The organism is Micromonospora sp. NPDC003241 (assembly GCF_053589795.1).
In genome coordinates, this window is sequence record NZ_JBSFSO010000002.1 from 284,730 (window position 1) to 333,709 (window position 48,980).

Sequence of the window (48,980 nt, forward strand, 5' to 3'; positions counted from 1 at the left end):
GGGCAACAACGTGCTGCTCTATCTGGACGACATCCAGCACACCAACCCGGAGCTGTTGCAGAAGTTCATCTCGCTCTGTGACGGGCAGCGCCGGATGGAGGGCGTCTGGGAGGGCCGCACCCGCACGTACGACCTGCGCGGCAAGCGGTTCGCGGTCTGCATGGCCGGTAACCCGTACACCGAGTCGGGGAAGCGGTTCCGGATCCCGGACATGCTCGCCAACCGGGCCGACGTGTGGAACCTCGGTGACGTGCTCTCCGGGCGGGAGGAGGCGTTCGCGCTCAGCTACATCGAGAACGCGCTCACCGCCAACGCGGTGCTGGCGCCGCTCTCCGGACGGGACCGGGGCGACCTGGAGCTGCTGGTCCGGATGGCACGCGGGGACGACTCGGTCCGGGCCGACCAGCTCTCCCACCCGTACCAGCCGGTGGAGCTGGAACAGATGGTCTCGGTGCTGCGCAAGATGCTGCGGGTGCAGCAGGTGGTGCTGGCCAACAACCAGGCGTACATCGCCTCGGCGGCCCAGTCCGACGACGCCCGCACCGAGCCGCAGTTCCAGCTCCAGGGTTCGTACCGGAACATGAACAAGCTCGCCGAGCGGATCGTGCCGGTGCTCACCGACGAGGAGCTGGAGGCGGTGATCGACGACCACTACCTGGGCGAGGCGCAGACGCTCGCGGCGGGGGCGGAGGCGAACCTGCTCAAGCTCGCCGAGCTGCGCGGCCGGCTCACTCCCGAGCAGGCCGCCCGGTGGGTCGAGGTGAAGGACGCCTTCCAGCGGTCGAAGGCCCTGGGCGGGGGAGGCGACGATCCGGTCGATCGCGCGGTGGGCGCGCTCGGCCTGCTCGCCGACCGGGTCAGCGGAGTCGCCGCCGCGATAGGTCGTGCCAGCGAGCGCTGAGGTCTGATGTGTAAGGAGGGGTCCCCTGCTAACGCCTCCGGTATAGCAGGGGACCCCTCCTAACATTCCGGGTATCGGGTGCGGAGCGTCCTGCCATCCGTCCGGCCTGGATGCTGCCGGTCATCGCCTCCACGTGCCGGTACGACGGCGGGTGGAACGAGAGCCGGATGGCCGGCGGGCGTACGCGGCGGCGACACCGAACGCGGCTGTCATGATCGTTCCGACCGCCGCGATCCCGGCGACGGCCGTACCGTTGGTCTTGCTGCAACCGCCGAGAACCGTCAACAGCACCACGGTCAGGAGCGCCATCGCGGCACTGAGGTAAGTGGCGTGCACGGGATGTAGGTGTTCCCGAGCCCTCTCACTCTGGCCGTCCTCCTCGTCGCGGCTCATGGATGCCATTCGTCGTTCCTCCCCGCGCGGTCAACTGTGGACACACTCACGTCTGTCACTAATTAGACAGAGGGTGGTGGGAGATGGCCAACGGGATGAAGCGAATGAGAATCCCATGAACATTCAGGCTTATCGAACTTAAGGGCCGAAAGTCAGCGGATCTGCATCCCAGAGATCGCCCGGGAGATGACCAGGCGCTGGATCTCGGAGGTGCCCTCGAAGATGGTGTAGATCTTGGCGTCCCGATACCACCGCTCGACCGGGTGGTCGCGGAGGAAGCCGGCCCCGCCGAGCAACTGGACCGCCTTCTCGGTGACCGACACGGCCACCTCACCCGCCTTGAGCTTGGACATCGACCCCTCGCCCGCGGTGAACGGCCGGTTGTTGCGGCCCATCCAGGAGGCCCGCCAGACCAGCAGCCGGGCGGCGTCGATCTCCGTCTTCATGTCGGCGAGCGCGAAGGCGACCGCCTGGTTGGTGATGATCGGGCGGCCGAACTGGACCCGGTCCCGGGCGTAGTCCAGGGCGTACTCGTAGGCGGCCCGGGCCACGCCGAGCGCCTGGGCGCCGACGGTGGGTCGGGACAGCTCGAACGTCCGCATCGCGGCCTGGCCGGAGGCGCGCTGCCCGGACCGGGCCCGGGCCAGCCGCTCCTCCAGTGCCTCCCGGCCGCCGAGCAGGCACCGGCCGGGCACCCGGACGTCGTCGAGGAAGACGTCCGCCGTGTGCGACGCTCGCAGGCCGAGTTTGCGCAGCTTGCGGGTGGCGGAGAGGCCGGCGGTGCCAGGGGGTACGACGAATGCGGCCTGACCTCGCGAGCCCAGCTCCGGGTCGACCGAGGCGGTGACCACGTGCACGGCGGCGATCCCACCGTTGGTGGCGTACGCCTTCTGGCCACGCAGCACCCACTCGTCGGTCGCCTCGTCGTACGTGGCCCGGGTACGCATCGCGGAGACGTCCGAACCGGCCTCCGGCTCGGACGAGCAGAACGCGGCGACCGCCGGTGAGTCGACGTCACCGAAGCACTGCGGCACCCACTCGACGAGCTGGTCGGGCGTGCCGCTGCCGTAGATGGCGGCGACCGCGAGCGAGGTGCCGAAGATGCTCAGCCCGATCCCGGCGTCGCCCCAGAACAACTCCTCGCTGGCGATCGGCAGGGAGAGCCCGGTGGGGTCGGCCCAGCAGGTGGCGAGGAACTCGAAGCCGTACAGGCCGACCTTGGCCGCCTCGCCGATGATCGGCCAGGGAGTCTCCTCCCGGGCGTCCCACTCGGCGGCGGCCGGGCGCACGACCTCGCTGGCGAAGCCGTGCACCCAGTCGCGCAGATCCCGCTGTTCCTCGTTCAGGTCGAGCGAGAATTCGACCATCTCAGGCCTTGGGGATGTCGAAGAGGTTGGCGATGTTGGCGGCCAGCCCCAGGTCACCCTTTGCCTTGAGCTTGCCGGTCATGAACATCATGACCGGGTTGGCGCCACCCGAGACGATCTTCAGGAACTCGACCGGGCCCAGCGTCAGGGCCAGCCGCGGCTCGTGCTGCGGGGTCTCGTTGACCGTGCAGGTGCCGTCGGCGATGACCACCTCGTACGTGTCGGTGCCGCCGTCGGGGGCGCCGGTGATGTTCCAGTGGATCACCGCGTTGGTGGAACCGGCCCGATCCGCGCGGAAGATCTGGGGCATCCGCCCGAAGACCTCGCCGAGGATCTTGCCGCGCAGTTCACCGGACATGATCTCGGCGAGCTTGCTATCCGGGGTGCTCTTGACGAGCTGGGCGAACTCCTTCGGGCCCATGTTGGCGAAGGCGGCCGGGTCGAAGTCAGTCATGGAACGCACCTCTCGAACAGTGGTTACTCAGGCGTAACCCTACGCACCGGTAGGTATGCTCGCAAGGTGTCCGCGACACCCGCCTTCAAGCGCCTCCCCCGGGCCGTACGCGAGCAGCAGATGCTCGACGCCGCCGTGCGGGTCTTCTCCCGGCGCGGCTACCACGGCGCCAGCATGGACGAGATCGCCGAGGTCGCGGGCATCTCCAAACCCATGGTGTACGCGTACCTGGGCACCAAGGAGGAACTCTTCGTCGCCTGCCTGCACCGCGAGGGCACCCGGATGATGGAGGCCATCGCCGGGGCGGCCGTCCCCGACCTGCCCGCCGACGAGCGACTCTGGCGTGGCCTGCGGGCGTTCTTCCGCTTCGTCGGCGCACACCGCGACGGCTGGTCGGTGCTCTATCGGCAGGCCCGCGCCGAGCAGCCGTTCGCCCGGGAACTGGCCCAGATGCGGGCCAGGATGGTCGAGGTGGTCGCCGGGATGTTGGACCACGCCCTGCGTGCCGAGGGACGTACGGCTGCCGAGACCGAGTGGGAAGTGGTCGCGTACGCGCTGGTCGGGGCGACCGAGTCGCTGGGCGACTGGCTCGCCGACCACCCCGAGGCCGACCCGGAGAAGACCGCGACCCGGATGATGAACGCCGCGTGGCTGGGGGCCGGGCAACTCCTGCACGGCGCGAGCTGGCACCCGCCCGAGGTGTAAGGAAGGGCCCCCTGCTAACGCCTGCGGTAGAGCAGGGGGCCCCTGCTAACAACCCGGCTCCGCACCGCTCGCAGCCCGCCGGTGCGCCCGGTGCCGGAGCCAGCGGATCAACTCGACCAGCAGCGTCACCGAGATCGAGAGCCCGATGCCGGCCAGGATGCCGTGCAGCGGGTGCTGCTCGAAGGCGAGCCCGCCGAAGATGCCGAGCAGGACGCAGTACAGCGCCCACGAGCCGCAGCCGATCAGGTCGAAGAGGAGGAACCTGCGCAGCGGATAGCGGACGGCACCCATGGCCAGGGTGACCGCCGTCCGCCCGCCGGGGACGTAACGGGCGGCCATGAGGATGACGCCGCCACGCAGGTCGACCGCCCGTCGGGCCCACTCCGATCCGGCCCGGCGCCGGCTGTCCACCGGTGAGTGGTCCAGCCGGCGCGATCCGCCGCCGCGTCCGATCCCGTACGAGATGTGGTCACCGGCGGTCGCACCGAGCGTGGCCGCCACGATGATCAGCGCCAGGTTCGGCTGGCCACCGGTGGCGAGCACGGTGACGCTGATGACCGCCGCCTCCGAGGGCACCAGCGGGAAGAACGCGTCGACCGCGGTGAGCCCGAAGATCAGCAGATACACCCAGGGCGAGGTGAGTGTCTGCCGGAGCAGGTCGAGCGCGGCCTCCATGCCTCCATGCTCAGGGCACGGGCTGTTAAGAAGGGGCCCTTCCTCTACACCAGGCGTTAATAAGGTGCCCTTCCTTACGAACCTCCTTGTCGGCGGAGGTGGGGCCGTGGGAGGTGAGGAGCACCGGAGCGCCCAGCGCCTCGCCGACCGCCTCGGGCCAGTCGGCCGGACCGGCGTCGTAGTGCGGGCGCGCCCGCAGCAGGCGGGCGGTGAGGGCGGCCTGCCGGTCGAGGTCGCCGGCCGGTCCGGGGACCAGCCGGTCCAGGCCGTCGTAACGGCGACAGATACGCAGATCGAGGCCGCGTTCGGTGAGGTCCAGGTGGGTCAGCGCCAGACCGTCCACCCCGCCCGCCACCGCCAGGGCGTACGCGTGCGCGACGGCGTCGAAGTGGCCGAACCGGAAGCGGCCCTGCCAGGGGTTCGTCGCGTTGTGCGGGTCGGCCAGCGGCAGCGACGAGTCCTCGGTGACCAGCGGACCGGGACCGTGCCGGGTGGTGACGGTACGCAGCACCCCGATCCGCAGCGCCGACCCGCCCAGTCCCGCCTCGGCCAGCAGGGATTCGGCGTTGGCGAAGGTGGTGGTGCTCCAGGTGGTGTACGGGTGGAAGCCGTGCCACTCGTCCAGCAGCACCCCCTGGGCGCCCTCGAACACGCACGGGCCGGCCCGCAGCGCCCCGGCCAGCCAGGAGCCGTCGACGATCGCCACCCGCTCGGCGAAGGCCCGGTACGCCGGCAGGCAGTCCGACACCGGTGGGGCGTCCAGCGGACCGAGTTCGGCGGTGAGCCGGTCCCGGAGTGCGGTCAAGCGGCGGCGCAGCACCTCCGGGCTGCGGCAGTCCGCGACCCGGGGTGCCTCGTCGGGGTGGGCGAGCCCGTACGCGACGGTCTCGCCCACCCCCTGCCCGCAGGAACCGTGCCGGTCGGCTCCCCGGGCCGTCTCCCGGGCCCGGTTGGCGGCCCGGTGGTACGGGGTGGCCAGCAGCGCCGCCCCGTCCACGGTCAACCGGTCGAACGCGTCGGGCACCCCGACGGCGGCGAGGTGGTCGGCCTCGGCGGCGAGCGCCAACGGGTCCACCACGACGTGCCGGGACAGGTGGGTGCGTACGTCGGGGTGGAAGGTGCCGGCACCGAACTGCGCGAACGTGTGGTGTCGGCCGTCGGGCCGGACGACGTTGTGCGCCGCCTGCGCACCCCCGTTGAACCGGACCACGGTGTGCACCGGCCGGGTGGCGCAGAGCCAGTCCACGACCGTGCCCTTGCCGGCGTCGCCGTACCCGAGGTCGACCACGATCGCGTGCTCCGGACCCGACCCGCCGACCGCGCCCCCCGTGAACCGGCCCGCCGCACCGTCCGCCGATCCGCCCGGGAGCCCGTCTGCCGGGCCGTCCGCCGCATTGCCCGCCGGGTCGCCCCTGAATCCGGCCGCCGCACCGCCCGCCGGGGCGCGCCCGGGTGCCGGGACACCCGGGCGCGCAGCGGTCACCTGCTCGTTCACAGCCGGACGACTCCGCCGCCGGTGGTGCGGGTGGCGGGCAGATCGGCCACCTCGGTGCGGCGTGCCCCGTTCAGCCGGGCCAGCGCCTTCGACACCGTGCGGGTGGCCGTCGAGCCGTTCCGGTCCAGGTCCCGCAGGCCGGTGTCGAGGTCGATGGCCTGCTCACCGAGGCCGACGGTGAGCGCGATCGTCTCGCAGACCGCGTCGAGATCGTCCAGCTCCAGGGCGTTCTGGCCGAGCAGGCCGCGCCAGAAGTCGAGCACCTTGCGGTTGCCCGAGTAGTGGCTGCCGGCCGGGAGCAGGTAGTACGTGTCCCAGCGGCGGGTCACCTCGTCGACGATCTGCCGCACCGGCACGTCCTCGCGTGGGTCGTCGCCGATCAGGCGGGCCACTTCGGCGGCCTTGACCGCCGGGTACGCCAGCTCGTCACCGATGATGAAGAGGTAGCCGCGTCGGCCCCGCTTCTCCCAGCTGTCGGTGACCGTCCGCCGGGCCATGTAGTAGAGCGCCAGTTCGTAGGACTCCTTCATCTGGCCGCCACCGCCGCCCTCCAGCACGATCCGGCCGAGGTCCTCGTCCATCCGGTTGTCGGACTCGAACTGGCCGACCTGCAACGGCACCCGGTCGCAGGTGGCGTCGCCGATGGCGCCGAACATGATCTGCGGGTCGCGGGCGTATCCCTGGCGCAGCAGCAGCCCCAGCAGCTGCGGCAGCTTGGCCTGGAGGGTGCGGGGCACGTGCCCCATCGAGCCGGTCACGTCGAACAGCACCGTGACCGGGGTCGACCGCGGGTGCTCGGCCGAGTCACGGCTCTCCCGCGTCGCGCCGCGCGGGTCCAGCTGCGGGTGCACCACCTTGGCGCCGCTGTCGCTGTACGAGAACGCGCTCTTGCCGGTGGCCCGGCGGTACCGGTCGGCGGCGGTGTACACGTCGGTGGACCACATTCCGCTGCCCATGGCAGCCTCCTTAGGGGGTGAGGGTGAAGGGTCGGAAGGTGCGCGGCCCGTAGAGCCGGTGCAGCACCTCGTCGAATTCGCCGAGCAGTCGCCAGGCGTCGTCGGGGCGGCTCGACAGCGACCGCTGCCGACAGCCCGCCGCGAAGGCGAGCAGTTCGTCCGGGGCCCGGTGGCCCATCAGCCAGGTCATGCACCGGGTGGCCATGTCGATGTCGGTGCCCGGCCCGCTGGGCCGACGCGCGGTGACCTCGGCCGGATACCACTCCTGGTGGTCGGGGACCAACGCGGGCACGACGCCGCCGGGCTCGGTGGCGAAGCACCAGTCGACCAGCACCACGCCGTGCGCGTCCGGCTCGATCAGCACGTGCGGCGGCAGCACCGCGCCGTGCACCACACCGGCCCGGTGGGCCAGGCCGAGCGCGACCAGCAGCCGACGCCACATCCAGGCCACGTCGCGGGCGTCCAGCCCGTCCGGGTACGCCCGCCGCACGTCGACCAGGCTGCGCAGGCCGGGTGCGGTGGCGAGCACGGTGACCTGGCGTTCCGCCCCGGTGGCCGGATCCTGGTGCGCGAACGTGTCGACCAGCCGGGGCACGTACGGCAGCCAGCGCGGGTCGCCGTGCTCGGCGAGTCGGCGCAACGCGCGCTGCTCGCGGATCATCAGGTCGTTGTCGCTGGCCTCGCGGGGCAGCTTGAGCAGCCGGTCCCCGCCCACGTCGTAGAGGTCGGCGAGGTCCCCCGAGTACGCCGGTGTGCCGCAGCGGTAGCCGTGCAGCACGGTCACCCGGCGGGCGCGCCAGCGGGTGGTTACCCGGACGAACGCGTCGGTGGCGTCGGCGCGTACGCCCGGGGCGACCCGGTCCAGCCGGTCGGGGTGCAGGGCGGTGACCAGCTCGCGGTAGCGGCGTTCCGGCGCGTCGGCGCCGAACAGGTCGTGGTCGTCGCGGGCGGCGGTGACCAGGCGGATCGCCTCGTCGGTCCTCATCGCACCGTCTCCTCCCGGGCGGGCCGCAGCAGCGCCGGGTGCAGCAGCCGGGCGTCACCGGCCCGGTAGAGCCGGGCGCGTGGGCCGCCCCGGCTGCCGCCGCGCTCGGTGTTGGCGCCGGTGCTCTCCACGAAGCCGGGCACCGAGAGCACCTTGCGGTGGAAGTTGCCGGCGTGCAGCGGGTGACCCCAGACCGTCTCGTAGACGGCGCGCAGCTCGCCGATGGTGAACTCGGGGGCGAGGAAGCGGGTGGCCAGCGGGGTGTACTCCAGCTTGGAGCGGGCCCGCTCCAGCCCGTCGTCGACGATCCGGCGGTGGTCGAAGGCGAGCTCGCGGCCGGGCAGCTCGGTGACCGGCACCCAGTCGGCCTCGTCGGCGTCGCTGCCGGCGGCGGCGTCCGGCAGGTCGGGGGCGAAGGCGAGGTGGGCGATGGAGACGACTCGCATCCGGGGGTCGCGCTCGGGCACGCCGTAGCTGGCGAGCTGCTCGACGTGTACGCGCCGAAGTCGCTCCCCGCCGAGCCCGGTCTCCTCGGCCAGCTCCCGGCGGGCGGCGGTGGCCGGGTCCTCGTCGGGGCGGACGAAGCCGCCGGGCAGCGCCCAGTGCCCGGCGTACGGCGGCTCGGCGCGGCGGATCAGCAGCAGGTGCAGCGCGTCGTCCCGGATGGTCAGCGCGACCACGTCGGCGGTGACCGCGACGGCCGGGTAGGCGCGTGGGTCGTAGGAGGCGAGGAAGTCCTGCTCGTTCACGCTCAGTCACTCTCACTCTGAGAACATCTCTATGTGAGAACAACTTAGCGCGAAAAGGAGGGCCGGGCAAGTGCCCGACCCTCACCTCAGCGGATCGTGCCTGTCAGGTGCGGACGACCTCGCTGGTCGTGCAGGGCGATCTCCCACCCCGCCTGGGCCGCCGTGGCGCTGAACGCCACCGTGCTCGGCAACGGCACCGGCAGCTTGAACGCGACGTCGACCGTGTACGCCTCGGGCAGCCGGTTCTCCAGCGCCGCCAGGCAGCGCGCCTTGCTCCACATGCCGTGCGCGATCGGCCGAGGGAAGCCGAACAGCCGCGCGCCCAGCCGGGAGGTGTGGATCGGGTTGTGGTCGCCGGAGACGCGCGCGTAGTCCGTACCCACCCGGGGGTCGACCCGCCAGCGCGCGGACGCGGCCGGCGGCGCGGGCCGCTCACCCCGGTCGCGCCGCTCGCCACCGCCCGGGGTGCGCTGCCGCCCCAGGTACGTCGAGACGCCGCGCCAGACCTCCTCCCCGTCAACCGAGCCGACGAGGACCACGTCGACCTGCCGCCCCCGGTCGTGCGGGCGCAGGTTCTCCGCCCACGTGGTGAAGTCCAGCCGGTCGGCCACGGTGACCGGCCGGTGCACGGTGATCCGGTTGGCCACGTGCACCACCCCGGTCAGCGGGATCGGGAAGTCCGGCGCCGTGATCAGGCGCAGCGCCAGCGGGAAGCCCACCACGTGCGGGAAGGTCGCCGGCAGCCGGTCGGCGAGCCGGAACCCGCAGACCCGGTCGTAGTCGGCCAGCCGGGCCGGGTCCACGGCCACCTGGTCGACGGCCAGTTCCACGGCCGGCACCTCGTCCGTCCGCCGCCCGCCGCGCCCCGGCACCGCGCCCAGCAGGGCCCGCCGGTACAACGGCCCGGCCGTCGGCAGCGCGGACAGCGTCACCCGCTCCCGTTGCGTGGCCATCACGCCCCCAGCAGGCTCTGGCCGCAGACCCGGACCACGTTGCCGCTGACCGCGCCGGAAGCGGGCCAGGCCAGCCAGCCGATGGTCTCCGCGACGTCCACCGGCAACCCGCCCTGGGAGAGGCTGTTCATCCGGCGACCCGCCTCGCGCAGCACCAGCGGGATCCGGGCGGTCAGCCGGGTCTCGATGAAGCCGGGCGCGACGGCGTTCACGCTGATCCCCCGGTCGCGCAGCGCCGGAGCCAGGGCGTCGACCAGCCCGATCACGCCGGCCTTGCTGGTGGCGTAGTTGGTCTGGCCCCGGTTGCCGGCGATCCCGGCGATCGAGGAGACGCCGACGATCCGCCCGCCGTCCGGGATCAGGCCCCGGTCCAGCAGTACGTCGTTGATGCGTTCCTGGCTGGACAGGTTGACGTCGATGACCTGGTCCCAGCGGTCGGCGTCCATCCGGCCCAGGGTCTTGTCCCGGGTGATGCCGGCGTTGTGCACCACCACGTCCACCCGACCGTGCCGCTCGGCCAGGTGATCGGCGAGCCGGGCCGGTGCGTCGGCGGCGGTCAGGTCGAGTTGTACGGCGCTGCCGCCGATCTCGTTGGCGACGCCGGCCAGCGCGTCCCCGGCGGCCGGCACGTCCAGGGCCACCACCGTCGCCCCGTCCCGGGCCAGCACCCGGGCCAGTGCCGCGCCGATGCCCCGGGCCGCGCCGGTGACCAGCACCACCTGCCCGTCCAGTGGGCGATCCCAGTCCACCGGTGCGCTCGCCCGCCCGGCACCGACCCGGATCACCTGCCCCGACACGTACGCCGAACGGCCGGAGAGCAGGAACCGCAGGGTCGCCTCCAGGCTGGTCCAGGTGCTCTCGTCGGCCTCCCGCGTGACGTGGACCAGTTGCGCGGTGATGCCTCGGCCGAACTCCTTGCCGATGCTGCGGGTCAGCCCCTCCAGGGCCCGCTGGGCGGTCGCCTCGCGCGGCGTGTCGCACTCGGCGGGCGGGGTGCCCAGCACGATCACCCGGCCGCTGGGCTGCACCGCCCGCGCCTGCGGGTGGAAGAAGTCGTGCAGTTGCCGCAGCCCGGTCGAGTCGGTGATGCCGGTGGCGTCGTAGACCAGGGCGGAGCTGGTCGGCGTACGGCCGGAGGTGGGATCCGGCGTGGCGGTGGCCGGGTCGCGCAGGGCGAGCCCGGCGGCGGCCAGGATCGTGCGGACCGGCTCGGCGAGCCGGCCCCCGGTGGAGGTGCCGAGCAGGACCGGCCCGGGGAGGATCGGCTCTCCCGGCGCGTGTCGGCGAAGTCGTGGCGGATCGGGCAGCCCGAGACGCTTGACCAGCGCCCGGCCGGCGCCCGACTGGACAAAACTCGCGTACCTGTCGGTCATAGGCGTAGCCTACTGGCGGGTAAGGTGCGGTAACACTCCTGAGGAGGCGGATCGTGCAGAAGGTTCGACGGGTCGCGGTCATCGGCGGCAACCGGATCCCCTTCGCCCGCTCCAACTCGCGGTACGCCGACGCCTCGAACGCGGACATGCTCGGCGCCGCCCTGGACGGGCTGGTCGCCCGGTTCGGCCTGGCCGGGCAGCGCGTCGGCGAGGTGGTCGCCGGAGCCGTGCTCAAGCACGCCAAGGACTTCAACCTCACCCGCGAGGTGGTGCTCGGCTCGAAGCTCGACCCGCGCACCCCCGCGTACGACATCCAGCAGGCCTGCGGCACCGGCCTGGAGGCCGCGATCCTGGTCGCCAACAAGATCGCCCTCGGCCAGCTCGACGTCGGCATCGCCGGCGGGGTCGACACCACCTCCGACGCCCCGCTCGCGGTCAACGAGGACATGCGCCGCACCCTGCTCCGGCTCAACTCGGCCCGGACGCTGGGCGAGCGGCTGCGGATCGCCGCCAAGCTGCGCCCGGCCCAGCCCTTCAAGCCGGAGGTCCCGCGCAACGCGGAACCGCGTACCGGGCTGTCCATGGGCGAGCACGCCGCACAGACCGCGCTGCGCTGGAACGTCGACCGGCAGGCCCAGGACGCCCTCGCGCTGCGCTCGCACCAGCGGCTCGCCGCCGCGTACGACCAGGGGTTCTTCGACGACCTGATGACCCCCTACCTGGGGCTCACCCGCGACGCGAATCTCCGCCCGGACACCACGCTGGAGAAGCTCGGCACGCTGCGGCCGGTCTTCGGCGCCAAGGGCCCGGACGCCGAGCGGGCCACCATGACCGCCGGCAACTCCTCGCCGCTCACCGACGGCGCCTCCACCGTGCTGCTGGCCAGCGAGGAGTGGGCGACCGCACACCACCTGCCGGTACTGGCCTGGTTCACCTGGTCGGAGACGGCGGCGGTGGACTTCGTGCACGGCGACGAGGGACTGCTGATGGCTCCCGCGTACGCGGTGCCCCGGATGCTGGCCCGGGCCGGGCTCACCCTTCAGGACTTTGACTACTACGAGATCCACGAGGCGTTCGCCTCACAGGTGCTGGCCACCCTGGCCGCCTGGGAGTCGCCGGAGTTCTGCAAGGACCGCCTCGGCCTGGACGCCCCGCTCGGCGCCATCGACACCGACAAGCTCAACGTGCACGGCTCCTCGCTGGCCGCCGGGCACCCGTTCGCGGCCACCGGCGGCCGGATCGTCGCCACGCTGGCCAAGCTCCTCGCCGCCAAGGGCAGTGGCCGGGGGCTCATCTCGATCTGCGCGGCCGGCGGCCAGGGCGTGACCGCGATCCTGGAACGCTGACCTCCGGGTCGTCGGCCGTACCCGGTCGGGGCGGGCGGCGGCGGCATCGGGAGAATGGCGGGGTGACGACGATCCCGAACGTGCTCGCCAACCGGTACGCCTCGCCCGAGCTGGTCGCCCTCTGGTCGCCGGAGGAGAAGATCCGGCTGGAGCGGCGCCTCTGGCTGGCCGTGCTCCAGGCCCAGCGGGATCTCGGTGTGCCGGTGCCCGACGGGGTGGTCGAGGCGTACGAGCGGGTGCTCGACGACGTCGACCTGGACTCGATCGCGGCCCGGGAGCGGGTCACCCGGCACGACGTGAAGGCCCGCATCGAGGAGTTCAGCGCGCTCGCCGGGCACGAGCACGTGCACAAGGGGATGACCTCGCGGGACCTCACCGAGAACGTCGAGCAACTCCAGGTGCGCCGCTCGTTGGAGCTGATCCGGGACCGGGTGGTGGCGACGCTGGCCCGGTTGGCCTGGCACGCCCACGAGTACGCGGACGTGGTGATGGCCGGGCGTTCGCACAACGTCGCGGCGCAGGCCACCACGCTGGGCAAGCGCTTCGCGTCGGCCGCCGAGGAACTGATCATCGCGTACGAGCGGCTGGAGGATCTGATCTCCTGGTACCCGCTGCGCGGGATCAAGGGGCCGGTGGGTACCGCCGCCGACCAGTTGGACCTCTTCGACGGCGACGCCGAGAAGGTGGCCGAGCTGGAGCGGCGGGTCGCCGAGCACCTCGGCTTCCAGCGGGTGCTGGACAGCGTCGGGCAGGTCTACCCCCGCTCGATCGACATGGCCGTGATCGCTGCGCTGGCGCAGGTGGCCGCGGCACCGTCCTCGCTGGCCACCACGATTCGGCTGATGGTCGGACAGGAGTTGGCCACCGAGGGCTTCAAGCCCGGTCAGGTCGGTTCCAGCGCGATGCCGCACAAGATGAACACCCGCTCGTCGGAGCGGGTCAACGGCTTCGCCGTGATCATCCGGGGGTACCTGTCGATGGTCGGCGAGCTGGCCGGCGACCAGTGGAACGAGGGGGACGTCTCCTGCTCGGTGGTCCGCCGGGTGGCCCTGCCGGACGCCTTCTTCGCCGCCGACGGGCTGTTCCAGACGTTCCTCACCGTGCTCGACGAGTTCGGCGCGTACCCGGCGGTGATCAACCGGGAGTTGGAGCGGTTCCTCCCGTTCCTGGCCACCACCAAGATCCTGGTGGCGGCGGTGCGCCGGGGCGTGGGCCGGGAGACCGCCCACGAGGCGATCAAGGAGCACGCGGTGGCCGTGGCGCTGGCCATGCGTGAGCAGGGTGCCGCCGAGAACGATCTCTTCGACCGGCTGGCCGCCGACCCCCGGCTGGGCCTCACCCGCGCCGAGATCGACGCCCTGGTCGCCGACCGGGCCGCCTTCGTCGGCGCCGCCCCGGCCCAGATCCAGGCGGTGACCACCCGCATCTCCAAGATCGTCCAGTCCCACCCCCACGCCGCCACCTACACCCCCCCACCAATCCTCTAACCCCCCACACCCCCCACGTCGCGTTGATCAAGAAGTTTTGGTCACCGGGGAGCCTCCAGAGGGCCAAAACTCCTTGATCAACGCCAGCGGGCGGGGCGGGGTGGGGAGGGGTGGGGGGTTGGGGGGGTTGGTGTGGGGTGGGTGGGGTGGGTTAGTCGCGGGTGGGGGTTTCGGCGGCGGAGCTGAGGTTGGGGGCGCTCGCGGGTTCGGCGATGCCGCCCGGGGACTGGGCGAAGGACGGGTCCTGAGCGGTCTCGGCCGCCACGAGGGGCTGGTCCGGCGGCATCACGTCGGGCACCTTCGGTGCCACGATCACGGCGGTGCCGTAGGCGCAGATCTCCATCCACATCTCGCCGCAGTCCCGGCTGTCGAACCGCATCCCCACGACCGCGTTCGCGCCGAGCCGCCGGGCCTCCTCACCGAGCCGCGCCACCGAGTCGGTACGCCAGCGGGTGAGGTTGTCCGGGGCCGACGGGTCGTACGCGCCACCGCGCAGGTTCTTCACCCCCTCGCGATAGGGGTTGCGGGTCCTGGCCATGGAGGAGACCACCTCGCCGAGAATCTGGCGGATCTCGTAGCCGGGAAGTTGGTCCGTCGTCACGACCAGCACGTTTCTGATGCTGGCAGTCGATGCGGGTCGCCAACGTGAGGGTTGTTCACCTGGTCGGATGCTGCAAAACGACGCGGCGCGGACGGCGGGCGCGTAGCCCACCATCCGCGCCGACCGGGCGCTAACCGTCAGACACCGGCCACCGAGGTGATCCAGGCACGGTTGAACGCGACACTGCCGTAGTTCTGGATGTTCACGCCGTCGGCCGTCGAGGCGACCCCGACCTGCGCGCCGTTGTAGAACTGCGGGCCGCCCGAGTCGCCCCGCCAGGCGTTGCCGTTGACCCGGGTGCTCCGGATCGCCTGCCCGCCGTACGCGTCGGAGACGTTGGTGCTGGTCACCCGGACCGACGCGGTCTTGAGCTGGGTGGAAGCCGAGCAGCCGCTGTAGCAGGTCATGCCCCAGCCGAAGATCGAGTTGGTGGAGTTGACCGGCGGGTTGCTGTTGGCCAGCGTGACGTAGCTGGTGCTCACCGCGCTGGAGAGCCGCATCAGGGCCAGGTCGTAGCGGCCGTAGGTGGCGCTGACCGTGCGGGTGACGCCGCCGGAGGAGCGGTTCACGCTGCCCACGCGGACGGACATGTTGCTGCCGATGCAGTGCTGGGCGGTGAGCACCCACTGCGGCGCGATGATCGTGCCGGAGCAGGTGAACGAGCCGTTGCTGAGCACCGCTGCCGCCCACGGCGCCGAGGAGACGGTGCTGCCGCCGATGATGTACGGGCTGACGGGGGAGGCGACGGCGCCGGAGCTGGCGCCGACGACGCCAACCATGGCTGTGGCGAAGGCCACGATCAGGGATCGGATGCGCATCGGTAGGGCTCCTTCGGGGTTTGGCGACCCGGGTTGACCGAGTCGATCTGCGCTGGCGGGAGGGGTGAACCGCCACCGCGACGTCCATGAATCGACGTCTGACGATGTACCGTAGGGCCTGGTGAGGTGTTTCACAAGAGGTTCATCGAAACAATCGGATGTAACAGTCGGGTTCCCCGACGTCGAGGAGGACAGGTGCCGGGACGGGCCGATCGGTGCCCGGTCCTCGCCCGAGGAGGGGTGAAACCTGCCCGGACCGGGCCACCCGGCAACGAACCAGTATCGAGACTGCAACGAACCCGTATCGGTCCGGAAGGCCCCACGCGGGTACGGTCGGACACCGCCCGGACCGCGTCCGGCCGGTGCGTCTGGCGCCGTATCTGCCAGGTAGGCTGGCTGCGCTCGCCCGTTGTGGGTCGGCACCCAACTGCGTACACAGTCAGGAGTGCCCAGTGCCTCGCGTCGTCGTCGACGTCATGCTCAAGCCCGAGATCCTCGATCCTCAGGGCCAGGCCGTCGCAAACGCGCTGCCCCGGCTCGGCGTCAACGACGTCGCCTCGGTACGGATCGGCAGGCGGATCGAGATCGACTTCACCGGTGAACCGGACCTGGACCGGGCCCGGGAGATCGCCGACAAGTTGCTCGCCAACCCGGTCATCGAGGACTTCACCGTCCACCTGGTCGAGGCCGACGAAGCCGCGGACGCCCGCTCGTGACCGCCCGGGTCGGTGTGGTGACGTTCCCCGGCTCGCTCGACGACGGGGACGCGGCCCGGGCCGTCCGGATCGCCGGCGCGGAGCCGGTCCGCCTCTGGCACGGGGACGCGGAGCTGCACGGGGTGGACGCGGTCGTCCTGCCCGGCGGCTTCTCCTACGGTGACTACCTGCGGTGCGGTGCCATCGCCCGGTTCGCACCGGTGATGGAGAAGATCATCGACGCGGCGGCCGGTGGCCTGCCGGTGCTCGGCATCTGCAACGGCTTTCAGATCCTCTGCGAGGCGCACCTGCTGCCCGGCGCGCTCACCCGCAACCAGCACCTGCACTTCCGCAACCGGGACCAGGTCCTGCGGATCGAGACGACCGGCACGGCCTGGACGAACGCATTCCAGCCCGGCCAGGAGGTGCTGATCCCGGTCAAGAACGGCGAGGGTTGCTACGTCGCCGACCCGGCGACGCTGGACGCGCTGGAGGCCGAAGGCCGGGTCGTCGCCCGGTACCTCGGCGGCAACCCGAACGGGTCGCAGCGCGACATCGCCGCGATCACCAACCCCGCCGGCAACGTGGTCGGCATCATGCCGCATCCCGAGCACGCGGTGGAGGCGCTCACCGGCCCCTCCCTCGACGGCCTCGGCTTCTTCACCTCGGTGCTCAAGCACCTGGTGGGGACGCCGGCGTGACCGTCGGCTGCGGGATCAACGGTCAGCTCACCCGCCTCCCCGGCGGCGAGCGCAACGAGGAGATGTCATGACCACGCATCCGGACCCGGTACGGGAGACCCCGGAGGCATTCCCGGCCGCGCCGGTCCAGCCGACCCCGGCTGCCGCCGCGCCCTCGGCCGCCGTGCCCCGGCACGCCGCCGCGCAGGAGGCCACCGACTGGACCGGCGGGGTGGACACCGTCCCGGCCGCCGACGGCAGCCCGGACGAGCTTCAGCCGTACGCCGAGCTGGGTCTCCGCGACGACGAGTACGACCGCATCCGGCACATTCTGGGCCGCCGGCCGACCCAGTCCGAGCTGGCGATGTACTCGATCATGTGGAGCGAGCACTGCTCCTACAAGTCGAGCAAGGTCCACCTGCGGCAGTTCGGCGAGAAGGCTCCGCCCAGCGACCGGCTGCTGGCCGGCATCGGTGAGAACGCCGGTGTGGTGCAGATCTCCGACGAGCTGGCGGTGACCTTCAAGGTCGAGTCGCACAACCACCCGAGCTTCGTCGAGCCGTACCAGGGTGCCGCCACCGGCGTCGGTGGCATCGTCCGCGACATCCTGGCCATGGGCGCCCGCCCGGTGGCGGTGATGGACCCGCTGCGCTTCGGTGCCGCCGACCATCCCGACACCGCCCGGGTGCTGCCCGGCGTGGTGGCCGGCGTCGGCGGATACGGCAACTGCCTCGGCCTGCCCAACATCGGCGGTGAGGTGGTCTTCGACCCCTGCTACCAGGGCAACCCGCTGGTCAACGCGCTCTGCCTCGGCGTCCTGCCGGTCAGCCGCCTGCAGAACAAGGCCGCCGTCGGCCCCGGCAACGTCGTGGTGCTGATGGGCGCCAAGACCGGCCGGGACGGCATCGGCGGTGTCTCCGTTCTGGCCAGCGCCACCTTCAGCGAGGGCAGTGAGAAGCGTCGCCCGTCGGTGCAGGTCGGTGACCCGTTCATCGAGAAGCTGCTGATCGAGGCGTGCCTGGAGCTGTACGACGCCCAGCTCGTCGCCGGCATCCAGGACCTCGGCGGTGCCGGGCTGACCTGCGCGCTCACCGAGACCGCCGCGGCGGCCGGCACCGGCATGCGGGTCTGGCTGGAGCGGGTGCCGCTGCGTGAGCCGTCGATGGAGCCGCACGAGATCCTGGCCAGCGAGTCGCAGGAGCGGATGCTCCTGGTCGTCGAGCCGGACAAGCTCGACGCGGTGCTCAAGACCTGCGAGAAGTGGGGCGTGCTGGCCACCGCCATCGGCGAGGTCACCGCACCGCAGCCGGACGGCCAGCCCGGCCGCCTGCTGATCACCTGGCGGGACCACCTGGTGGTCGACGTGCCGCCGGGTTCGCTGGTGGACGACGGCCCGGTCTACGCCCGCCCGATGCGGGAGCCGGCGGACCTGATCCTGCTCCAGGCCGACCGGGCCGAGACGCTGCCCCGGCCGACCGACCCGGACGCGCTGCGCGAGACCCTGCTGCGCATGATCGCCTCGCCGAACCTGGCCGACAAGACCTGGGTCACCGAGCAGTACGACCGGTACGTGCTGGGCAACACCGTGCTCGCCCAGCCGGAGGACTCGGGCGTGATCCGGATCGACGAGCGGACCGGCCTGGGCGTGGCGCTCTCGGTGGACGGCAACGGCCGGTACGCCCGGCTCGACCCGTACCACGGTGCCAAGCTGGCGCTGGCGGAGGCGTTCCGCAACGTCGCGGTCACCGGTGCGACGCCGATCGCGGTCACCGACTGCCTGAACTTCGGCTCGCCGGAGGACCCGGGCGTGATGTGGCAGTTCGCCGAGGCCGTGCGCGGCCTGGCGGACGGTTGCGCCGAGCTGGGCATCCCGGTGACCGGCGGCAACGTCAGCTTCTACAACCAGACCGGTGCGGCGGCCATCCACCCCACTCCGGTCGTCGGCGTGCTCGGCGTGCTGGAGAACGTGGCCGAACGGGTGGCGTCCGGCTTCGTCGCGCGCACCAACAACGACCACGACCAGCTCTTCCTGCTCGGCGAGACGCACGTGGAGCTCTCCGGCTCGGAATGGGCCTGGGTCACCCACGAGCACCTCGGCGGCGTACCCCCGCAGGTCGACCTGGCGCGGGAGAAGCAGCTCGCCGGGCTGCTGGCCGCCGCCGCCCGGGTCGGTCACCTCAGCTCCGCGCACGACCTCTCCGACGGCGGTCTCGCGCAGAGCCTGGTGGAGTCCTGCCTTCGGCACAACGTCGGCGCGCGGATCGCGGTGCCGGAGCGGTTCGAGGGCGGCTCGATGCCGTTCGTCTTCCTGTTCAGCGAGTCCGCCGGCCGGGTGCTGGTCTCGGTGCCGCGCGGGCACGAGAAGGCGTTCACCGCGCTCTGCGCCGAGCACGGCGTGCCGTGGGAGCTGATCGGGGTCACCGACTCCACCGCCGCTGCGCTCGAGGTGCACGGCCAGTTCCGGGTCGAGCTGGACGAGCTGCGCGAGGCGCACACCGGCACCCTTCCGAAGATCTTCGGGGGCGTGCAGCAGTTCGAGATGACCGCACCGGAGGCCGTCGAGACGCCGGCCCAGGCCGACGGCGCCCCGACCGCCGACGTTGCCCCGACCGCCGAGACCGCCGAGGCGGCTCCTGTCGCCGAGGTGGCACCGACCGCCGTCGCGACGTCGGAGACCGCCGACGTGGTGGACGAGGTGGCGGTGGTGGACGAGGTGCCGGTGGTGGACGAGGTGCCGGCGACCGACAGTCCGGTCGCCGCATCCGAGGAGCCGGCGACGGCGGGTGCCGAGACCGAGGACGAGACCGCGACGGTGGCCGAGCGTCCGGCCGACCGGGCGACGCCGCCGGTCCGGGCGACCGCTGCCGGTGAGACGTCGACGGCCGGGGACGCTCCGGCCGACGGACCCGGGGCCGAGGCTCCGCAGTCCGGTGCCACCGAGCAGCCTGCCGCGTTCGACGAGCGCTGAGGCGGTGGCCTCGGCCGTCTTCGCCCAACCCGGATCGGGAGCCCGGTTCGACTGGGGCCTCGCGGGAGCTGCCGAACTCGGCCGGGTCTGCGCGGCACTGGTGGTGGTGGACGTGTTGTCGTTCACCACCACCGTCGAGGTGGCGGTCGGGCGGGGGATGCGCGTGCACCCGTTCCCCTGGGGCGCCCAGGCCGCCGACTACGCACAGCGGATCGGTGCGGTGGTCGCCACCGGTCGCCGACAGACCGCGCAACATCCGTGGTCGCTGTCGCCGGCCGCGCTGAGCCGGGCACCGTTCGTCGCCGAGTTGGTGCTGCCCTCCCCGAACGGGTCGGCCATCAGCGCCGCCGCCAGCGCCACCGGTCTGCCGGTGGTGGCGGCCAACCTGCGTAACGCCCGCGCCGTCGGGAACTGGCTGCTGCGCCAGGGGTACGGCTCGACCACCGACCCGATCGGGGTGGTCGCCGCCGGAGAGCAGTGGCCGGACGGTTCGCTGAGGCCGGCGGTGGAGGACCAGCTCGGCGCGGCCTGCGTACTGGACGCCATCTCCGCAGTGCCGGGTGGCCTCTCGGTGGAGGCGGCCATGGCGCTCGCCGCGCTGGCGAGCACGCCGGACGTACCTGCGGCGGTCCGGGGCTGCGTGTCCGGCCGCGAGCTGATCGAGGCCGGTTTCACCGACGACGTCGAGATCGCGGTCCGGGTCGGCGATTCCGATGTGGTCCCACTGCTGCGACAGGGCGTCTTCTCCGCCGCCTGACCGCGTCCCGTCAAGTCACCCGCGTCCCGTCACGTCACAGCGGACACCGCGATCGGTGTCCACTGACGACGAGGAGCCGCGAACCTTCCGGTCCGTGGCTCCTGTCGTCGGTGCTTGCGCGTCAGGACGACGCGTACGGGGTGTGGATCAGTCGTCCATCCAGTCCAGTCGACGTCCGCCCCGCTCCTGCCCCGGGGTGTCCGGCCGACCGCGACCGGTCTGCGCCGGGTCGCCGTAGTAGCCGCCACCCTGCTGTTGCTGCTGCTCGTAGCTGTCCTCGTAGCCACCGCGCTGGCGTGGCGGTTCCTGGCCGTAGCCCCCGCCCTGGCCGTAGCCACCCTGCTCGTAGGCGTTGTCGTAGCCACCGCGCTGCTGCGGCGGTTCCTGGCCGTAACCGCCGCCCTGGCCGTAGCCGCCCGGGGCGTAACCGGTGGGCTCGCTGTAGTTGTCGTAGCCACCGCGCTGCTGCGGCGGCTCCTGGCCGTAGCCTCCGGGCTCGTTGTAGCCGCCGGTCGGCTCCGCGCCGTGGCCATAGCCGCCGGTCGGCTCGCCCCGACCGTAGCCTCGGGTGGCATCGCCGCCGCCCTGGCCGTAGCCACCGGGTTCGCCCTGGCCGTAGCCGCCGGTCGGGTCACCCTGGCCGTAGCCCCGGGTGGCGTCGCCGCCCTGGCCGTAACCGCCGGGTTCGCCCTGGCCGTAGCCGCCGGTCGGGTCACCCTGGCCGTAGCCCCGGGTGGCGTCGCCGCCCTGGCCGTAACCGCCGGGCTCGCCCTGGCCGTAGCCACCGCCGGACTCGCCCCGGCCGTAGCCGCCGGTCGGGTCACCCTGGCCGTAGCCCTGGCCGCCCTCCGGCTGGTAGACACCGGTCGCGTACGGGTCGGCGGGCGCCGGATAGCGGGTGTCCTCACCCTGGTAACGCCCGGTCGGCTCGTCGAACCGCTCGCCGTAGCCGGCTCCACCGCCACCGGCCGGCGGGTACTCGGACCCACCGCCGCCCGCGCCGTAGTCACGACTGCCGTAGCCGCCACCCGAGGACGGGCTGGTGCCGTAGCCACCGCCCGACGAGGGGGCGTTGCCGTATCCGCTGCCGGAGGACGGGGCGTTGCCGTAGCCCGGGCCGCCGCCGTAGCCGCCGCCCTGCTCGTCGCCGTAACCGCCCGACCAGGCCTGTCCCGACCCGCCCGCCGCGCCGTACGGCTGCGGAGGCGCACCGTACGGGTCCGGCGGGACGTCGTCGACCACCGGCTGGTGCATCATCGTCGGCGCGTTGGCCAGCCCGGGACCGCCCACCATGGTCGGGTCCGGGGTGGAGCCCACCCGGTTCACCACCCGGGTCTGGTCGTCCGCCCCGGCGAACGAGCCTCGGGCTGCCGGAACCGCACCGGCCGGCGCCCCACCGACGGGCTCACCGTCGGGATCGGCGTCCTCGTTCTCCTTGCGCTTCATCCAGAGCAGCACGATCGTGCCGACACCGATGGCCACGAAGAGACCACCGAGCAGGATCAGCAGCCAGTTGCCGAAGCCGCCGGAGCTCTCGTTGGCGGCCGGGGCCTGGGCGGCGGGAGTGTCGCCGGGCGGCGCGTCCGTCTCGTCGGTGGCGTCGTCCGCGAACGGGTCCTCGGTCGGCTCCGCCGACACAGTCTCCGAGGGGGTGGCGCTCGGGCTGGCCGAGGACTCGATGGCGAGGGTGATCCGCCGTCCGGTGATCTGCTGGCCCGCGTTGGCGGTGAAGCTCACCGTGGCCCGGATGTCGTCCTTGCTCGCGCCGATGTCGATCCGACCGGGCGCGATCGGGTTACCGCTGTTGCCGGTGAAGCGGAAGTTGCCGTTGCCGTCGCTGGTGGTGTCCCGCTGACGGCCGGCACTGTCCACCAGCAGCACGTACGCGTTCGGCACCGCGTCACCCGACCGCGCCACGACCTTGCCCGCAATGGACCGCACGGTCTGCGGTGCCTGGGAGGTGGGCGGGGGGTTGGGCCCGCGTACCGTCATGTCGCGCTCGTCGCCGCCCTGGTCGCCGCCGGCCCGGGCGGAGACCCGCACCCGACCGGAGCGCTCCTGGCCGGCCGCCACGTCGCCCGCGACCAGGTTGACCGTGATCGACACCTCTTCGTTGGGACCGATCACGCGCGCGGGGATGTTGCAGTCACCCTGGCAGCTCAGCCCGTTGAAGGTGCCGACGGAAATGCTGAACGGGGTCGGCAGCTCGTTGTTGTTCTTGACGCGGAACGTCATCGACGTCTGCTGACCGGCCTGGAGATTACCGTTCGGCAGGTTGGTGATCTGGACGTCCGGGTTCGCGGCGAGTGCGGGTGTGGCGGGGGCGGCGAGTAAGGCACCGACAATCAGCGCTACGACCACACCGGCCCGCTTTTGCCAGGCTCGTCGGTGTGTTGACACGTCCACCGCCTTCCGGACTGACCTCCTCGTACCGGCGAGCGCCGGCCGAAGGAACATCACGGTACGAATACGCCGTCGGCAACTATGCCTTGTCGGGGCGGATCGGCGCGACCCAGGGCCATCGTGACGCGCCGGGCAGCCGCGCCGTATCGTCCCGTCGTGTCCTCTCCGTACATTAAGTCCACCGCAGTGGCTGCGGCGCTGTCGGCGCTCGACGAGGGACGCGCGCCCGAACGGCCGGTGCTCCGAGCGGCGGTCAGGGCCCTGTTGGCCACCCTCGCGGAGCGCGCCCCCGGCCGATCGGTGGAGGTGCGTGTCCCACCTTACGGTGCAGTTCAGTGTGTTCCGGGTCCGCGACACACCCGCGGTACTCCTCCGAACACGGTGGAGATGGATCCGCAGACCTGGGTCGCGCTCGCCGCCGGGAGGCTCGACTGGGAGCGCGCCGTCACGGAGGGTCGCGTACGGGCGAGTGGCACGCGAGCGGATCTGTCCGCGTACCTGCCGCTCGAACTGGAGTGACGCCTGTGGCGCGATGACACTGCGGCGTATCAGTGTGACTGTATGTGGCGACATGGATTCGCGTACACTGTCAGGCGACGACAGTGTGGTTCCGGCCGATGCAGCGCGGAGCGGCCCCGGTGGCTCCGCCAGGCCAGTCCAGACCAGCAAGAGGGAGCGGCAGGTGCCCCGAGGCGACGGCCGGCTGAGCCACGACCTTGATCCCCAACGACCAGGCCCCCAGGACGCGTGCGGCGTCTTCGGCGTCTGGGCGCCCGGGGAGGAGGTCGCCAACCTGACCTACTTCGGGCTGTACGCGTTGCAGCACCGGGGCCAGGAGGCCGCCGGGATAGCGGTCAGCGACGGCTCCGGAGTGGTGGTCTACAAGGATCTCGGCCTGGTCGCCCAGGTCTTCGACGAGCCGACTTTGGCGAGCCTGCGCGGGCACGTCGCCATCGGCCACACCCGATACTCGACCACCGGTGCCTCGACCTGGGAGAACGCCCAGCCGACCATCCGGGCCACCAGCTCGGGCACCACGATCGCGCTGGCCCACAACGGCAACCTGGTCAACACCGCCGATCTCCAGCGTGAGGTCGCCGAGCGCGGCCTGGGCACCGACGGCTCGACCAACGACACCTCGCTGGTCACCATGCTGCTGGCCAGCCGCCCGGATCTCTCCGTCGAGGCCGCCGCGCTGGAGGTGCTGCCGCAGTTGCGGGGCGCGTTCAGCTTCGCCTTCATGGACGAGTCGACGCTCTACGCCGCCCGTGATCCGCACGGGGTGCGTCCGCTGGTGCTCGGCCGCCTGGAGCGGGGCTGGGTGGTGGCCAGCGAGACCGCGGCGCTGGACATCGTCGGTGCGAGCGTGGTCCGTGAGGTCGAGCCCGGTGAGCTGATCGCGATCGACGCCGAGGGGCTGCGGTCCAACCGGTTCGCCGCGCCCGAGCCCAAGGGCTGCCTCTTCGAGTACGTCTACATCGCCCGCCCGGACGCCACCATCGCCGGGCGCAACGTGCACTCGGCACGGGTGCAGATCGGCCGCCAGTTGGCCAAGGAGCACCCGGTCGAGGCGGACATGGTCATCCCGGTGCCCGAGTCGGGCACGCCGGCCGCCATCGGCTACGCCGAGGAGTCCGGCATCACCTACGGCGCCGGCCTGATGAAGAACCCGTACGTCGGACGTACCTTCATCCAGCCGTCGCAGACCCTGCGTCAACTCGGTATCCGGCTCAAGCTCAACCCGCTGCGCGAGAACGTACGCGGCAAGCGCCTGGTCGTGGTCGACGACTCGATCGTCCGGGGTAACACCCAGCGCGCGATCGTCCGGATGCTCCGCGAGGCCGGCGCGGTGGAGGTGCACGTCCGCATCTCCTCACCGCCGGTCTCCTGGCCCTGTTTCTACGGCATCGACTTCGCCACCCGCGCCGAGCTGCTCGCCAACGGCCTCGACAACGAGGGCATCCGGCGGTCGATCGGCGCTGACACGTTGGGCTACGTCTCGCTGCCCGGTCTGATCGCCGCGACCGAGCAGCCGAAGACCCGGCTGTGTCGGGCCTGCTTCGACGGGGAGTACCCGATCGAGCTGCCCGTCGGCAACCTGATCGGCAAGCACGTGCTCGAAGGGATCAGCCGCCGGGTCGCGAACCGCGTCGACGACGATGTCGACGCCGGTGAGCAGGCCGGCACGACGCCCCGCACCGACGTGACGATGTCGGCGACCACACACCGCCCATAGCACCATCCGGCTGCGGCGTCGGTCACCGCCGACACGGCCGCCGAGAACCACTAAGGGGAGAACCGTGACGCACGTGTCCGAGCGCAGCGGCGCAGGTAGCAGCCCGACCGGCGCCGGCGGCGACCGCCAGCCCTGGACGGCCGGCACCGGCCGCCCGGCTCGCAAACGTTCGGTCTCGTACGCGGACGCCGGCGTGTCGATCGAGGCGGGCGACCGCGCGGTCGAGCTGCTCAAGTCCAAGGTGAAGCAGACCCGGCGGCCGGAGGTGATGGGCGACCTGGGTGGCTTCGCCGGCCTGTTCCGGCTGGACACCACGAAGTACAAGAACCCGATCCTGGCCTCCTCCACCGACGGCGTCGGCACCAAGCTGGTGATCGCGCAGCAGATGGACATCCACGACACGGTCGGCATCGACCTGGTCGCGATGGTCGTCGACGACCTGGTGGCCTGCGGCGCCGAGCCGCTGTTCCTGCTGGACTACATCGCCACCGGCGAGGTCGTGCCGGACCGCGTCGCCGAGATCGGTGCCGGTATCGCCGACGGCTGCCGGTACGCGGGCTGCGCGCTGCTCGGCGGCGAGACCGCCGAGCACCCGGGTGTGCTGCGCCCCGACGAGTACGACATCTCGGCCACCGGCGTCGGCGTGGTGGAGGAGAGCCAGATCCTCAGCCCGGAGCGGGTCGAGGTGGGCGACGTGGTGATCGCCATGCGTTCGTCCGGCCTGCACTCCAACGGCTACTCCCTGGTCCGGCACGTGCTGCTGGGCGCCGGCCGGATGCGGCTGGACGTGGTGATCGACGACTTCGGCCGGCAGCGCACCCTCGGCGAGGAGCTGCTGACCCCCACCAAGATCTACGCGCAGGACTGCCTCAAGCTGATCGCCGAGGCGGAGGTGCGGGCACTGGCCCACGTCACCGGCGGTGGCATTCCCGGCAACCTGGTGCGCATCCTGCCCGAGCACGTGGACGCGGTGGTCAACCGCTCCACCTGGAAGCCGCAGCCGATCTTCGACCTGGTCCAGTCCAAGGGGCGGATCGACGACCCGGAGATGGAGGCGACCTTCAACATGGGCGTCGGCATGTTCGCGATCGTCTCGGCCGAGGACGCCGACCGCGCGCTGGCCACGCTGACCGGCCGCGGGGTGGACGCGTGGCAGGCCGGTGAAATCATCGAGGGCACCGGTGAGGTGCAGATGATCGGGCAGCACACCCGCGGCTGATCATCTGACACCGATCGTCCAACCACCTGGTCAGGGGTTCACCCAAGTGGCCGTCGCGGCCTAGCCTTGAGGCTGCTTCGCCTTGAAGGGCTGCTTCGAAGCTGTGGGTGCGCCCGTGCCGTGGCGTGCCCGGCAGCCGTCAACCGGTGAGGAGGGCGATGGCTGCACGGGGACGGTCGTTGCGTGGGATGCGGGGTCTTTCCGCTGTCCCGTCGTACGTCGTGATGCAGCCCACCACCCTCTGCAATCTGGACTGCGCGTACTGCTACCTGCCGTTCCGTGCCGCCGACCGGCGGATGCCGGTGGCGGTGGCGGAGGCGGTGGCCGCCTCGGTGAACCCGTGGGCCGCTTCGGGGCGGTTCTCGGTGGTGTGGCACGGCGGGGAGCCGCTCGCGGCGGGCCGGGAGCGGCTGGCGGAGTTGATGGCGCCCTTCTCCGCCGAGGTGGAGCACCATGTGCAGACCAACGCCACGCTGATCGACGACGCGTGGTGCGAGTTCTTCGCGACGCACCGGATCCGGGTCAGCGTCAGCGTGGACGGGCCCCGGGCGCGTAACGGGGACCGGGTGACCCGGGCGGGACACCCGGCGTACGACCGGATCGTGCGCGGGGTGGCGGCGCTGCGCCGGCACGGACTGCCGTTCTCGGCGCTGGCCGTGGTGAACGACCCGTCGCCGGCCCGGGCGGCGGAGCTGTACGCCTACTTCCTCGACCTCGGGTGCGAGGTGCTCGGGGTCAACATCGAGGAGACCGAGGGCGTCAACACCCGTGACAACGCTCACGACGCCGCCGCGGTGACCGGGTTCTGGGCCGAGCTGGTCGCGGCCTGGCGGCGTGATCCGCGGATCCACCTGCGGGAGGTCGAGTGGTCGCTGCGGTACGCCGCCGCGGTCCTCGACGGCACGGCGGACGGCTTGCTGCCGGCCAGCCTCGACCCGATCCCCACCGTGGCGTACGACGGCTCGGTGGTGGTGCTCTCACCCGAGCTGGCCGGCTTCACCGATCCGCGCCACGGCGACTTCAGCAGCGGGAACGTCCTGGCCACGCCGTTGCACACGATCCTGGCCGGTGCGGCCGGCACCGGCTGGGTCGGTGAGTTCCTGAGCGGGGTGGAAGCCTGCCGCTCGTCCTGCCCGTACTTCGGTTTCTGTGGCGGAGGCCACGCGGCCAACCGCTACTTCGAGCTGGGCCGTTTCGACGGTACGGAGACCGAGCACTGCCGCAACAGCAAGATCCGCCTACTGGAGGGAGTGTTGGATCATGCCCGAGACCACAAGTCACCGGGAGCCCGAGCGGGTGACGGGTAACGAGGCCGACCGCATCACCGACCGGGTACGGGAGGCCGCCGCCGGGCTCACCGCCCTGCTCCAGGAGGCAGAGGACGCACGACGCCTACGGGCGGAGGTGACGGGTGGCGACGGGGCGAGCGCGGTCTGCGCCTGGAACCACTTCGAGAACATCCCGACGTTCTACAACTGGAACAACCGGCCTCGCTGAGCGGCCGGAGTCGAGGGCCCGCCACGTTCCCGGATTACCTCCGGGCGTGGCAGGCCCTTGAGCGTCGGGTGGTACGCCGCCGCGTGCCGGGCACATACGTGAGCACGCGGGGAGTTACCGCGTGCTCGGATGTGACCGGGGGTCAGCGGGTGGGACGGACCCAGGTGTCCGGGTCGTCCTCGGCGTGGTCCTCATCATCGTCGACGTACTCTTTGTCGTCGTCGAAATGGTGGTCCGACTTGCCGCTGCCGCCGAGTTCTCGCTGCAAGGCGGCGAGGTCGGTGTTCGGGGAGTGATACTTCAGCTCCCGGGCCACCTTTGTCTGCTTGGCCTTAGCACGGCCGCGCCCCATGGCTCGACCCCCTCGCACAGAATGCGGGGCAGCCCGAAGGCGGGCCCCGATGACGTCAGGCATCTCTCGTGGCTCTTACGGTACATGGGGATGCCACCGTTCGGCACCTCGGGTTACCGCTGACCGCCGCCGCGCGTGGCGGTCAACCAGTCGTCACCCACTGTACCCGGTAAGGAGCGATGCCGGGAACGGTCCTGACACAGGGTAAATCTCCATGAACGCGTCGTATCTTCAGTTTAGCCGGATACGTACGTTGAGGGCGGAAGCAACGCGGCCCGCCCTCAACGTACGGCCAGGTCACCGCAGGTGAATCGCGCGCAGCCGGCCGATGTCGGCCATCCGCCGCTCCGCCAGCCGGTCGGCCGCCACGGCGGGCGGTACGCCGTCGGTGTCGGCGAGCCGGAGGATCTCCCGCGTGGTGTCGAAGATGCGGGTCGCCCGCAGCTTGGCGCGGTCGAAGTCGAAGCCCTCGATCTCGTCCGCGACCTGGATCACACCACCGGCGTTCACCACGTAGTCCGGTGCGTAGAGGATGCCCCGGTCGGCGAGCAGCTTCTCCACCCCGGAGTGGGCGAGCTGGTTGTTGGCCGCCCCGGCGACCACCTTGGCCCGCAGCGCCCCGACCGTGTCGTCGTCCAGGGCACCGCCCAGCGCGCAGGGCGCGTACACGTCGATGTCGGCGGCGGCCAGCGCGGACGCGTCCTCGACCAGCGTCACCTCGGGGTGGGTGGTCCGGGCCCAGTCCAGCGCGCGGGGGCTCACGTCGGTGGCCACCACCTCGGCGCCGTCCTCCAGCAGGTGGCCGACCAGATACTTGCCGACCTTGCCCAGGCCGGCCACTCCGACCCGCCTGCCGTGCAGCGTGGGGACCCCCCAGACGTGCTCGGCCGCCGCCCGCATGCCCTGGAAGACACCCCAGGCGGTGAGGATCGAGGAGTCGCCGGCTCCGCCGTGCTCGACGCTGCGGCCGGTGACGTAGCGCGTCTCGCGGGCGATCACGTCCATGTCCGGCACGTACGTGCCCACGTCGCAGGCGGTGTAGTAGCGCCCGCCCAGCGACTCCACGAAGCGGCCGTACGCGCGCAGCAGCGCCTCGCTCTTGATCTGCTCGGGGTCACCCCAGATGACCGCCTTGCCGCCGCCCAGGTCCAGCCCGGCGAGAGCGTTCTTGTACGCCATGCCGCGGGACAGGTCGAGCACGTCGGCGAGGGCGGCCTCCTCGCTCGCGTACGGGTAGAAGCGGGTGCCACCCAGCGCCGGGCCGAGTGCGGTGGAGTAGATCCCGATGATCGCCTTCAGGCCGGTCTGCTTGTCCTGGCAGAACACGACCTGCTCATGGCCCGTGGATTCCGGGTCGTCGGAAGTGGCGAATACGCCCATGACTGGCTCCTGTGTCGGCGGGCGCCCTTGTGGGACGCGGACCTCGGTCGAGCCGGCGGGGATGCTGCCGGTGGTGCGAGCCTAGTATCGGCGGGCGTCCCACGGCCTCTCCCGGGCGTCCGCATCCCGCCCAGCGGGCGTACGCACCGGGCGTCCTCCGCCCCGGCGAGGGGCGCGTCGAGGGCTCCGAGCCCTCGTTTCGGCTCGCCACGCGGCACCACCCGGGTGACGCCGAGCAACGCTCGGCTTGCCGTTCGTGGGAGGATCGCGCCGTGCCGTCGCTCTTCGCCTCATACCTGCGCGTGTACGAGCCGCTGACCGCCTTCGATCGCGATCGTCAGGCGTACTGGCGGCGCTACGTCGAGCAGGGGCGGGCGGTGGCGCCGGTGGAGGGTCCGGGCCGGCAGCGGACCTCGGTGATCGAGGCGCTCGGCGCCGGCTGGACCCGGCTGCCCGACCTGCCCGACGAGGCGTACGTGCTGGAGACGGACGAGACGCTGCTGGTGTGCCCGTGGAACCTGCGCATCCGGGTGGCCGAGGCCGCGCTGAGCGCCCGGGACGGGGTGCCGGCGGTGCTGGCCGACGCGTTCGTGCCGCCGGTGCTGGCCGGGCAGGCCAAGGCCGTGGTGGAGGACTGGCGCAGCGGGGCCCGGGTGCTGGAGCACGGCGTACCCCGGGTGCACGAGCAGATCGCCACCTGGGGCGTGCCGCTGCGGTGGTTCGTGCTGTTCGAGGCGCAGGAGCGCCACCACGTGACCGCGCCGGAGCGCCGCTCGCTGCGCTTCCGGACCGAGATCTCCAAGGCGCGCCGCCGCTCGTCGCGCGCGTTGTCGGTGCTGCGCAAGTCGGTGGGGGACGCGCCCATCACCGAGGCGGTCGAGGAGGCCGCCCGGTGGCTGGAGGAGTTCCATCCCCGCTCGGTGGTGGAGTTGGACTACGGGGGTCTGGTCGAGTTGCTCTCCGACGAGACGCTCGTGGAGGACGACTCGGCGGAACTGGTCGCCGCCGGACTCGCCGGGCTGTCGCGAGGCGAGGCGGAAGAGGCGTCTGCGGCGTACGACAAGCTCGTCGCGCGCTGGCGGGCCGTGCAACTTCTGGAGCGCTGCAACTAGTCCGCTTTTGCCCAAATTTCGGGCTGTAACATGAGGTGCTCTCGTAGTTGTTGCGTCACGAACCGTGACTATGAGTCCGAATAAGGTAGTTTCTGGCGTGTAAAAGTCGTATAAATCGGGCATGGTTCATCCGTCCGTCTAGGGACGTTCGGCCGTTCGGCCCATGTCGGACATCGGGGACTAGCCGGACCATGGGAGACGCGTCGGCCGGCGGGACCCCGGCCGATGTCTCTACATGTGGAGGAGTGACCGATGGCATCGCGAACGCACGAACCAGAGCCGCTACTCACACCGGCCGAGGTGGCGTCGATGTTCCGTGTCGACCCGAAGACGGTGACCCGCTGGGCGAAGGCCGGCAAGCTGAGCGCCATCCGGACCCTGGGCGGCCACCGCCGGTATCGCGAGTCCGAGGTCAGGGCGCTGTTGCAGGGGCAGATCCCGCAGCAGCGCCAGGGGGACTGACTGGCCGGTAGATAGCTGGAAACACGAAGGGCGACGGATTCTCGCGAATCCGTCGCCCTTCGTCATGTCCGCCACCCGGTGCGGCCCGGTCGCGCACCGGCTCAGCCGGTCAGCTCGACCCGGATCCCCACCGTGCCGCCGGTGCCCCGGCGCAGTCGGCTGCCGAGCAGCGTCAGCCGTCCGATCACTCGGTACTTCTGCTTGATCAGCCCCCGGATGCGATCGGTCGCTCCGGGGTCGTAGAGGCTCGCCCGGGCGGGCACCGCCTCGCCATGGGGCCGACCGCGCACGTCGCACGGCGCCACCGTGACATCCCCACTGCGCCGGATCCGCTTCACCTTGCCGGCGTCCGCCGCAGACCACACCGCCAGGGCGTCGCCGTCGCGTACCGCCCAGACCGGGGTCGGCACCGCGCGGCCGTCCTTGCGGAAGGTCGTGAGGAGTATGTACTTCTCCGCCGAGAGGCGGTCCAACGTGGTCACGTCGCCCAGGATACGGGCGTCGCGCCTGACTGAGCAGCCCGTTAGCGTTACGGACGTGACGGGGGAACCACGGATCGGTGACGTCTTCGGAGAACTGCTGCGCGACGCGCTGGCGGTGGCGACCGGGGTCGGTCCCCGGCCGCTGGCCGGCGGGCGCCTGCCCCGACCGGTCATCGAGATCATCGAACGGGACGACGGACTGGTCAACGGCGCGCCCGCCGCCCACTACCTGGCCGGGCCGCAGGAGTGGCAACCGCACGATCACCGGGCCGTGGACCGGGTCCGGGGCGCGACCCTGGACGTCGGCGTCGGCGCCGGCCGGATCGCGCTGCTGTTGCAGGAGCGCGGCGTACCCGTGACCGGGCTGGACGTCTCGCCCGGCGCGCTCGCGGTGTGCCGACGTCGGGGCGTACGCGACCTGGTGCACGGCACGGTCGACGAGCACTGCGCCGGCGGACGGCGTTACGACACGTTCCTGTTGCTCGGCAACAATCTGGGCCTGTTCGAGGGCCGGGAGCGCGCACCCGCCTTCCTGGCGGCCCTGGCCGCGATGGCCAACCCCGGGGCGCAGGTGATCGCGCACGGCACCGACCCGTACGGCACCACCGATCCGGTGCACAGCGGCTACCACGAGCGCAACCGTCGACGGGGCCGTCTCGGCGGGCAGCTCCGGCTGCGGCTGCGCTACCGCGAACTGGGTACGCCCTGGTTCGACTACCTGGTCTGCTCGCCGGACGAACTCGCCGAGCTGGTCCGGGGCACCGCCTGGCGACTGACCGACGTGGACGACCGGGACGCCCCGTACTACCTCGCCACCCTGCGCCTGGCCGCCTGACGCGCTCTCCGGATGTTAGGAAGGGTCCCCTGCTATGCCGTAGGCGTTAGCAGGGGACCCCTCCTTACCCCGAAGCGTCAGACCTGGACGGTCGGCGGGAGCTGCTCGGGCGGCAGGCCGCCGTCGCCGTCGACGACCTCGTCGGGCTGACCGTCCTCGTCGATGTCGACCATCGTGACGTCCACCTTGCCGTCGCCGTCGGTGTCGAACTGGAACAGGTCGGCCTTGCCGTCACCGTCGGTGTCGACCACCCAGACGTCGGTGCGGCCGTCGTTGTTGGTGTCGGCGCGCAGCAACTCGATGCGCTCGTCGCCGCGCGTCTCGACGGTCTCCTGGGTGCCCGCGTCGCCCGTGGTCTCCGGTGCCTGGCTCATCTGTTCGTCCTTCCCTTGGCTGTCGGCGGTCTGTACCCGATCCCGTCCGCCCCCACGCATCGGGCCCGGTCGGTGCTGCATAGGGTCGCAGCATGACTGAGCGGAGCGTACGGGCCGGTTGCGGCGTGGCGGCGATCCCGCACGTCGACGACGCCGGAGAGCGTGTCGTCGTCACCCTGCGGTGGTGGCATCGTGACTGAGCGATTCGTGGTGGTGGGTGCCGGCACGATGGGGCTCGGCATCGCGTACGTGGCGGCCGGCGCCGGCCATGCGGTGGAACTCGTCGAGGTGGACCGGGAACGCGGCGCGGCGGCCATGACCCGGCTCGCCGAGCTGTGGGACCGGGGCGTACGGCGCGGCAAGCTGACCGTGGCGCAGGCCGCCGCGAACCAGGAACGCGTCACGCTGCGGGCCGGGCTCGCCGAGGTGGCCGTGGAGCCACAGGTGATCGTGGAGGCGGTACCGGAACGGCTCGACCTGAAGCGGGCCGTGCTGGCCGAGGCGGAGGCGCTGCACCCGGCCCTGCTGGGCAGCAACACCTCCAGCATCCCGATCGCCGAGCTGGCCGAGGGACTGACCCGGCCCGAGCGCTTCTGCGGGCTGCACTTCTTCAACCCGGTCTGGGCGATGGCGCTGCTGGAGATCGTGGTCGGGGCGGCCACCGCGCCGGAGACCACCGCCGCCGCCGTCACGCTCGCCACCCGGCTGGGCAAGGACCCGGTGGTGGTACGCGACATGCCGGGCTTCGCCACCTCCCGGCTCGGGGTGGCCCTCGGACTGGAGGCGATCCGGATGGTCGCCGACGGGGTGGCCGACCCGGCCGACATCGACAAGGCGATGGTGCTGGGCTACCGGCACCCGGTCGGGCCGCTGGAACTGACCGACCTGGTGGGTCTGGACGTGCGCCTCGACATCGCCCGTACCCTCCAGGCCGCGTACGGGGACCGGTTCGCGCCGCCGCCGCTGTTGGCGGAGATGGTGGCGGCCGGCCGGCTGGGCAAGAAGTCCGGGCAGGGTTTCTACCACTGGGTCGACGGCGTGCGTGCGGACCGCACGGCGCGGACCGAGGCGGGCGGCGTCTCCGCCGACTCGGCGGGGACGACCCGATGAGCGGCGGGCTGCGGGTCGAGGAATGCCCGGACCGGCTGGTGGTCACGCTGGACCGGCCGGAGAAGCGCAACGCCATCGACGCCGACCTGATCGCCGCGCTGCACGAGGTCTGCGCCGACCTGGAGGCCCGCCCCCGGATGCTGCTGCTGACCGGCGGCACCGACGGGATCTTCGCCGGTGGGGCCGACATCGGCCAACTGCGCGAGCGGGGCCGTCTGGACGCGCTGGCCGCGATCAACTCGGCCGCGTTCGCCCGGATCCGGTCGCTGCCGATGCCGACCGTGGCGGCCGTCGACGGTCCTGCGCTCGGCGGCGGCGCCGAACTGGCGTACGCCTGCGATCTGCGGGTGTGCACCGAGCGGGCGGTCTTCGGCCAGCCGGAGGTGCGGCTCGGCATCCTGGCCGGTGCCGGCGCGACGCACCGGCTGCCGGCGCTGGTCGGCGAGGCCCGGGCCAAGGAGTTGTTGTTCACCGGTCGCCGGGTGGACGCCGCGGAGGCGTCCCGGATCGGTCTGGTCAACCGGGTGGTGTCGGGTCCGGAGGAGCTGTTGCCGGCCGCCCACGAGCTGATCGACGAGATGGCGAAGGGCTCGGCGCTGGCGCTGCGGCTGACCAAGCTCGCCGTCGACGCACCGCCCGCCGCCCATCCGCACCTGGACCTGGTCAGCCAGGCGGTGCTCTTCGAGGACGACGAGAAGCACCGCCGGATGACGGAGTTCCTGGACCGGCGTCGCGGACGCTGAGACCGACCGCGGAGACCACGACGGCCGCACCGGAACCCTCCGGTGCGGCCGTCGCTGTCGGATCGGTCAGCGGCCCAATGCGGCCAGCGGCACGTCGGCGTCCGCCAGGGCCCGGATCACCGAGGCCGACTCACTGAAGCCGATGATGAGTACGGCGTCGGCGCCGAAGTCCTTGATCTGCTTGGCGCCGTCGTTGAAGTTGATCGGTGCGGCGTCGGCGCCCTCGCCCGGCTCGTAGCCGAGCAGCTTCACCTTGTCGCCGCCGAAACCGGCCCGCTCCAGCTCGGTCCGGACGGCCTCCTGGAGGCCCTCGCCGTAGGCGTCCTTACGGGCCACGATGGCGATCTTCTGCGGCCCGTCGCGGAGGACCACGTCGGCCAACGCCCGACCCTGCAGGCTGTCCGGCGGCGCGGTGCGGAAGTAGAGACCGTTGTCGTCCGCGTCGGTCAGCGACGCGGCGGTGTTCGACGGGGAGAACAGGATGAGTCCGGCCTTCACCACGTCGGGCAGGACGGCGGCCGAGATCCCGGAAGCACCGGCGCCGATGATCACGTGCACCCCGGCGTCGACGTGGCTGGCGATCGTCCGCTTGGCGACCGTCGGGTCGGTGCCGTCGTCGCCGTCGATCCAGACCACGTCCTCGCCGAGCACACCGCCGGCCGCGTTGATCTCCTTGATCGCCAGCGCCACACCGGCCGCGATCGGCGGGTACGCCAGGGCCAGGTCGCCGGTCTTGGGCAGCAGACCGCCGAGGACGAGCGGCGCGGTGCTGGTCTGCCGGTTGCCGCGCGGCGGTGACTTCGTGCTCGCGGCCGACTCGTCCCCGGCGCCGACGAACTCCGTCTTGGCGTCGTTGAGCTGCTGGTTGTCGAAGTGCAGGGTGGCGTAGCTGGCGGTGGCGGGCTCACCGGCGTCGGTGAACCCGGCGCGGGTGATCGAGACGCTGCGGTACTCGATGTCGTCGCCGTCGCCGGCCAGCCGCAGGCACCGGGCGGGGGTCTCGCAGCGGGTGCCCTCGTTGGTGACGCCGACGACCTGCCGGGCGATGGCCGCCGGGTTGGTGCTGCCGGCGAGTTCCGTCGCGAGGGCGCTGATCACCACCGCGTCGTACGCCTCGGCGGCGTAGAGGAAGTCGGTCAGCCCCGGATCGATGGACCGTAGCCGGTTCTTGAAGTCCTCCGGCAGCGGAGTCAGGGGAGTGGTGCCCTTCATGCCGTCGACCAGGTTGGCGCGATCCTGCAACTCCTCCGGGTACGAGTTGAGCATGTTGCCGTCCGTACCGTAGAGGCGCACCTGGTCGGTGCTCCCCTCTTCGGCCTGGTCGTTCCCGCATGCGCTGGTGGCGAGCAGGAGGGTGGCGCAGGTGGCCAGGATTGCCGCCCGCGAGCCGCGTGACATGTGCATCGTCGTCCTTCCTACGGCGAAGGTCCGCTGCGCAGACTAACGTGCCGTGACGTTCGGTGGGACCGTGGAGGCCTGTCTATCCGCAGGTCGCCCTCGCTAATTACGGAGAGTGACCTTCGGTGGTTGCTTGACCGGGCCCCCTACCGTGCGGTGGGTGACCGACTCGCCACAGCAGACGTACGACGACGCCACCGCCATCCTCAGCTCGGCGCTCGACGGCGACTCCGACGGTGTGGTCGGGACATTCGACGCGGTGGTGGACCGGTCCGGGCTCGTCGGGGCGTACGACGTGGCGTGGTGCCTGGCCGCGACGATGGTCGGTGATCCGGTCCCGCCCGGCGCCTGTGCGCTCGACTTCCCCGACATCGACCAGGCCGAGTACGACGCCCGCTGGGTGGCCCGCTTCGTCAGCGCGTACGCCAACTCGGACCTGGACACGGCCCGCGCCCTGTTCGGTGCGGCGGTGGCCGACGGGCTGCTGCCGGAGTGCCTGCTCACCCTCGCCGGCTCGACGGTGGCCACCCTGCGGCACCGGGCCGCCTGAGCCGCGAGGCTTGACGGCGCCGGGTCACGTGCGCAGGAGAGTCCGGCGGAGGCGACGTCCTCAGGTGCCCGACTGGACCACCGTGGTGGCGTACCGGGACAGCAGCTCGTGCCAGCCGGCGGTCAGTGCCTGCCGGTAGCCCTCGGCGGCCTGGCCGTGCCGGTCGAAGTGCCGGTGCGCGACCTCGACCAGGGTGGTGTCGGAGCCTTCCGGCGTGAACAGCACCTCGACCTCGCTGGCCTGTGCCGGATCGGGCACCGGCGCGCGGTCCGCACCGATCTGCCAGGTGAACACCAGCCGTCGGGGCGGATCCCAGGTCAGCACCCGGCCCCAGTCGTTGCGGAAGCCGTAGGGGCCGATCTCGTAGAGCATGCCGCCGGCCTGTTGCTCCATGCCCAGCTCGGCCAGGGCCTCGGGGCCGGACCAGGTGTACTCCGTCACCCACCAGTCGGCGAGCCTGCTGGTGAAGACCGCGTAGGCATGCTCGGGGGTGGCCGGGACGACCAGGGTGCTGTGGATCGTGAACCGTTCGTGATCCTGTTGGATGTCGACCGGATCGGTAATCCCCTGTCCCATAGGCCCGGACCATACCGGCTGATGCCCGCGTGCGCAGCTTCCGGCAAGGCCGAGACCTGCCGGAAGATCCGTTTACGGGTTGATTCCGGTGCGCGGCGGACATCGGCGGATGGCAGCCCCCGGAGCGGGTATCCGCCGCGCGATGCCGCCCGGGGTGGTCCGGGCGGTGGGGCGGAGCGGAGACCATGGGCGAACAGCCGCAGGAGTGGGTACCCGGTGCCGGACACCCGCACGAGCCGCGCCTCGGAACGGTGCACCGGGACCGTCCCGGCGGGGGCGGCGCCGAGCCTGCGGGGGCGGAGCCGGACGTCCTGCTGGACGTGCCGAGGGTGTCGGTCGACTCGATCCGGCTCTCCGTCGACGGGCTGGACGCCGATCTCTCCCTGCGGGCCCGGGTGGCCGGCCTGCTGGAGGTCGACGCCGGTGCCCGCGTCCACCTGGAGGGCGTGGACCTGGACGTCACCGGGGCACAGGCCCAGGCCCTGCTCAAGGTACGCCTGGAGAAGCTGGTCACGATCCTCGACCGCGCCCTCACCACGATCGACCACAACCCGCAGGTGATCGACGCGCCCCGCCCGTCGGGCGGCGCGGAACAGCGGCCCGGGCCACCCGACCGTCCCTCCGCCCCGGTGAGCGGCCCGCCGACCGGGCGCCCCGGTCGGCGGGTGGGAGATCCGGGGGGCGAGCCTCCGGGGCGCCCGGGCGGCGCTCCGATCGGGTCCGCTGGTGGCCAGGTGGGCGGCCCGACGGTCGGGCAGGCCACGGACCGGGCGGGTGGATCGCCGGTCGGCCGGGGCGCGGGGCCACAGGGACAGGCGGTCGGTCGGACCGCCGACGGGGTCGGTGGCGCGCCGGATCCCGGGATCGGGCCGCCGGGTGGGGCCACCGACGATCTCGGGCAACAGGTGGGGGCGATCGGGGCGGTAGCCGACAGCGCACCGGGTGGCGCCGGCCCGGATCGGGGCGGGCCGCAGAACGGGCAGCGGGACAGGGCCGAGAAGGAGCCGGAGGCGCGCCGCGCGACACCGTCCGGACCGGAGCCGTCGACGGCCCGTCAGTTGGCCGAGCAGACCGGGGAGAGCATCCTGCACGCGGGTCGTAGCGTGTGGGACGCGATCCAGAACGGATTGGCGCAACGCCGCCAGGACGACTGACCCGGGTGCCCGGGAAAGCAAGACGCCGACCTGCGGATCCGCTGGTCGGCGTTGCTGTAGCCCGGCGAAAGGCTATGTGGCCAGGGGCGGGGTCGAACCGCCGACCTTCCGATTTTCAGTCGGACGCTCGTACCAACTGAGCTACCTGGCCGTGGTGCTCGGCTCATGCTACCCGTCCCACCGGGTCCCGGTCGGGAGGGTTGCATGCCCCGATACGCAGAACGCCGCGCGAGGTGCGCGGCGTCAGCGCTTGCGGTCCTGACGGGACTTGAACCCGCGACCTCCGCCTTGACAGGGCGGCGAGCACTCCAACTGCTCCACAGGACCTAGCTGGTGTTGCATTCCGACCGAAGTCGGACCGTGCCCCCAACGGGATTCGAACCCGTGCTACCGCCTTGAAAGGGCGGCGTCCTGGGCCGCTAGACGATGAGGGCGGCCCCGCTATCATTGCACATTCGCAACGTGAGCGGACTTGCTCCCATCCGGCCCCGCCGGAGGCTTGGAAAGCATACGTGATGTCTCACCGGTCGGCCAAACCGGTATGGCTACAGCCACAACGTCTCGCAAAACCGCAGCTCAGAGCGGTGTCTAATCGAGCTTGGTAATGCCGAGGTCGCGCTTCAGGGCGGCGATCACCTTGGTGCAGGCGGCGAGCGTGGCGGCCCGATTGCCGCCGCCGTCGTGCAGCAGCACCACCGCTCCGGGCTTGGCGGTGCGCTTCACCCGCTTCTCGATCGTGGCGGCGGTCGGCCTGGCCCAGTCCTGCGGGTCTACCGTCCAGTGCAGCGACCGCATGTCCAGCTTCTTGGCGACCCGGACCACCTCGGCGGTCCACCGGCCGCCGGGCTGGCGGTAGAACGGGATCTCGGCGTCGGGTACCGCCCGCCGGATCTCCTTGTTCGTCCGGACCAGGTCGGCGCGGATCTCGGCGACCGGACGCCGGGCGAGGTCGAGATCGTGGTTCCAGCTGTGGTTGCAGAGCTGGTGCCCTTCCCGAACGATCCGCCGGAGCAGGTCGGGGTGTTTGCGGACCTGCTTGCCGACCACGCAGAAGGTGGCGGTGACGCCGGCCTTCTCAAGGCGGTCCAGCACCTTGGGCGTCCAGGTCGGATCGGGTCCGTCGTCGAAGGTGAGAGCCACCCCCTCGGCTCCGGTGGTGCGGACCAGCCCGGCCGGCAGCTTGGCCGGCAGCGCCCGCAGCGGGGGCTTGGTCGGGGCCAGCGTCGGCGTCGGCGACGGCTCCGGTGGCAGGGCGGCCGACGGAGGAGGGCTGGACGGGGACGCCTGGGGCGAGTCGCCGCCGCTGCCGCAGCCGGTGGCCAGCAGGACCAGGCTCGTGACACACGCGAGCAGGACACGGGTACGCATCGTTCGCTCCCGAGAGGGGTTCGGGTTCGACGGACGGCCCGACGCTAGTTCACCCGATTTGAGTGGACAAACGCCGGGTCAGGACGCCGCCGCTTTCCGTGCCGGCCGAAAGCCCTGAACGCGTACAGAGGGCTGCAAAGGCCCTGAAAATTTCGATCAGGACGCGGCCGGACGGTCGAGCGAATCGCGTACCGCGACGACGAGCGAGACCGCCTCGGTCAGATCGATCGGGCGGATCACCCCCGCCGGCAGGGTCTCGGCCCGCCAACCCGGCCCCGCCGCGAGCACCAGCAGGGGCCGCCGGGGCACGGTGAGCAGGGCGCTGAGCTGTGCGGGATCGGCCGTGGCCCGGGTGTGCGACCAGACCACCACGGCGGCCGGTCCGGTCCGGTCGATGGCGTCCAGCAGTGCCGCCACCGGGACCCGGGCACCGAGCATCCGGTGCCCGACACCGGCCTCGGTCAACGCGGCGGCCAGCGCCTCCAGGGGCAGGCTGTGCTGCTCCTCGTCGGCGCAGCCGAGCAGGACGCGCGGGGGCCCGAGAGCGGGACGGGTGGCCGTCGCCGCGGCGAACGCCGCCGACACGCAACGCGACACCAGATGCTCCACCTCGATCAGCGCGGCGGTCGCGGCGTGCCGCTGCCCGATCCCGGCGAGCACCGGGCGCAGCAGTCGGTCCCAGGTGCCGATCACACCCTCGGTGGCCAGGCTGCGGGAGATCGCCTCGCTGATCGCGACCGAGTCCAGCCGCATCGCGGCGCGTGCCAGACCACGCGCCGCCGGACCGGCACGGCCCACCGGGATGGTGTTGCCGCCGCCGTCCCGTGCGGTCCTCGACCGGGCGACGTCGTGCGCCGCCGTGGCCGGGGTCTGTCGGGCCCAGCGCGCCGCCTCGGCCGGGCTGACCCCCTCACCGGTGAGCCGTCGCATGACCTCCAGCCGGGCCAGGTCGGCCGCCGTGTAGCGGCGGTGGTGCCCGGGTACGTGCTCGCTGGGCCCGAGGCCGTAGCGCTGGTGCCAGGTGCGCAGCGTGGTCACCGCGACGCCGAGTCGCCGGGCGACCGCCCCCGCGCTCAGAGCCTCATCGGCCACCCGGCCGCTCCGACCCGTCGGCGGCCGAGGCCGAGGGGTGCAGCAGACGGTCCACCACTCCGGCCAGCCACGGCGCGTACGCGTCGGGGTCCCGGTCGAGCTCGGTGGTCAGCGCCGCAGGGTCGACCCAGCGCAGCTCGGCGACCTCGGCGGGCTCGGGTGTCAGTGGTGTGTCCGGCGAGAACTCGCCGCGCAGGACGTGGTCGTACTCGACCTCGACCCGACCGGTGGACGGGTCCTCGGCGCGGTACACGTGCACCCCGACCTCGGTCAACGCCACCGGACCGACGCCGAGTTCCTCGTGCAACCGGCGGTTGGCGGACTCGGCGACGTCCTCGCCGGGCTGCGGGTGGCCGCAGCACGTGTTGGCCCAGCGCAGCGGGAACCGTGTCTTCGCCGCGGCCCGGCGCTGGAGCAGGATCCGGCCGTCCGGCGAGACGAGCAGCACCGAGAAGGCGCGGTGCAGTTGACCGGGGGTCTGGTGGGCGGCGGCCACGGTGGCCGACCCGATCCGTCGGCCCGCGTCGTCGACCAGCTCGACCAGGTGAGCTTCCCGCGACAGTGACATCAGAGCCATCCTTCGTTCACCGGCCGTCGCCGGTGATGCGGCCGGCGGCCAGCTTGCCCGAGATGAGCACCATAGGCACTCCGACGCCGGGCTGCGTGCCCGAGCCGACGAAGACCACGTTGGACAGCGACGGGTGCAGGTTGGACGGGCGGAACGGGCCGGTCTGGAACAGGGTGTGCGCGGCGGCGAACGGGGTGCCGGCGGCCATGCCCTGCTCCGCCCACTCGGCCGGGGTGACCGCCCGGAGCACCTCGACACCCGCGCCGAAGCCGACGTAGCCGCGTTCCTCGAGGGTGGCGACGAGCTGGTCGGAATACCGGGCGGTGAGGTCGCCGCGCCACTCGAAGGGCGCCCGTTCCAGGTTGGGCACCGGGGCGAGCACGTAGTAGGTGTGCCGCCCGGCGGGCGCGACCGACGGGTCCGTCCGGCTCGGGTTGGTGACCAGCAGGGACGGGTCGGTCATCAGCTCGCCGCGCCGGATGACCTCGTCGAACGTGCCCTTCCAGGCACGCCCGAAATGGATGTTGTGGTGCGCGATGCGCCGGTAGCCCTGGGTCGAGCCGACGTGCAGCACGACACAGGACGGCGAGTAGGTCAGGCGGCGCTGCCGGGTCGCCGGCAGCAGGTCGCGGTAGGCCACCGGCAGGTCGGGGTTGAGGACCACCACGTCGGCGGGGACGAACTCGCCGTCGGCGGTCAGCACGCCGGTGGCCCGGCCGTTGGCGGTCTCCACCCGGGTCACCGTGGTGCCGTACCGGATCTTGACGCCGTGCTTCTCGGCGGCGCCGGCCAGCCCCCGGGAGACCGCGTGGATGCCGCCGCGCGGGAAGTAGACCCCGGCGACCGAGTCGAGGTAGGCGATGACCGCGTAGATGGCCAGCGCGTCGTGCGGGGCGAGGCCGGCGTACATCGCCTGGAAGGAGAAGATGCGCCGGGTACGCGGGTCGCGGAAGAACTGGTCGATCTTGGTCTGGAGTCGCCGGAAGGCGCCGGTGGCGACCAGCTTGAGCAGGTTGGCGGTGAGCAGGTCGGTGGGGGCGTCGAGGTTGCGCTCGATGAAGTCGGCCCGCTCCAACCGCCACAGGTTGCGGGCGAATTCGACGAACCGCAGGTAGCCGTCGGCCTCGCGGGGTCCGCAGACCCGGGAGATCTCCGCCGCCATCCGGGCGGTGTCGGTCACCACGTCGAGCGTGGAGCCGTCCGGGTAGTAGGCGCGGTACGCCGGGTCGAGCGGCATCAGGTCGACCCAGTCGGACAACTCCTCGCCCACCGCGCCGAGCGCCTCGGCGATCAGGTCGGGCATGGTGAGCACGGTGGGACCGGTGTCGAACTCGTAGCCGTCCACGCTGAGCCGCCCGGCTCGTCCGCCCGGCACCGGCTCACGTTCGAGCAGGGTCACCTGCCGTCCGCTGCCGGCCAGGTGCAGCGCGCAGGCCAGGCCGCCGAGTCCCGCCCCGACGACCACCACCCGATCCGTACGTCCGTCCACGGTCCGCACCGAGAATCTCCCCATCATGCCCTCCGGTGAGTGGCCACCGCCGCGAGACCGGCCAGCGCCACCCGCGCGGTCTCGTCCACGGCGACGGTGTCGAGCGCCGCCAGGGCCTCCTCGACCCGCTCGTCGATCATCCGCTCGATCCGGTCCACCGCGCCGGTGTCGACGACCACCTCGGCCAGCCGGGCGACCTGGGGCCCGGTGACCGGGTCGCCGGTGCCGTCCAGCTCCCGAAGTTGGGCCGGAGTGGCCATCTCCCGGGCCAGTACGAGCAGCGCGGTCGGCTTGCCGGTGCGCAGGTCGTCACCGGCCGGCTTGCCGGTGGTGACCGGGTCGCCGTACACGCCGAGCAGGTCGTCGCGGAGCTGGAACGCCTCCCCGACGCAGAGGCCGTAGGCGGTGTACGCCGCGGTCAGGCGGTCGTCGTCGGTGACGCCGGCCAGGCTGGCGCCGAAGAGCAGCGGACGCTGGACGGTGTAGCTGGCGGTCTTGTAGCGGGCCACCCGCAGCGCCCGGTCGACCGACCAGCTCTCCGGGTCGGCCTCGCCGAGGATGTCGAGGTACTGCCCGGCGACCGTCTCCACCCGCATCCGGTCGTACCCGCGGCGCACCGCGAGCAGTCGGCCCGGGGGCAGGGCGGCGCGGGACAGCAACTGGTCGGCCCAGACCATGCAGAGGTCGCCGATCAGCACCGCGACGGCCTCCCCGAAACGGCCCGAGTCGCCGTTGCGGCCGGCGGCGGCGTGCTGGGCGGCCACCGCCATGTGCGCGGTGGGTCGGCCGCGCCGGGTGGCGGAGGCATCCATCACGTCGTCGTGCACCAGCGCGAAGGTGTGCAGCAGCTCCAACGTGGCCAGTGCGGGCAGCACCGGGGCCAGCGGTTCGTCACCGCCGGCCGCGCCGCGCCATCCCCAGTAGGCGAACGTCGGGCGGACCCGCTTGCCACCGGCGAGGACGTAGTCACGTGCGGTCGCGGCGAAACCGCCCATCGCCGCGTCGATTTCCGCCAGCGCGTCGACCTCGGCGGTCAGGAAGTCGGTGAGGGTCTCGTCGACGGCGGTGACGAGATCCCGGGTGTAAGCGGCCAGAACGGCCCGGATCGGATCGTCGTCCCCGACCGGCTGCTCAGGCGCCACGCGAAGCAGGTTACCGGTAAGTCGGTCGCTGGCCATGCGGCTGAGCGTACCCTAAGGTTTCAAGTTGCGTCGATTGGTGCGTCGATTTTCGAGGAGGGCCCGTGGAGACGGATCTCAACGCCGCCTACGAGAGGTGCCGTGAGCTGCACAAACGCCACGGGCGTACCTACTATCTCGCCACCCGCCTACTACCCGCATGGAAACGGCGTCATGTGCACGCCTTATATGGATTCACTCGGTACGCGGACGAGATCGTCGACCAGACAGAGGAATTGCCACCGCCGGCGCGTGCCGCCCGGCTGGACGACTGGGGTGGCCGGTTCATCGCCGGACTGCACGGCGAGCAGGTCGACGACCCGCTGCTCCCGGCGGTGCTGCACACCATCGCCGTGTTCGACCTGGACCGGGAGGACTTCGCCGCGTTCCTCAAGAGCATGGCGATGGACCTGACCGTGACCTCGTACCGCACCTACGCCCACCTGCTGGACTACATGGAGGGCTCGGCGGCGGTCATCGGCACCATGATGCTGCCCATCCTGGGCAGCTCCGCCCCGGCGGCGGCTCGGGAACCGGCCCGTCAACTGGGCTTCGCGTTCCAGCTCACCAACTTCATCCGGGACGTCGCCGAGGACCTGGACCGGGGCCGGACGTACCTGCCGGAGGAGGACCTGGAGACCTTCGGGGTGACCCGCGAGGACCTGCTGGCCTGCCGGGCGGCGGGTCGGACCATCGAGCCGGTGCGGGAGTTGATCCGGCACGAGGTGGGCCGCGCGCAGACCCACTACGCCGCCGCCGCGCCGGGGGTGCTGCTGCTCGACCCCGCCTCGCAGGCCTGCATCCGCACCGCGTACGCGCTGTACGGCGGGATCCTCGACGAGGTCGCCGCCCAGGACTACGACGTGTTCGTCCGGCGGGCCACCGTGCCCCGGCGACGCCGGATGGCGGTCGCCTCCCGTGCCCTGCTCACCCCGGCCGGCACGCCGGTCGAGCTACCCGGGCCCCGGCTGCGGTGAGCGGGCGTACCGCCGTCGTGCTGTTCACCCGCGACCTGCGGGTGCACGACCACCCGGCGCTGGCGACGACCTGTGCCGCCTTCGACCGGGTGGTGCCGTTGTACGTGCTGGACCCGGTGCTGGCGCGACTGTCGCCCAACCGCACCCGCTTCCTGCACCAGAGCCTCGCCGACCTGCGTGACGCGCTGCGCCGGCTCGGCGGTGACCTGGTGCTGCGGCACGGCGACCCGGTGGCCGAGACGATCCGGCTGGCCGGTGAGGTGGGTGCCGAGGCGGTGGCGCTGTCGGCCGACGTCTCCCGGTACGCCACCCGACGGGCCGACCGGCTGCGCGCCGAGTGCGACCGGCACCGGCTGCACCTGCGCTTCTTCCCCGGTCTGACGGTGGTCGAGCCGGGGGCGACGAAGCCGAGCGGTGGTGACCACTACCGGGTGTTCAGCCCGTACCACCGGGCCTGGAGCGGGCAGCGGTGGCGCGACGAACTGGCCGCGCCGTCCCGGGTGTCGCTGCCGGGCGGGATCTCGGTGGGCCGCCTGCCGGCGCTGCCCGACGGCGAGTCACCGGACGCGGCGGTGGGCGGCGAGACGGAGGCGCGGCGTCGGCTCGACCGGTGGATGCCGCACCTGGCCGACTACGGCGACCGGCACGACGACATGGCCGGTGACGCCACCTCCCGGATCAGCCCCTACCTGCGGTTCGGCTGCGTGTCGCCGCTGAGTGTGGCGAACCGGGCCGGCGACCCCGCGTCGCCGTTCGTCCGCCAGGTCTGTTGGCGGGACTTCTACTACCAGGTCACCGCCGCCTTCCCGGACATCTCCCGGACGGCCTACCGACGCAACGCCACCGAGCAGTGGCGGTACGACGACGACGCGGTCGCGGACTGGACGGTGGGCCGCACCGGCGTACCGATCGTGGACGCCGGGATGCGGCAGTTGCGGGCCGAGGGTTGGCTGCACAACCGGGCGCGCCTGATCACCGCCGGCTACCTGACCAAGTCGCTCGGTCTGGACTGGCGCTCCGGGCTGGCGGTCTACTCCCGGTGGCTGCTGGACGGGGACGTGGCGAACAACTCGGGCAACTGGCAGTGGGTGGCCGGTACCGGCAACGACACCCGGCCGTACCGGGGGTTCAACCCGATCCGGCAGGCCGAACGGTACGACCCGGAGGGCGCGTACGTGCGGCGGTGGGTGCCGGAGCTGGCGGCGGTGTCCGGCAAGGCGGTGCACCAGCCGTGGCGGCTGCCCGAGGCGCTTCGCGGCGACCTGGACTATCCACCGCCCACGGCGGCGCACGCGGTGGATCCGGTCTGGCTGCGCTGAGACGCGCCGCGTGGCCGGGTGGTCGGCGGGCGACCGGTGCGCGATGCTGACGGGATGGCGGAGCCGGAAGTCGTGGACGTGGTCGTACTCGGGCTCGGCGTCGGCGGTGAGGAGGTGGCCGGGCGACTCGCCGAGGCCGGTCTCACCGTGGTCGGCGTGGAGCGAAACCTGGTCGGCGGGGAGTGCCCGTACTGGGGCTGCATCCCGAGCAAGATGATGATCCGGGCGGCGAACGCGCTGGCCGAGGCGCGGCGGGTCGACGGGCTGGCCGGCACCGCCCAGGTCCGGCCGGACTGGGCACCGGTGGCGCAGCGGATCCGCGCGGAGGCCACCGACGACTGGGACGACCGGGTCGCCGTGGAACGCCTCACCGGCAAGGGCGCGCGCTTCGTCCGGGGCAGCGGCCGGCTCGACGGCCCGGGTCGGGTTCGCGTCGGCGACCGGGTCTTCCAGGCCCGGCACGGGATCGTGCTGGGCACCGGCACCGCGCCGTCGGTGCCGCCGATCGACGGGCTGGCCGGTACGCCGTACTGGACGAACCGGGAGGCCGTTGAGGTCGAGGAGTTGCCCGAGTCGCTGCTGGTGCTGGGCGGCGGGGCGATCGGCCTGGAGTTGTCCCAGGTGTTCGCCCGGTTCGGCGTACGCGTCACCGTGGTCGAGGCGTTCGACCGGGTGCTCGCGGTGGAGGAGCCGGAGGCGTCCGAGGTGGCCGCCACCGCGCTGCGCGCCGACGGAGTCGAGATCCACACCGGGGTACGCGCGGCCCGGGTCGCGCACGGCCCGGACGGGTTCACCCTGCACGGCGCGGACGGCGCGGAGTTCACCGCCGAGCGGCTGCTGGTGGTGACCGGCCGCCGCGCCCACCTCGACGAGTTGGGGTTGGACACGGTCGGGCTCGACGCGAGCCGTCGGTATCTGGCCGTGGACGACCGGCTGCACGTCACCGACGGGATCTGGGCGGTCGGCGACGTGACCGGCGAGGGCGCGTTCACCCACATCGCCATGTACCAGGCGTCCATCGTGGTCGCCGACCTGCTCGACCACGTCCGGCGGGCGGACGGCGGCGCGGACCCCAGCGGCACCTCCAGTGTGGTCGGTGGCGCGGTCGGCGTGGCCAGTTCGTTGGCGGCCACCGGGTCGAGCGGCGGGGCCGGGTCGGTGCCCCGCGCCGACTACCGGGCCCTGCCCCGGGTCACCTTCACCGACCCGGAGATCGGTGCGGTCGGTCTCACCGAGCAGCAGGCCCGGGAACGCGGCATCAACGTGCAGGTCGGCTTCACCGAACTCGCCTCGTCCACCCGGGGGTGGATCCACCGCACCGAGGGCGCCGGGTTCATCAAGCTGGTCGCCGACGCGGACCAGGGGGTGCTGGTCGGCGCTACCTCGGTCGGACCGGCCGGCGGTGAGGTGCTCTCCGGTCTGGCGGTGGCGGTGCACGCGGCGGTGCCGTTGGCGCAGCTCCGGCACATGATCTACGCGTACCCGACCTTCCACCGGGCGGTGTCCGAGGCGTTGCGCGATCTGGGCTCCTGATCTGACGTCGCGCGTCAGTACGCGACAAATGGCTGTTCTGTTTTTGCAGCCTTGGGACGTAGGATTGCGGCCGTGACGAAACGGTTGACCGAGGTGGCCCGCAAAGCGGGCGTCAGCGAAGCCACCGTGAGTCGGGTGCTCAACGGCCGCGGTGGCGTGGCCGAGGCGACCCGGACCGCGGTGCTCACCGCCCTGGACGTGCTCGGCTACGAGCGCCCGAGCAAGCTGCGCGGCGAACGCGCCCGGCTGGTGGGGCTGGTGCTGCCCGAGCTACAGAACCCGATCTTCCCGGCGCTCGCCGAGGTGGTCACCGGGTCGCTGGCGCAACGCGGGTTCACCCCCGCGCTCTGCGCCCGGACGATCGGCGGGGTCTCCGAGTCGGCGTACGTGGAGATGCTCCTCGACCACCAGGTCTCCGGGGTCATCTTCGCCGGTGGCTCGTACGCGTTGGCCGACGCCTCGCACGAGCACTACCGCCGACTGACCGACCGGGGCCTGCCGGTGGTGCTGGTCAACGCCGGTGTCGACGAGTTGGGCTTCCCCCGGGTCTCCACCGACGACGCGGTCGCGGTCGAGCAGGCGTACGGCCACCTGCGCTCGCTCGGGCACGAGCGGATCGGCCTGGTGCTCGGCCCGGAGGACCACGTGCCGTCGCGACGCAAGCTGGCCGCCCTGGGGCGGGTCGCCGGCTGGGGCGACGACACCGAGTTGGTGGCGCGGTCCAGCTTCTCCATGGAGGGCGCCCGGGTCGCCGCGAGCAAACTGGTCGACCGGGGGGTGACCGGGGTGATCTGCGCCAGTGACGTGCTGGCCCTCGGCGCGATCCGCGCGGTCCGTCGGCTCGGCCGCTCGGTGCCGCGCGACGTCTCGGTGGTCGGCTTCGACGACTCCGCGTTCATGACCTGCACCGACCCGCCGCTGACCACGGTGCGCCAGCCGATCGAGACCATGGGGCAGGCCGCCGTGGACCTGCTGGTGACCCAGATCGAGGGCGGCGGCGTGCTCGCCGACGAGCTGCTCTTCGAGCCGGAGCTGGTGGTACGCGGCTCGACCGCGCCCGCGCCCGGCCGCTGATCCCGCCCTCCGGGCCGGAACGTCGGTCCCGGCCGACACCCACTGTCCGGTAACCCCGCGCGACCCGAGAGGCCGGGGGGGGCCGGCGCCGGTCGTGGGGCCCGGCCGGGGTGGGAGCGGCGGGTTGTGGTTGGTGTTGGA

The 48,980-nt window shown here is 72.2% G+C and carries 48 protein-coding genes and 3 tRNA genes (1 of these 51 only partly in view); 24 read left to right on the forward strand and 27 right to left on the reverse strand.

Annotated features, from left to right (window positions below):
* Nucleotides 1-901 carry the final stretch of a DNA repair ATPase gene (locus ACWDVW_RS03090; protein ID WP_449944065.1) on the forward strand. Its footprint begins 4,175 nt before the window's first position, so 901 of the gene's 5,076 nt are visible here — the last part of the coding sequence; the start codon falls outside the window, past its left edge; it ends in the stop codon at nt 899-901.
* A 120-nt stretch (nt 902-1,021) separates the two neighbouring features.
* On the opposite strand, the gene ACWDVW_RS03095 is transcribed toward ACWDVW_RS03090, so the two are convergent.
* The 3 genes from ACWDVW_RS03095 to ACWDVW_RS03105 all read right to left on the reverse strand — a co-directional run bounded on the left by ACWDVW_RS03095 (nt 1,022) and on the right by ACWDVW_RS03105 (nt 3,115).
* Complete coding sequence (locus ACWDVW_RS03095) at nt 1,022-1,303, reverse strand: hypothetical protein (protein ID WP_449944068.1); 282 nt, start codon at nt 1,301-1,303, stop codon at nt 1,022-1,024.
* A 143-nt stretch (nt 1,304-1,446) separates the two neighbouring features.
* Nucleotides 1,447-2,661 (reverse strand): acyl-CoA dehydrogenase family protein, encoded by a 1,215-nt coding sequence (locus ACWDVW_RS03100; protein ID WP_449944071.1) that lies wholly within the window; start codon nt 2,659-2,661, stop codon nt 1,447-1,449.
* Between the two features lies 1 nt (nt 2,662).
* On the reverse strand, nt 2,663-3,115 hold the full coding sequence (locus ACWDVW_RS03105; protein WP_449944073.1) for an SCP2 sterol-binding domain-containing protein: 453 nt from the start codon (nt 3,113-3,115) through the stop codon (nt 2,663-2,665).
* A gap of 66 nt (nt 3,116-3,181) precedes the next feature.
* Between ACWDVW_RS03105 and ACWDVW_RS03110 the strand changes: the two genes are divergently transcribed.
* Nucleotides 3,182-3,820 carry a TetR/AcrR family transcriptional regulator gene (locus tag ACWDVW_RS03110; RefSeq protein WP_449944076.1) on the forward strand — a complete coding sequence of 213 codons (639 nt, stop codon included), beginning with the start codon at nt 3,182-3,184 and terminating at the stop codon, nt 3,818-3,820.
* 45 nt (nt 3,821-3,865) lie between these two features.
* Here ACWDVW_RS03110 and ACWDVW_RS03115 read toward each other — a convergent pair whose 3' ends face one another.
* The 7 genes from ACWDVW_RS03115 to ACWDVW_RS03145 form a co-directional block, all read right to left on the reverse strand.
* Complete coding sequence (locus ACWDVW_RS03115; RefSeq protein WP_449944078.1) at nt 3,866-4,495, reverse strand: DedA family protein; 630 nt, start codon at nt 4,493-4,495, stop codon at nt 3,866-3,868.
* Between the two features lie 25 nt (nt 4,496-4,520).
* Entirely contained in the window at nt 4,521-5,786 is a 1,266-nt protein-coding gene (locus ACWDVW_RS03120) for an adenylosuccinate synthetase (protein ID WP_449944208.1), read from the reverse strand.
* Between the two features lie 200 nt (nt 5,787-5,986).
* Nucleotides 5,987-6,946: a hypothetical protein gene (locus ACWDVW_RS03125; RefSeq protein ID WP_449944080.1), complete on the reverse strand. Its 960-nt coding sequence runs from the start codon at nt 6,944-6,946 to the stop codon at nt 5,987-5,989.
* Nucleotides 6,947-6,956: 10 nt separating this feature from the next.
* Entirely contained in the window at nt 6,957-7,931 is a 975-nt protein-coding gene (locus ACWDVW_RS03130; RefSeq protein ID WP_449944083.1) for a serine/threonine protein kinase, read from the reverse strand.
* Nucleotides 7,928-8,686, reverse strand: a complete 759-nt coding sequence (locus ACWDVW_RS03135; protein ID WP_449944210.1) for an NUDIX hydrolase — start codon at nt 8,684-8,686, stop codon at nt 7,928-7,930. The genes ACWDVW_RS03130 and ACWDVW_RS03135 overlap by 4 nt, the downstream gene beginning before the upstream one ends.
* An 80-nt stretch (nt 8,687-8,766) precedes the next feature.
* On the reverse strand, nt 8,767-9,633 hold the full coding sequence (locus ACWDVW_RS03140; protein ID WP_449944086.1) for a MaoC/PaaZ C-terminal domain-containing protein: 867 nt from the start codon (nt 9,631-9,633) through the stop codon (nt 8,767-8,769).
* Complete coding sequence (locus ACWDVW_RS03145) at nt 9,633-11,006, reverse strand: 3-oxoacyl-ACP reductase (RefSeq protein WP_449944089.1); 1,374 nt, start codon at nt 11,004-11,006, stop codon at nt 9,633-9,635. The genes ACWDVW_RS03140 and ACWDVW_RS03145 overlap by 1 nt, the downstream gene beginning before the upstream one ends.
* A 53-nt stretch (nt 11,007-11,059) precedes the next feature.
* On the opposite strand from ACWDVW_RS03145, the gene ACWDVW_RS03150 reads away from it, so the two are divergent.
* Nucleotides 11,060-12,352: an acetyl-CoA C-acetyltransferase gene (locus tag ACWDVW_RS03150; RefSeq protein WP_449944092.1), complete on the forward strand. Its 1,293-nt coding sequence runs from the start codon at nt 11,060-11,062 to the stop codon at nt 12,350-12,352.
* A gap of 62 nt (nt 12,353-12,414) precedes the next feature.
* Nucleotides 12,415-13,839 carry an adenylosuccinate lyase gene (gene purB, locus ACWDVW_RS03155; protein WP_449944095.1) on the forward strand — a complete coding sequence of 475 codons (1,425 nt, stop codon included), beginning with the start codon at nt 12,415-12,417 and terminating at the stop codon, nt 13,837-13,839.
* Nucleotides 13,840-13,990: 151 nt separating this feature from the next.
* On the opposite strand, the gene ACWDVW_RS03160 is transcribed toward purB, so the two are convergent.
* Both ACWDVW_RS03160 and ACWDVW_RS03165 read right to left on the reverse strand, forming a co-directional pair.
* Nucleotides 13,991-14,554, reverse strand: a complete 564-nt coding sequence (locus tag ACWDVW_RS03160) for a YbjQ family protein (protein ID WP_449944098.1) — start codon at nt 14,552-14,554, stop codon at nt 13,991-13,993.
* A 23-nt stretch (nt 14,555-14,577) separates the two neighbouring features.
* A complete protein-coding gene (locus tag ACWDVW_RS03165) occupies nt 14,578-15,258 on the reverse strand; it encodes a S1 family peptidase (RefSeq protein WP_449944100.1) in 681 nt (226 codons plus the stop codon).
* Nucleotides 15,259-15,710: 452 nt separating this feature from the next.
* On the opposite strand from ACWDVW_RS03165, the gene purS reads away from it, so the two are divergent.
* The 4 genes from purS (at nt 15,711) to ACWDVW_RS03185 (ending at nt 20,358) form a co-directional block, all read left to right on the forward strand.
* Nucleotides 15,711-15,974: a phosphoribosylformylglycinamidine synthase subunit PurS gene (gene purS, locus ACWDVW_RS03170; protein ID WP_131051412.1), complete on the forward strand. Its 264-nt coding sequence runs from the start codon at nt 15,711-15,713 to the stop codon at nt 15,972-15,974.
* On the forward strand, nt 15,971-16,654 hold the full coding sequence (purQ, locus tag ACWDVW_RS03175; RefSeq protein WP_449944104.1) for a phosphoribosylformylglycinamidine synthase subunit PurQ: 684 nt from the start codon (nt 15,971-15,973) through the stop codon (nt 16,652-16,654). Before purS ends, purQ begins: the two co-directional genes overlap by 4 nt.
* A gap of 67 nt (nt 16,655-16,721) precedes the next feature.
* Nucleotides 16,722-19,601, forward strand: a complete 2,880-nt coding sequence (gene purL, locus ACWDVW_RS03180; protein WP_449944107.1) for a phosphoribosylformylglycinamidine synthase subunit PurL — start codon at nt 16,722-16,724, stop codon at nt 19,599-19,601.
* 4 nt (nt 19,602-19,605) lie between these two features.
* Nucleotides 19,606-20,358 (forward strand): 2-phosphosulfolactate phosphatase, encoded by a 753-nt coding sequence (locus ACWDVW_RS03185; protein ID WP_449944213.1) that lies wholly within the window; start codon nt 19,606-19,608, stop codon nt 20,356-20,358.
* 147 nt (nt 20,359-20,505) lie between these two features.
* Here ACWDVW_RS03185 and ACWDVW_RS03190 read toward each other — a convergent pair whose 3' ends face one another.
* Nucleotides 20,506-22,719 carry a carboxypeptidase-like regulatory domain-containing protein gene (locus ACWDVW_RS03190; RefSeq protein ID WP_449944110.1) on the reverse strand — a complete coding sequence of 738 codons (2,214 nt, stop codon included), beginning with the start codon at nt 22,717-22,719 and terminating at the stop codon, nt 20,506-20,508.
* A 228-nt stretch (nt 22,720-22,947) separates the two neighbouring features.
* On the opposite strand from ACWDVW_RS03190, the gene ACWDVW_RS03195 reads away from it, so the two are divergent.
* The 5 genes from ACWDVW_RS03195 to amcA all read left to right on the forward strand — a co-directional run bounded on the left by ACWDVW_RS03195 (nt 22,948) and on the right by amcA (nt 27,713).
* Nucleotides 22,948-23,280, forward strand: coding sequence for a sterol carrier family protein (locus ACWDVW_RS03195; protein ID WP_396741528.1), 333 nt, complete (start codon nt 22,948-22,950; stop codon nt 23,278-23,280).
* A gap of 163 nt (nt 23,281-23,443) precedes the next feature.
* On the forward strand, nt 23,444-24,997 hold the full coding sequence (purF, locus tag ACWDVW_RS03200) for an amidophosphoribosyltransferase (protein WP_431728228.1): 1,554 nt from the start codon (nt 23,444-23,446) through the stop codon (nt 24,995-24,997).
* A gap of 64 nt (nt 24,998-25,061) precedes the next feature.
* Nucleotides 25,062-26,216: a phosphoribosylformylglycinamidine cyclo-ligase gene (purM, locus tag ACWDVW_RS03205; RefSeq protein ID WP_431728229.1), complete on the forward strand. Its 1,155-nt coding sequence runs from the start codon at nt 25,062-25,064 to the stop codon at nt 26,214-26,216.
* 188 nt (nt 26,217-26,404) lie between these two features.
* On the forward strand, nt 26,405-27,523 hold the full coding sequence (gene amcB / locus ACWDVW_RS03210; RefSeq protein ID WP_449944215.1) for a cyclophane-forming radical SAM peptide maturase AmcB: 1,119 nt from the start codon (nt 26,405-26,407) through the stop codon (nt 27,521-27,523).
* On the forward strand, nt 27,477-27,713 hold the full coding sequence (amcA, locus tag ACWDVW_RS03215) for a multiple cyclophane-containing RiPP AmcA (protein WP_431728230.1): 237 nt from the start codon (nt 27,477-27,479) through the stop codon (nt 27,711-27,713). The genes amcB and amcA overlap by 47 nt, the downstream gene beginning before the upstream one ends.
* A gap of 142 nt (nt 27,714-27,855) precedes the next feature.
* Here amcA and ACWDVW_RS03220 read toward each other — a convergent pair whose 3' ends face one another.
* Together ACWDVW_RS03220 and ACWDVW_RS03225 are read right to left on the reverse strand one after the other, a co-directional pair.
* Nucleotides 27,856-28,065: a DUF3073 domain-containing protein gene (locus ACWDVW_RS03220; RefSeq protein ID WP_131051420.1), complete on the reverse strand. Its 210-nt coding sequence runs from the start codon at nt 28,063-28,065 to the stop codon at nt 27,856-27,858.
* Between the two features lie 297 nt (nt 28,066-28,362).
* Nucleotides 28,363-29,445 (reverse strand): Glu/Leu/Phe/Val family dehydrogenase, encoded by a 1,083-nt coding sequence (locus tag ACWDVW_RS03225; RefSeq protein WP_449944115.1) that lies wholly within the window; start codon nt 29,443-29,445, stop codon nt 28,363-28,365.
* 272 nt (nt 29,446-29,717) lie between these two features.
* Here ACWDVW_RS03225 and ACWDVW_RS03230 point away from each other — a divergent pair, with 272 nt between their 5' ends.
* Both ACWDVW_RS03230 and ACWDVW_RS03235 read left to right on the forward strand, forming a co-directional pair.
* Complete coding sequence (locus tag ACWDVW_RS03230; protein WP_431728232.1) at nt 29,718-30,557, forward strand: hypothetical protein; 840 nt, start codon at nt 29,718-29,720, stop codon at nt 30,555-30,557.
* 252 nt (nt 30,558-30,809) lie between these two features.
* The gene (locus ACWDVW_RS03235) at nt 30,810-31,019 is read left to right on the forward strand and encodes a BldC family transcriptional regulator (protein ID WP_007073996.1); all 210 of its coding nucleotides are present in this window, start codon (nt 30,810-30,812) and stop codon (nt 31,017-31,019) included.
* 101 nt (nt 31,020-31,120) lie between these two features.
* Here the strand turns inward: ACWDVW_RS03235 and ACWDVW_RS03240 are convergent, their stop codons facing one another.
* Nucleotides 31,121-31,501 (reverse strand): PPOX class F420-dependent oxidoreductase, encoded by a 381-nt coding sequence (locus tag ACWDVW_RS03240; RefSeq protein ID WP_117229983.1) that lies wholly within the window; start codon nt 31,499-31,501, stop codon nt 31,121-31,123.
* Between the two features lie 55 nt (nt 31,502-31,556).
* On the opposite strand from ACWDVW_RS03240, the gene ACWDVW_RS03245 reads away from it, so the two are divergent.
* Nucleotides 31,557-32,336 (forward strand): class I SAM-dependent methyltransferase, encoded by a 780-nt coding sequence (locus tag ACWDVW_RS03245; RefSeq protein WP_449944119.1) that lies wholly within the window; start codon nt 31,557-31,559, stop codon nt 32,334-32,336.
* 77 nt (nt 32,337-32,413) lie between these two features.
* On the opposite strand, the gene ACWDVW_RS03250 is transcribed toward ACWDVW_RS03245, so the two are convergent.
* Complete coding sequence (locus ACWDVW_RS03250; RefSeq protein ID WP_350697571.1) at nt 32,414-32,710, reverse strand: hypothetical protein; 297 nt, start codon at nt 32,708-32,710, stop codon at nt 32,414-32,416.
* 192 nt (nt 32,711-32,902) lie between these two features.
* Between ACWDVW_RS03250 and ACWDVW_RS03255 the strand changes: the two genes are divergently transcribed.
* Nucleotides 32,903-33,820 carry a 3-hydroxyacyl-CoA dehydrogenase family protein gene (locus tag ACWDVW_RS03255; protein WP_449944123.1) on the forward strand — a complete coding sequence of 306 codons (918 nt, stop codon included), beginning with the start codon at nt 32,903-32,905 and terminating at the stop codon, nt 33,818-33,820.
* Nucleotides 33,817-34,563, forward strand: coding sequence for an enoyl-CoA hydratase/isomerase family protein (locus ACWDVW_RS03260; protein WP_449944126.1), 747 nt, complete (start codon nt 33,817-33,819; stop codon nt 34,561-34,563). Before ACWDVW_RS03255 ends, ACWDVW_RS03260 begins: the two co-directional genes overlap by 4 nt.
* A 66-nt stretch (nt 34,564-34,629) precedes the next feature.
* Here the strand turns inward: ACWDVW_RS03260 and ACWDVW_RS03265 are convergent, their stop codons facing one another.
* Nucleotides 34,630-35,967 carry an ABC transporter substrate-binding protein gene (locus ACWDVW_RS03265; RefSeq protein ID WP_449944129.1) on the reverse strand — a complete coding sequence of 446 codons (1,338 nt, stop codon included), beginning with the start codon at nt 35,965-35,967 and terminating at the stop codon, nt 34,630-34,632.
* 154 nt (nt 35,968-36,121) lie between these two features.
* Here ACWDVW_RS03265 and ACWDVW_RS03270 point away from each other — a divergent pair, with 154 nt between their 5' ends.
* The gene (locus ACWDVW_RS03270; RefSeq protein WP_396741405.1) at nt 36,122-36,511 is read left to right on the forward strand and encodes a hypothetical protein; all 390 of its coding nucleotides are present in this window, start codon (nt 36,122-36,124) and stop codon (nt 36,509-36,511) included.
* Nucleotides 36,512-36,571: 60 nt separating this feature from the next.
* Here ACWDVW_RS03270 and ACWDVW_RS03275 read toward each other — a convergent pair whose 3' ends face one another.
* A complete protein-coding gene (locus tag ACWDVW_RS03275; protein ID WP_449944133.1) occupies nt 36,572-37,087 on the reverse strand; it encodes an SRPBCC family protein in 516 nt (171 codons plus the stop codon).
* Between the two features lie 185 nt (nt 37,088-37,272).
* Between ACWDVW_RS03275 and ACWDVW_RS03280 the strand changes: the two genes are divergently transcribed.
* Nucleotides 37,273-38,241 (forward strand): hypothetical protein, encoded by a 969-nt coding sequence (locus ACWDVW_RS03280; protein WP_449944136.1) that lies wholly within the window; start codon nt 37,273-37,275, stop codon nt 38,239-38,241.
* Between the two features lie 77 nt (nt 38,242-38,318).
* Here the strand turns inward: ACWDVW_RS03280 and ACWDVW_RS03285 are convergent.
* The 8 genes from ACWDVW_RS03285 to ACWDVW_RS03320 form a co-directional block, all read right to left on the reverse strand.
* Nucleotides 38,319-38,392 (reverse strand) — tRNA-Phe (locus ACWDVW_RS03285).
* Nucleotides 38,393-38,494: 102 nt separating this feature from the next.
* Nucleotides 38,495-38,568, reverse strand: a tRNA-Asp gene (locus ACWDVW_RS03290).
* A gap of 34 nt (nt 38,569-38,602) precedes the next feature.
* Nucleotides 38,603-38,675, reverse strand: a tRNA-Glu gene (locus ACWDVW_RS03295).
* A gap of 154 nt (nt 38,676-38,829) precedes the next feature.
* A complete protein-coding gene (locus ACWDVW_RS03300) occupies nt 38,830-39,609 on the reverse strand; it encodes a polysaccharide deacetylase family protein (RefSeq protein ID WP_449944138.1) in 780 nt (259 codons plus the stop codon).
* 156 nt (nt 39,610-39,765) lie between these two features.
* Entirely contained in the window at nt 39,766-40,701 is a 936-nt protein-coding gene (locus tag ACWDVW_RS03305) for a MerR family transcriptional regulator (protein WP_449944141.1), read from the reverse strand.
* Nucleotides 40,691-41,269, reverse strand: a complete 579-nt coding sequence (gene idi, locus ACWDVW_RS03310; RefSeq protein ID WP_449944143.1) for an isopentenyl-diphosphate Delta-isomerase — start codon at nt 41,267-41,269, stop codon at nt 40,691-40,693. The genes ACWDVW_RS03305 and idi overlap by 11 nt, the downstream gene beginning before the upstream one ends.
* Before the next feature lie 16 nt (nt 41,270-41,285).
* On the reverse strand, nt 41,286-42,767 hold the full coding sequence (crtI, locus tag ACWDVW_RS03315) for a phytoene desaturase family protein (RefSeq protein ID WP_449944146.1): 1,482 nt from the start codon (nt 42,765-42,767) through the stop codon (nt 41,286-41,288).
* Between the two features lie 14 nt (nt 42,768-42,781).
* Complete coding sequence (locus ACWDVW_RS03320; protein ID WP_449944149.1) at nt 42,782-43,936, reverse strand: polyprenyl synthetase family protein; 1,155 nt, start codon at nt 43,934-43,936, stop codon at nt 42,782-42,784.
* A gap of 65 nt (nt 43,937-44,001) precedes the next feature.
* On the opposite strand from ACWDVW_RS03320, the gene ACWDVW_RS03325 reads away from it, so the two are divergent.
* The 4 genes from ACWDVW_RS03325 (at nt 44,002) to ACWDVW_RS03340 (ending at nt 48,839) form a co-directional block, all read left to right on the forward strand.
* Complete coding sequence (locus tag ACWDVW_RS03325; protein ID WP_449944150.1) at nt 44,002-44,913, forward strand: phytoene/squalene synthase family protein; 912 nt, start codon at nt 44,002-44,004, stop codon at nt 44,911-44,913.
* Nucleotides 44,910-46,232, forward strand: a complete 1,323-nt coding sequence (locus tag ACWDVW_RS03330) for a cryptochrome/photolyase family protein (protein ID WP_449944152.1) — start codon at nt 44,910-44,912, stop codon at nt 46,230-46,232. Before ACWDVW_RS03325 ends, ACWDVW_RS03330 begins: the two co-directional genes overlap by 4 nt.
* Nucleotides 46,233-46,286: 54 nt before the next feature.
* Nucleotides 46,287-47,765: a dihydrolipoyl dehydrogenase family protein gene (locus ACWDVW_RS03335; RefSeq protein ID WP_449944155.1), complete on the forward strand. Its 1,479-nt coding sequence runs from the start codon at nt 46,287-46,289 to the stop codon at nt 47,763-47,765.
* A 72-nt stretch (nt 47,766-47,837) separates the two neighbouring features.
* Complete coding sequence (locus tag ACWDVW_RS03340) at nt 47,838-48,839, forward strand: LacI family DNA-binding transcriptional regulator (RefSeq protein ID WP_449944158.1); 1,002 nt, start codon at nt 47,838-47,840, stop codon at nt 48,837-48,839.
* Nucleotides 48,840-48,980 lie beyond the last annotated feature (141 nt).

Bases quoted from the DNA above. Each gene is read 5' to 3' on its own strand.
- ACWDVW_RS03280 (WP_449944136.1), top strand. From the start codon at position 37,273: ATGGGCGAACAGCCGCAGGAGTGGGTACCCGGTGCCGGACACCCGCAC.
- purL (WP_449944107.1), top strand. From the start codon at position 16,722: ATGACCACGCATCCGGACCCGGTACGGGAGACCCCGGAGGCATTCCCG.
- ACWDVW_RS03100 (WP_449944071.1), bottom strand. From the start codon at position 2,661: ATGGTCGAATTCTCGCTCGACCTGAACGAGGAACAGCGGGATCTGCGC.
- ACWDVW_RS03160 (WP_449944098.1), bottom strand. From the start codon at position 14,554: ATGGTGGGCTACGCGCCCGCCGTCCGCGCCGCGTCGTTTTGCAGCATC.
- ACWDVW_RS03225 (WP_449944115.1), bottom strand. From the start codon at position 29,445: ATGGGCGTATTCGCCACTTCCGACGACCCGGAATCCACGGGCCATGAG.
- ACWDVW_RS03115 (WP_449944078.1), bottom strand. From the start codon at position 4,495: ATGGAGGCCGCGCTCGACCTGCTCCGGCAGACACTCACCTCGCCCTGG.
- ACWDVW_RS03095 (WP_449944068.1), bottom strand. From the start codon at position 1,303: ATGGCATCCATGAGCCGCGACGAGGAGGACGGCCAGAGTGAGAGGGCT.
- ACWDVW_RS03130 (WP_449944083.1), bottom strand. From the start codon at position 7,931: ATGAGGACCGACGAGGCGATCCGCCTGGTCACCGCCGCCCGCGACGAC.
- idi (WP_449944143.1), bottom strand. From the start codon at position 41,269: ATGTCACTGTCGCGGGAAGCTCACCTGGTCGAGCTGGTCGACGACGCG.
- ACWDVW_RS03300 (WP_449944138.1), bottom strand. From the start codon at position 39,609: ATGCGTACCCGTGTCCTGCTCGCGTGTGTCACGAGCCTGGTCCTGCTG.
- ACWDVW_RS03250 (WP_350697571.1), bottom strand. From the start codon at position 32,710: ATGAGCCAGGCACCGGAGACCACGGGCGACGCGGGCACCCAGGAGACC.
- ACWDVW_RS03145 (WP_449944089.1), bottom strand. From the start codon at position 11,006: ATGACCGACAGGTACGCGAGTTTTGTCCAGTCGGGCGCCGGCCGGGCG.
- ACWDVW_RS03220 (WP_131051420.1), bottom strand. From the start codon at position 28,065: ATGGGGCGCGGCCGTGCTAAGGCCAAGCAGACAAAGGTGGCCCGGGAG.
- ACWDVW_RS03140 (WP_449944086.1), bottom strand. From the start codon at position 9,633: ATGGCCACGCAACGGGAGCGGGTGACGCTGTCCGCGCTGCCGACGGCC.
- ACWDVW_RS03260 (WP_449944126.1), top strand. From the start codon at position 33,817: ATGAGCGGCGGGCTGCGGGTCGAGGAATGCCCGGACCGGCTGGTGGTC.
- ACWDVW_RS03165 (WP_449944100.1), bottom strand. From the start codon at position 15,258: ATGCGCATCCGATCCCTGATCGTGGCCTTCGCCACAGCCATGGTTGGC.
- ACWDVW_RS03105 (WP_449944073.1), bottom strand. From the start codon at position 3,115: ATGACTGACTTCGACCCGGCCGCCTTCGCCAACATGGGCCCGAAGGAG.
- ACWDVW_RS03235 (WP_007073996.1), top strand. From the start codon at position 30,810: ATGGCATCGCGAACGCACGAACCAGAGCCGCTACTCACACCGGCCGAG.
- ACWDVW_RS03265 (WP_449944129.1), bottom strand. From the start codon at position 35,967: ATGCACATGTCACGCGGCTCGCGGGCGGCAATCCTGGCCACCTGCGCC.
- ACWDVW_RS03320 (WP_449944149.1), bottom strand. From the start codon at position 43,936: ATGGCCAGCGACCGACTTACCGGTAACCTGCTTCGCGTGGCGCCTGAG.
- ACWDVW_RS03125 (WP_449944080.1), bottom strand. From the start codon at position 6,946: ATGGGCAGCGGAATGTGGTCCACCGACGTGTACACCGCCGCCGACCGG.
- amcA (WP_431728230.1), top strand. From the start codon at position 27,477: ATGCCCGAGACCACAAGTCACCGGGAGCCCGAGCGGGTGACGGGTAAC.
- ACWDVW_RS03335 (WP_449944155.1), top strand. From the start codon at position 46,287: ATGGCGGAGCCGGAAGTCGTGGACGTGGTCGTACTCGGGCTCGGCGTC.
- ACWDVW_RS03275 (WP_449944133.1), bottom strand. From the start codon at position 37,087: ATGGGACAGGGGATTACCGATCCGGTCGACATCCAACAGGATCACGAA.
- amcB (WP_449944215.1), top strand. From the start codon at position 26,405: ATGCGGGGTCTTTCCGCTGTCCCGTCGTACGTCGTGATGCAGCCCACC.